Raw genomic sequence first — 57,671 nt, forward strand, 5'->3', positions numbered from 1 at the left:
TCTCGAACGGGGTCAAATACGAAGACTTAATGGCTGTCCCTGCTAGCGGCTTTACAGCAATGGCCGTATGGAGGTCCGATGCTCAGAGCGCCGTAGGGGAAATGGCACCAGTGGACGCAGAGGCTGCGGGGTAGAAGCCTCTGATTGGTGGAAGCTGTCGTCCGGAGCATCGCGGCAACAGGCCCGGCGTTCCACCTCAGCGGCTACCGCTCGACATCTGCAGGAGCGCCAGCCTCGACGCGGAAACCGGTGACAAACACGGTCAGAGAAACACCTCACCCAAGTGCGTCCGCTGGATCAGGATGTCTAGCGGTTCGCCAGTCCGACCGTGAAGGCGGGTACGCAACGAGTACGCAGTGTCGTCGTTTGGTGTCTGTTCCTGCCAACGGGGCCAAGCTAAATCCGCAGTACACGAGCATGCAGCAAAGGCCGCCCACGACCACAAACGTCGAGTGAACAGTTCGAGCTGTACTACGACGTGTAAGTCGTCATCAGCCGATTCGTCGGTAGCAGTACCTGAAACGCCCGCCCCACGATCTGTGGGGCGGGCGTTTCGCGCTGTGGTTCATGGCAAGGTCGTCTGGGTGCGAGGAAGGCGGGGGAAGATGAGAATCCGTGAGTTCCTGTGCGCTGCGGGTATCTTCGCGGTGGCGGGATGCGGACATGCGGTGGAGGGCATCGCTGTTCCCGCTGACGACAGGGGCGTACTCAACGACTGGCGATCGCCGGCGGGGACCTGGGTCGGCTCCTACCAGTGCGCGCAGGGCGCCACGGGACTCACCTTGACCGTGCAGCCGCAGGTCATGGCCGAGTTCGAGTTCTATCCGCTGCCGGAGAATCCCGCGGTGCCGTCGGGCCGGTTCACCATGCGCTGGCAGGTCGAGTCGGGCCGGATCGTGTTCCGCCAGTCGTCCTGGATCGACCGGCCGGGCTCCTATCTCATGGTCGACCTCGTGGTCGAACGCACCGAGAGCCCGACAACGCTGAGCGGAAAGGTGATCGCCGACGGCTGCACGACTTTTTCGTTGACCAAGGACGCGACCTGACCCGGATTCGTCATGGGCGGTTGGATTGACCGCGCGCTAGGCGCCATCGAGTGACATGGACGGCACCGTGCGCGTCGAGCAACCGTCGGGCGCGGCCTGTCCCGCCAGACGGTCGCCGAGCCACCGCAGCACCGCGGAAGTCGCACTGATCTGGAGACTGACGTGTTCGCTCAGTTCATCCCGCGTGTGGGTGATCTGTGCCCCCGACGCGCACCACTGTGCCACCGCCTGGTCGACCCCCGCGATGCCGATGATCTCGTCGTGCACGGCGTTGTAGAGGAACAGCGGCGCGGTCGCCGCGACCGGGTCGAAATCCAGGTCGGCGAACGACGCCCGCACCTGCTCGACGAGTTGCGAGAAGGGGATCGTCAGATACTCGTCCATGCGCAGGAACGCGTGCTGAGCCACGTTCGGCGTCACGCATTTGCTGTCACCCGCGGCCATCAGCGCGTGCCCGGCAGGCGTCAGATATTCGTCGAAAGCCGCCGCCAGGCGCGGATCGGCGCGCATCATGCCCGGCAGCAGCGAGGGCAGGAATCCGGAGAACGGACCGCCGTCGAGCGATTCCAGGAAGCGGCCGACGGGCGCTGTCCAACCACCCAGGGCAACCCCGACCAGCCGTATCTCGGGAGCGTAGGTCGGGTGCACGTGCGCGGCCCAGCTGGTGCCGAACGACCCGCCGGAGTAGCCCATCGCGGCAACCGGAGTATCGGCCCCCGACAGGCCGAGCGGCGCGAATCCCTGAGCCGCGCGTACTCCGTCGAGCACGGCGTAACCCGGCTGCCTCGGGACGAACATCGACCCCTTCGGCCCCTCCCAATCGGGTACCGAAATCGCATGACCGGACGACAACATCTGATCGATCTGCATGAAATCCAGCGAGGCGTCGTACTTGTCCGGCGCACCTTGCCGGAGCACGAACGAGGGCGCGCACTGTGGCGCCGAGGCATCCGTGGCGGGCTGATAGCTGATCAATCCGTTGACCGGCCCGGTCCGCGGACGCAGCACCGTCGTCACGGTCGCCATGGGCCGACCGTCGACATCGGTCGTTCGATACAGCAACTGCCAGGCATCGGCATCCTGCGCCTGCGGCCCCAACGAGGCCACCTCGACAGGTCGCGAATTCAGGATGGCCCCGGGCGCCTCCGACTCCCAGCCCGACGGCGGGGCGTAGAACGGATCGTGCTGCGGAGTCGGCAGCGGCTCCGCACCCGCCATGGAAGAACCGGTAAACCACAACACGGCCAAAACCGCGATCACCACCGACCGCAACCGACCGCGCTTGACCACCGAAAATGTTGCACCACAGGCTGATACGAGACTGCGAATCATCCGAAATTCCCTCCATGGAGGGGCCCGCCCGGCGAAATCCCCCCTAAAGGCAGTCAGCGTACATATTCCGGCCGGGCTGGATACCCGAACCGACGACGAAGATCGCCGCTACCGCCTGAATGCGGACCTGCGCTTGTACGAGTGCGTGCCTGGTTCAGACGGATTCGGGCAGCGCCTCGGCCAAAGCTGCGCGGGCGTCGGCGAGGTCGCGGTCCAGGCGAATCTGCAGACCGCCTACCACCTCGCCCGCGAACTCGCCCCCCGCGAGATCACGGTGAACGCCTACGACCCCGGGTTGATACCGGGCACCGGATTGGCCAGGGACGCGAGTGTCTTCCAGCGCCTGGCGAGCCGTCGCCCGCGCCCTGGTCGTCCTGCCCGGCATCCGAACGCCGCGACGCTCTGGCGCCGACCTCGCGTGGCTGATCGCGGACCCGACTCGCGCGGGCCTGACCGGCCAGTACCTGGTGGGCCGCACCCCCGGTCCGCTCCTCGACGGATTCCTACGACGAGTTGGTGCGGCAGGCCTTGGTCCGCGACAGTCTGGAACTGATCGCCGAGCTCGACGCCCGAGCGAGCTGACGGGCTCGCACGACCCTGCGATGCCCGTCGGTCGATCGGACGTTCCGGATGGTTGGAGAGCTGGCCTTCGGCCCTGGACGACGCGGGGTGATCCGTGACACGGTCCCGCGCCCGATTCGGCCCTCGAGCGGCACGAATGGCTGTCGGCGTCGATCCGATCGATTCGCGTCCCGGGCTGGTCGGCTGACAGGATCAGCCCCGCAGTGTGGGCGAGGTGCCGCGATCGCCGAACGGATCGCGGCGCACCCGCTCGGGTAGTAGAGATCGTGGTTGGAAAGGAACGTCGGGATTGTCGACGGATGCGCGAGCTGAGCTGGAGAGATTCCTTCTCGGAGACCGGTTCGCCTGTCTGGCGGGTCGCTCCGCCTGGCGTCAGGGCGGTATTTCTCATGGCCACTACGACGTCATGGGCGGCGAGGAGTCGGCGCGGCTGCTGGCCGCCGATCTCGCGGAGTTCGTCGGGGGTGCGGACTGGAGTTCTCGCAAGTTCACCAGCTTCATCGCGACCTTCGAGCAGCCTCGTGGCGTGGACGAGCTGCGCTTCGAAGAGCTGCTGTGGCAGCATCTACAGCTCTTGCACGAGGCGGACGCGGACCGGTTCGCCTGGGCGGCCGGGTGTTCGTCCGACCCGCGGTCCGGTGAGTTCAAGTACAGCGTGGCGGGACATCCGTTCTTCGTGATCGGACTGCACGAGACACATCGGCGGTTCGGCCGTCGTCCGCCGTTCCCGATGCTGGCCTTCAATTCCCATGAGCAGTTCGCGCGGATCAAGGCCGACGGGATGTGGGACCGGCTGGCGGACAAGATCCGCAAGCAGGACATCATGCTGCAGGGCGACATCAACCCGAACCTGATGGAATACGAGACGCTGTCGGAGGCGCGCCGTTACTCCGGCCGCCCCAAGCCCGCGGATTGGCAATGCCCGTTCAGTGCCCGTGCCGCGGCGGCGGAGGGCGTGCTGACAGGTGCCCAGCAAGCCTGACTCCGGCGAGCGCCGCACCCAGCTGACACGCCCCGGATTCTCGGGGCTGGACGCCGTTGTCTCGAACGGCAATAGTCCAGTGGTGCGATGGGGTGCGTTGGTGGCGCGGGTAGCGGTCGGTGTGGCGTTGGTGCTGGCAGTAGCGGTGCCGGTGACGGCCGAGCCGTTGACGGTGGAATACACGTGGACGCAGGAGTACCTGACCGCGCCGGACGGAACGCGGTTGCACGCCGACATCTTGCGGCCGCCCGGGGTGGCGGCCGATGAGCGGACGCCGGTCATTCTGACGGCGAGTCCCTATCGGGCACATCTGGCGTACCTGAGTCAGCCTCGGCCCGAGGGCGGGCCGTCGACGGAGAATCTGCCGGTCGAGTGGGCGCTGCGGGCGGGATACACCTATGTGATCGTGGACCTGCGCGGGTTCGGTGGGTCCAACGGTTGCCCGGACTTCGGAGGTCCGGGGGAGCAGTCGGATGTGGTGGCCGCGGTCGAGTGGGCGGCGAGCCGGCCGTGGTCGACGGGCCGGGTCGGGATGGTCGGTACGTCGTACGAGGGCTGGACCGGCATGATGGCGCTGGCCGGGAAGGCGAAGGGGCTGGCGGCGGTGGCGGCGTTCGAGCCGGTCGTCGATCCGTACTCCTATCTGTACATGCAGGGGACGGCGTGGAAGTTCGGTGGCAAGCCGCTGACCGAGGACGGGGTTCGTCCCGCCGACACCGCGGGCGCCGAGCATCTGGCCATCGCCTCGACGCCCGGCCACTGGTCGGACTCCGAGGAATACCGGGCGAATGCGGTCGCGATGCCCCAGGGCTGCGCCGAGGGGTACCTGGCACTGACCACCGACCACAACGGCGCCAACCCTGGCTGGCAGGAGCGCAACATGGTCGATGCGTTGCGCGGCAATACGATTCCGCTGTTCCTCGGCCAGAGCTTCCTCGATTCCAACACCAGGGCGGACCGCGTCATCGAGGCGTGGGAGGCACGCGGTCCGGGCGAGCACCGGGCCTGGTTCGGGCAGTGGGGACATTCCGACTGCAGTACTCGCTGCGGGACACCGCATTTCGCGAGTGAGCTGTTCGCGTTCCTGGACCGGCATGTGGCGGGCGCGGATGTCGAGGTGCCGGGTCCGCCGGTCACCGTCGGTCAGTTCGACGGTGGCTGGCGCGGTGAACCCGTCTGGCCGCCCGCCGATTCCCGCCGGGTGTCGGTCGACCTGCGCACCGGCACCTACACCGATCGTGGCCTGCTGCCCGGCCCGGACCGTGAGATCTGGTCGATCTCGGCGCCGATGACCGAACCCCTGCATCTGGCCGGACGCGCCACCGCATCGCTGAAGTTGGCGGGCCCACCCCATGCCACTGTCGCGCTGGAGCTCTACGACATCGCCCCGGACGGACGGGCCACCGTCTTCACCCGCGGCATCGCCCCGGTCGGTCCCGACGCCGAGATCCGCCTGCTCTGGCAGGACGCCCGGCTCGACACCGGACACCGGCTCGGCATCCGCATCACCGATGTCGTCGACGACGTCTGGTCGCACACCCCGGCGAATGCGCCCGTCACGGTGACCTCGGCCCGCCTCGACCTCCCGCTGCTCACCACTCCGCGCGAGCTGGACCTCACCGGCGGCGTCCCCATCTGGCACGAGCGCTGGCGCAACGTCGAAGCGATCCACCTCGACCAGGCGATGCTGTCCGATCCCGCCCACGCCGTCGAACTGCCCACCGTGAGCTGATCAGATCTCATCCTGGGCAGGTGATCACCAGGCGATGGTGGCGTCCGCTTCTCGGCCGATACTTACCTGAGAGCCTGGTGATCAGCTGTCCAACAGGGCGATGGGGCTGCGTGCCGCTGGAACAGGCGCTAGGTCGTAATGCGCTGACGCGATCCCGCTGTGCTGGCGGGACGTTCACCGCGTAGAACCTGCGCCACCAGTTCGGGATGGGTCAGTTGCGGGTAGTGGCCGGTGTCGGGGATCGTGATGACGGGGTGGTCCGTGGGTTCGGTCAGTGGATCGTTCTCGCCGACGATGATGTCGACCGGCACCCGCACACGCGCGAGTTTCGCGGCGAGTTCGGTCCTGCGGGCAGCCGCACCGGCCGCCCGCAGCGTCGCGAAGGTGCGCTGGGCGACACCGGGCCGTTGCAGATTGGCCGCGGCCGACGCGACTGCCGGACCGTCCGGAATGCCGAGCAGCTCGGCGATTTTCGCGGTGGGCAATCGCTTGACTACCTCCGCCGTGATCGGTGTACCGAGCAGCCGCGAGGCCGGCTGCTGGAGGAAGGCGGGCGCGATCAGCACCAGCCGTGACACCCGATCGGGATGCCGCAGTGCGAATTCGATCGCCGGTCCGGTCCCGAGGGAGTGGCCGACGAGCACCGGCGTGGTGCGGACCGGCGCCATGAGCTGATCGACCCAGTCGCCCAGCGAGGCGGTCGACTTCGCCGATCGTCCCAGCCCGGGCAGGTCGGCTGCCAGGTACGGTCCGTTCAGGTGTCGGGCCACCGCGAACCAGGAGTCGCTGTCGATCGGAATCCCGTGCAGCAGGACATGATCGGGATCCTGCTGATCGCCGCTCACCCACGTCCCGTCCCGGAATCCGGCGTTCGACGGTACTTCGATGGTGCCGTTGCGGGTGGCGACGATCCCGTCGGCGTAGGTACGCAGGAGGTCGCCCACCGGCGGATGTGCCACGCCGAGCCGTCGCGCGACGTCTTCGCTCGCCGTGGTGTCGTAGCGGTCGCTGCTGATGAACGGCAGCGTTTCGGGGTCGGCGTGCGAGAGCGCCCGGGGCAGGCGGCGAACCACCGAGACCGGAATGGTGAATCGTGGTGCCGGAACGTGCAAGTGGTCGGCGATCAGCCGGACCAGGTCGGGCAGATTCGGCGTGGTCGAGTCGAGCAGCGGGTAGGACCGGCCCACGGTGTCGGGCAGCGTGGGCAATCCGGCGATGACGCGCGCCAGGTAGTCGAGATCGACGACCGGGATGAAGGTGTCGGCGGAACCGGGCAGCGCGGGCAACCGGCCCCGCCACAGGTTGTCGATGATGTCGGCGAGGCCGAAGTACTGGCCGGGGCCGACGACCCCGGCGGGATTGGCGAAGGTCAGCGGGATGTCGCGTTCGGCGGCGACCTCGCGCAGCAGGACGTCGGCCTCGGTCTTCGAGGCGCCGTACGCGCCGTTGCGGTAGTCGGCCTCCATGCTGTTGTCAGATCCCTGCACCCGATAGCCGGTGATGTGCACGATCCGGCGCAGATCCGGCTGTCGCGCAGCCCATTCCAGTACGTGCAGGGCACCGTCGAGATTGACCCGGCGGGCCACGTCGGCGTCGAGCCCGAACTTCATCAGCGCGGCCGCGTTGTACACGTCGCGCACCCCCTCGATCGGTTCGCCGAGGGCCAGGTCCGGTTCGCCGATATCGGTGGTGGTGATGGTCAGCGCGGTGGTGTCGACGTCCTGGCCGTCCAGCCAGGTGCGGAGCCGGTCCTGGCTGCCCGCGCGCAGCGCCGCGGTGACGGTGTGTCCGGTGCGCAACAGTTCGGCGACGAGGGAGCGGCCGATGAATCCGGCGGCGCCGAAGACGATCGAGTCGGTGTTGACCATGATGTCACTACTTTCTGTAGACCGATTGGCATATTTTCAGCGTATGAATCGACGCCGCGGATTGGTGCGATGTCAGATCAGGGTGTCGATGGTGTCGGCCAGCTGGCGCAGCGGTCGACGGTCGCGATGGGTGCGGGCCAGGATCAGCCCACCCTCGATCAGGGCGAGCGCCACGGTGGTGACACGTTCGGGTTCGGGGTGTCCGAAGCCGATCAGGCGATCGCGGATCGCCTCTTCCCAGAGTCGATACGTGGCCGAACAGGATTGCTGCACAGCGGTATTGGTGGACGCGGTGTCCAGTGCGACCGCCGCGACCGGGCAGCCGATGGTCCAGTCCGAGGCTTCGAGTTGATCACCGAGCAGCGTCAGCATCCTGCGAGCGAAATCGCGAGCGTCGCTCGCCTCGATGGTGCGGATGATCTGGGCGATATCGGCACCGCTCTCGACGAGCGCCGCCGAGACCAGTTCGTCCTTGCCGCCGGGGAAGTGGAAGTACAGCGACCCGCGTGGCGCGCCGCTGTCCTGCACGATCTGATTGAGTCCGGCGCCGAAGTAGCCCTGCGATTCGATCAGCGAGCGCGTGGCCTTGATCAGCTTGCTCCGCGTCTCGGCACCTTTTTTGCCCACGACCCAAAACTAGACCGGTCAACATATTTTTGCAAGGCGTCAGGCGAGTAGTGCCGCCGCGTCGGTGCACAAACGATCGATGGTGTTGGCGACGGGCTCGACGTGGCTGACCAGCCCGACACCCTGTCCCGCGTCGACCGGAGCGAGCCGTGGGTCATCGGAATCGATGGCCGCGCGCAGTTTTTCGGCACTCGGAGGAACATCGTCGCCCTCGGGCCGTGACCACGGATCGGTGAACTCGTTGCGCAGTACCCGGGCCGGATAGATCGGCGGCCACGGCAGATCGAGGGCCTCGTCGAAGGCGGTGGTGAGGACGGTGCTGGTGGAGTCGGCGGCGAGCATGGCCCGGCGGGCGTTCTCCGGCAGCAGGGACTCCTCCGCCGCGGCCAGACAGGTGCCCAGCCACGCACCCGAAGCCCCTGCCGCGAGCACTGCGGCCAGCGCGCGGCCCGAACCGAGACCGCCCGCCGCCAGGACCGGAACGGTCGCGATCTCGAGCACCGCGTCGAGCAGCGGCATGAGCGCGAGACGATCGGCGCCGTGACCACCGCCTTCGCTGCCGCGGGCGACGAGGATGTCGATCCCGGCGTCCTGGGCGCGGTGCGCGCCGGGCACGTCGTAGACCTGGGTCACCGTGAAGATGCCCGCGTCGCGCACGCGCGGCACCCAGGAGAAGTCGGTCCCGAAGCTGACCGAGAGCGCGCGCGGCCGGGCGGTGATCGCGGTCTCGAGCAGGTCGGTCTCGCGGGTGCGCACCCAGTCGACCAGGCCGATTCCGACGGTCGCGTCACCGGCCTCGGTCAGTTCCCGCCGCAGCGCCTCGACCGAACCCGCGCTGCCCATGCCGATCATGCCGAGCCCACCCGCCGCGGTGACCGCCGCCGCGAGCCGTCCGCCCGCCGCGCCGCCCATCGGCGCGTTCACCACCGGCACCCGCAGTCCGAGCGCGCGGGACCAGGTGGTCGACAGGATCGGATCGGGCTCCGGGGTAGTGCTCATCGGCTCATCACCTTTCGTCGCGGCTCCGGCAACTCATCATGGCAGCCCGCACCGACGAGCCCGGTCGCGTCATCCGTGCCCGTTTCGCGAACCCGGCGCACAATGGGCCGCGTATGGTCGCACTGCGCTACGACGAACAGGGTTCGGATGACGATCAGGGATCGGCTGGAACAGATGGTCGCCGAGCCGCCGGTGGTGTTCGGCGAGCCGATCGAGACCACCGACGGTGCCACCGTGATCACCGTCGCCCGGGGCGGTGGATTCGGTCGTCCTGCCAAGCCGGTCGGGGTCTTCGTGGTGCACGACGGTCGCGCGCACTGGACGCCCGCGGTCGATGCCACCCGCATCGCCCTGCTGGGCGAGATGATCGGCCTGGTCACCGGGGCGATCGTGACACTGGCGATTCTGCGTCGGCCGCCGTGGCCGGACCTGCGCCGCCGAGGGTGAGTCCGTGCAGGGCCAGGGATTCGAAGCGCTGCCACGCGGTGGCGGGCGCGATCGGCGCGGTCGGATCGATCACCGTGCCGAGGAGACCGAGCAGTCCCCACGACAGGAACGCGACGGTGTCGGCGGGTTGGTCGGCGAGCAGGTCACCGACGATGTCGGCGACCCCGCGCCGGTAGGCGTGCAGCACCGTCGTGGTGGCTTTCGGGCCGATCAGCGGGCGGTACACCTCGGGGTACTGCGCGGCGAGGTGGAACATCACCCGCAGCGGGCTCAGCGGTGAGCCGGGCACCGTGGTACGGGCGATCTCGCGGCGCAGGAACTCGGTGCAGCTGACCAGGAGCAGGTCGTCCTTGTCGCGGTAGTGGGCGTAGAAGGTGGAGCGGCCCACATCGGCGCGGTCGATGATGTCGCTGACCGTCACCCGGTCGTAGCCGCGTTCGATCATCAACTCGATCAGTGCCCGGTGCAGGTGGTCTCTGGTGCGGCGGACCCGGCGATCGGTGTGCTCGGCCATCGTTCCTCCACGGGACGGATGCGCCGGATCTGTCCGGAAACGGACGGATCCGGCCGTTCTGCTCCTGGTCGGCGCGGTGTCGGCGTTCGACCATGGACGCATGTCAGGAAACCAGCTTCTCACTCCCATGTTCGTCGACGACACCGACACCGGCCTGGTCATCGCGGGCCTGCGCCGCTACAACCTGTTCACCGCGGTGTTCTTTCTCGGCAGGCATCGTCGCCTGCTGGCCGAACTCGTCACCGCCTCGGGTGTCTCGCCGGGCGAGCGCGCGCTCGATGTCGGCTGTGGTCCCGGCAAACTCGTGCGCGCGCTGGGTACCGCGGTCGGGCCCTCGGGCCTCGCTGTCGGTGTCGATCCGTCGGCGACCGCCATCGACGACAACCGGCGCCGCGACCGTGTGGGCAGGCACCGCTACGAGCAGGGATCCGCACAGGAGCTGCCGTTCGACGATGCCGAATTCGATGTCCTCACCTGCACTTTCGTCATGCACCACATTCCGGAGCGGCATCGTGACGCGGCGATCGCGCAGATGTGGCGGGTACTGCGGCCAGGTGGACGGCTGTTGCTCGCCGACGCGGCACCCTCGCCCCTGATGCGCCGGGTGTTCACGCGGATTTCCGGCGGTGATCCGTTCACCGCCGTCGACATCCGCCGCTACACCGATCAGGTGCGCGCGGTCGGGTTCACCGAGGTGGCCTACACCGCTAATCGCCACCAGGCCGGACTGCTGACCGCGGTGAAACCCGAGGTCACGGCGCCCTGACACGGATAGCGAGATGTTGTCGGTGGGCTCGGCTAAGGTCGGTCTCGTCAAGGTCGGAATCGAGCACGGGGGTGTGGCATGGCGTTCGATCAGCAGGACGACGAGGCACGGAAGTTCGCCGTCGAGGCGCACGGGGAGCAGCGCTACGGCGAGTATCCATACATCAGGCATCTCGCCGCGGTGCGGGGGGTGCTCGACGACTTCGGCTACGACGGCGATCTCGGCTCCGCCGCCTGGCTACACGATGTCATCGAGGACACGCCGGTCACCGCCGAAGAGGTCGAAACCCGTTTCGGCCGCGCGGTTCTCGACCTGGTCTGGGCGGTGACCGGCGTCGGCCCCGATCGCAAGGCACGAAACCTGGACGCCTACGCCAAGATCGTGGCGCACCCGCCGGCGGTGATCCTCAAACTCGCCGACCGCACCGCGAACGCGGAGGCCAGCCCGCCCGGCAGCAGTTGGATGGGTATGTACCGCACCGAGCACCCCACCTTCAAGGCGCACCTCGGTGGGCTGCTGGCCGGGGATCCGACGGTGGCCGCGATGTGGGAACGGCTGGAACGTCGACTGGACCTGTCGGTGGTGCCGCCTACTGATCAGTGGGTCGAGATCGACCGGCTGGTGGCCGCGGGCGAACAGGAGAAGGCGATCGAAGCCGTCCGGGCGGCCTTCGACTGCGGTCCCGGGGAAGCGGAACAGATTCTCGCCGAACGGGTCTGACGCCCAGCGCTAGATGGTCGGACGACCGTCGCTGTCCGCGAACCGCAGTTGTGCGGCCGCCGCGGCTGCGAGCTGGTTGTCGAGTTGCTCGTGACCGGAGGCGCCGCCACCGCCGGGGCCGCCGTCGTCGGCGACCAACCGCCGGGCCGACAGGTGGATCGCGTCGACGCCGGCTCGGTGTAGCGCGGGAATGTCGCCGACGGTGACGCCGCCGCCCGCCATGATCTGGATCCGCCCGTCGGCGTGCTCGACCATCGCGGCGAGCTCGTCGAGACCTTCGGCGCAGCGAGACGCGCCGCCCGAGGTGAGCACCCTGGTGATCCCGCTGTCGATCAATGTGTCCAATGCTGCTGAGCGGTCGTCGATCTGATCGATCGCCCGATGAAAGGTGAGTTCCATGTCTTCGACTTCGATACCGTCGAGCACTCTGCGCACCGCCTCGACATCGACTCGGTGGTCCTGGGTCAAGGCTCCGACGACCAGGCCCGCCACGCCGGCCGCCACCGCGGCCCGCGCGTCGGCGTTCATCACCGCGATCTCGTCGTCATCGGTGTACACGAAACCACCGGCGCGGCAGCGGATCAGCGCGTGCACGGGAACCCCGGCACCGACCACGGCCTCGATCGTGCCGATGCTCGGGGTCAGCCCACCCGTATTTCCCAGTGCCGCACACAGTTCGACCCGATCCGCCCCGGCCCGGCGAGCGCCGAGCGCACCCGCCACGTCCTGTACCGCGAATTCGAGCGCGGTCATCTCAGAACGACTGCCAGGCAGGCTTGTTCGCCAGCGCGTACTTGTAGTAATCGGCCAGCTTCAGCTTGCTCGCCGCCGCCTCGTCGATCACCACGGTCACGTGCGGATGCCACTGCATCACCGAGGCGGGGCAGAACGCCGAGAGCGGTCCCTCGGCGGCGGCGGCGATGGCGTCGGCCTTGCCCGCGCCGAGGGCGATCATCACCAGGTGCCCGGCCTCGTTGATCGTGCCCAGGCCCTGGGTGAGCACGTGGTGCGGCACATCGTCCGGACCGTCGAAGAAGCGGGCGTTGTCCTTGCGGGTCTGTTCGGTCAGCGTCTTCACCCTGGTGCGCGAGGTGAGCGCGGAGCCGGGCTCGTTGAAACCGATGTGCCCGTCGGTCCCGATCCCGAGCAGCTGCACGTCGACCCCGCCCGCCGCGGCGATGGCGGCGTCGTACCGTCTGCCCTCGCCCGCCACGTCACCGGCCTCGCCGTTCGGGCTCAGCACCCGCGCCGGGTCGAGGTTCACGTGGTCGACGAACTCCGACCGGATCACCGAGAAGTACGACTGCGGATGGTCTTTCGGCAACCCGACGTACTCGTCGAGCAGGAAGGCGCTCGCGGTCGAGAAGTCCAGCTCACCCTCGCGGCAGCGCCGCGCCAGCTCCTGATAGCTGCCCAGCGGGGAGGACCCGGTGGCCAGGCCGAGGATCGCGTTGCCGCGCTCGACGTAGCCGCCGACGATGTCGGCGACCGTCGTGGCCACCTCGTGCTCGTCCGCCCGGATCACGATTTCCATCAGATTCCTTCCGTTCCGGCGACGAACACCCGTCGCGGTTGCAGTGACTGGTCGGTGACGAGAAGGTCGGCGCGCGCGCCGACGGAGAGCGTGCCGCGATCCTCGGCGAGGCCGAGCACGCGAGCGGGGGTGCGGGTGGCCGCGATGACGGCCTCGGTGAGCGGGATCCCCGCCTGCCGGACGGTCCAGCGCACCACGTCGAGGAGCGTCGCCGTGCCGCCCGCGATGGCGCCGGGTGACCCGTCGCCGGTGGCGAGCCGGGCGACACCGTCGTGAACGCGAACGTCGAGCGCGCCCAGCCGGTAGTCGCCGTCGCTCATTCCCGCGGCCGCCATCGCGTCGGAGACCAGCGCGATCTGGTCGGCGCCGACCGTGTCGAACACCATCGCCACGGTCTCGGGCGCGAGATGCACACCGTCGGCGATCAATTCGAGCACCATCTCGCCGCGACCCGCCGCGGCGAGACAGGCGGCGACCGGGCCGGGGGAGCGGTGGTGCAGTGCCGGCATCCCGTTGAACAGGTGGGTGGCGGTGATCGGCGCACCGACCGCGTCGGCGATGCGGGCCGCCGTGGTCGCGGCGTCGGCATCGGTGTGGCCGAGGCTGGGCAGCACGTCGTGGTAGCGCATGGCGGTGAGCAGCGCGTCGAAGTTCGCCGTCTCCGGCGCGAGTGTCATCGAGCGCACGGTGCCCCGCGCCGCCGCGCAGATCCGCTCGAACAGATCGGGATCACCGGGGATGATCGCCGCGGGATCCTGTGCGCCACAGCGGATCGCGTTGATGAACGGGCCCTCCAAATGCACGCCGAGCAGATCGCCGTCGGTCACGAGGTCGGCCAGTATCGACGCCTGGCGCACCAGCACATCGGGGTGCGCGGACACCAGACTGCCCAGCAACCCGGTCGTGCCGTGGCGGCGGTGATGCGCGGCCGCGACTCGCGCACCGTCGACGTCGGCATTGGGGAACCCGAACCCGGCGCCCCCATGACAGTGCAGGTCGATGAGTCCCGGCAGGACGAGGTCGTCGCTGACCGGAGGCAGTCGCTCGCCGTCGCCCCGATCCGCCGCGGACCCGACCCAGATGATCCGACCGTCGTCGAATTCGACAACACCATCGGCGATCTCACCGACCGATGTCCCGACGAGATGCCCGCGCACGACATTCGGTCGGCTCACGGCGTCGTCCCCAGCCGGGCATCCGCACGGTCCTGCCGTGGCTTCGCCGATCCTTGCCGGGCGTCGGTGTGGGCGTGCTGCTGCGTTGCCGGACCGGCGGGTGGCCGGACCGGCAACGCGATTGTCGGCACGCTCACGGACGCCCGACGATCGCCGCGACCGCCTCGCGCGCCAGCTGCGGGCTCCGTGCGGCGCACGCGGCGTCGGCGGCATCGCGGCACCGCTCGATATCGACGGCCGACAGGGCCGCACGCACCGCGGGCAGGGCGGGCACCGACATGGACAGACTCGTCACCCCGAGTCCGACCAACACCGGCGCCAGGGTCGGATCCGACGCCGCCTCACCGCACACCCCGACCGACTTCCCGGCGGCAGTCCCGGCCGCGCCGACCATCGCGATCAGATCGAGCACGGCGGGCTGCCACGGATCGAGCAGGTGGGCGAGCCCGCCCGCCATCCGGTCGACCGCGCAGGTGTACTGGCTCAGGTCGTTGGTGCCGATGCTGACGAAGTCGAGATGGGTGAGCAGATCGACCGCGCGCAGGGCCGCCGCGGGGATCTCGATCATCGCGCCGACCTTGCGCAGCCCGGATTCGCGGGCGAGCGCGGCGAATCCGGCGGCCTCGTCGGCGGTGGCGACCATCGGTGCCATCACCCACAGGTCGGCGCCGGTCGCCTCGCCCGCGCGGGCCAGCGCGGTCAGCTGGGTGGCCAGGGTCTGCGGGAACACCGTGCCGATCCGCAGGCCACGCACGCCGAGCGCGGGATTCTCCTCGGTGCCCAGATCGAGGAACGGCAGCGGTTTGTCCGAACCCGCGTCCAGGGTGCGCACGACCACCCGGCGCCCGGCGAACTGCTCGAGCACCGCGGTGTACGAGGCGGTCTGCTCGTCGAGCGATGGCTCGGAAGGCTTTCCGAGATACATGAACTCGGTGCGGAACAGCCCGACGCCCTCGCTGTCGACCGGTCCGGCCTTCACGGCGTCATCGACGGTGCCGATGTTCACCAGCAGATGCACCGGCGTCCCATCGGCGGTGTGGCCGGGTCCGCTCGCGGCGGCGATACGCGCCTTGTCCGCGGCCGCCCGTTCGGCGGCGGCCTGCCGGCGGGCCGGGCTCGGATCGATCACGACCTCGCCGGTGGTGCCGTCGAGCAGTACCGGCGCGCCCTCCACGAGCAGGTCGGTTCCGGGACAGTTCACCACCGCGGGCAGCCCGAGCGATTTCGCGAGGATCGCGGTGTGGCTGGTCGGCCCGCCTTCGCTGGTGAGCAGGCCGACCACGTCGCTGTCGCCGAGCATCGCGGTATCGGCGGGCGCGAGATCCCGCGCGACCAGCACGAACGGGTACCCCGGCTCCGGGATCCCCGGCATCGGCTGTCCGAGCAGCACGGCGACGGTGCGGCCACCGATATCGCGCAGATCGGTGGCCCGTTCCGCCATGTACCCGCCGAGTGCCTCGAGCTTGGCGCAGAACCCCTCGAAGGCCAGGTGCACCGCGTGCGCGGTCGGCATTCCGGCGGCCAGCTCCTTCTCGGTGGCGGCGACGATGCCCGGGTCACGGGCCATCGTCGCCGACATCGACAGGATCTCCGCCGCGACGCCGCTGACCCGGGCGGCGCGCGCCTGCATCTCGTCGGCCACGCCGCCGAGCGCCTCCTTGACCCGGACGAGCTCCTGCTCGGGCGAACCGCCGACCGGATCCTGCGCGGAGGTCTCGAGCTGCGAACCGAACCGCAACCACGGCGCGCTCACCACCCCGGGACTCACGCCGAGGCCGCGAATCACCTGCTCGGCCATCAGGCCGCGTCCAGGTCCGAGGCGACCAGTTCGGCGAGGCGCTCGAGCACGGCCTCGTCACCGTCGGCGTGCAGTGTCACCTCGGTGCCGTGCCCGGCGCCCAGCATCATCACCGCGAGAATGCTTGCCGCGTCGACCGGTTCGCCGTCGCCCACCGAGATCCGGATGGGGACACCCGTGGCCTGCACGGCCTGGGTGAACTTGGCGGCGGGCCGGGCGTGCAGCCCCACAGTGGATCCGACGACGGCGGTGCGGGTGGTCATGGTCTCACTCACCTTCCAGTTTCTTGTCCAGCTTCGTTTCGACTTCGGCGACCAGTGGGGCGTCGGTTCGAGTATCACCGGTCGCGGTCTGGGCGGCCTCGGCTTCGGTCGCGGCGACATCGGGCGCGCCGACCTCGACATCGGTTTCGGCCTCACGACCGGGTGTGCGCAGATTCCACTTCTTGATCACGAAGCTGAACAGCACGTAGTAGATCACCGCGTATCCGAGGCCGATCGGGATCAACATCCAGGCGTTGGTGGCCTTGCCGAAGTTGAGCACATAGTCGATCGCGCCCGCGGAGAAGGTGAATCCGTCATGGATGCCGAGCGCGTTGACCAAGGCGTGTGAAGTGCCGGTGAGCAGCGCGTGCACCACGAACAGCGGCCAGGCCACGAACATGAACGCGAACTCGAGCGGCTCGGTGATACCGGTGACGAACGCGGTGAGACCGGTCGAGAGCATGATGCCGCCGACCAGCTTCTTCTGCGAGGGGCGCGCGTTGCGGTAGATGGCGAAGGCGGCGGCGGGCAGCGCGAACATCATGATCGGGAAGAAGCCGGTCATGAAGGTGCCCGCGGTCGGGTCACCGGCGAAGAACCGGTTGAGGTCGCCGCGCACGATCTGGCCGGAGGCGTCGTTGTAGTCGCCGACGAGGAACCAGACGGTGGAGTTCAGGATGTGGTGCAGGCCGGTCGGGATGAGCAGGCGGTTGGCCGCACCGTAGATGCCGCCGCCGAGGACGGTGTTCTCGGCGACCGTCTCGCCCACCCAGGTGAGCGCGGAGTTGAACGCCGGGTAGAGGAACGCCATGGCGACACCGACGACGAGGCCGGTGACCGCGGTCAGGATCGGCACCAGCCGCCTGCCGTTGAAGAAGCCGAGGAAGTCGGGCAGTTTCGTGCGATAGAACCGCTGCCACAGCATCGCCGAGAGCAGACCCATCACGATGCCGGCGAGCACGCCGTAGTTGATCATCGCCTGGCCGCCGGTCGGGTCGGTCTTGCCCTCGAGCACGATCGGTGACATCGCCTCGAACACGCCGTTGATGACCATGTAGCCGACCACCGCGGCCAGCGCCGTCGAGCCGTCGGCCTTCTTGGCCCAGCCGATCGCGATACCGACGGCGAAGATCAGCGGCAGCCAGGTGAACACGGCCTGTCCGGCGGCCGAGATGACGGCCGCGGTGCTCTCCAGCGCGGAGAATCGGCCCAGGAGATCGTCCTGGCCGATGCGCAGCAGGATGCCCGCCGCGGGCAGGACCGCGATCGGCAGCATGAGGCTGCGACCGAGGCGCTGCAAACCCGCGAACACCTTCGATTCTTTTTTGGGGCTGTCGGTAACGGCAGTCATGTCGACCTCTTCGTGCCGGGCGTTCCGGCGGTCTCGGCGAGCCGGTCGGACTTCGCAGCCGATCCGGGACAACTATTGTGAACCAGTGACCCTGACGGGTACTGTCCGGTCATAACCAGTTGTAAGTTTGACCAGGTGGTCGTCGGATGTCAACCGCGAAATATGACGTGGCGCACATCCGAGGCTCCCATACTGGAACCGGCAACCACCGCGGAAAGGGAGAACACATGTCCAAAGCGGAAGCGATCGTCAAGGGCCTTGGCGGCGCGGAGAACATCGTCGAGATCGAGGCCTGCATCACCCGGTTGCGCACCGAGGTGAAGGACGGCGACAAGGTCGACGAGGCCGCCCTCAAGGCGGCGGGCGCGCACGGCGTGCTCAAGGCGGGCTCGGTCGTGCAGGTCGTCGTCGGCCCCGAAGCCGACACCCTCGCCGAGGACATCGAGGACATCCTGTGAGCGTGCCGGTGCTCGCCCCGCTGCCCGGCAAGGTCGTCGCGCTGGCCGACGTCCCCGACCCGGTTTTCGCCGGTCAGCTGGTCGGCTCCGGCGTCGCCGTCGATCCCGACCGCACCCGCGGCCCACTCGTGGTCACCGCGCCCATCGCGGGCAAGATCGTCAAACTGCACCCCCACGCCTTCGTGATCCTCGGCCAGGGCGTCGGCGTCCTGGTCCACCTCGGCATCGACACCGTGAAGCTCAAGGGTGAGGGATTCGAACTCCTCGCCGCCGAAGGCGACGACGTGGTCGCGGGCGCCCCCATCGTCACCTTCGATCCCACCCAGATCGACACCACCGGCTATTCGCCCATCTGCCCGATCGTGGTCATGGACTCGGCCAAGGACTCGATCACCAGCGACGCCATCGACACCGACGTGGAACCTGGTGCCCTGCTGTTCGACTCGCCGTAAACCCTACTGGCCGACGCCGACCCGGCGTCAGCTGTTCTCACACCCGAACCCGTCCCCATCACTGTCGAGTCCATAGTCGTCAGGCCCGATCACCCGCACCGGTCCGCTGTAGACCGGCCCGTTTCCGCTGCCACCCGCGCAGTCGACGTCGCTGGTGATCGGGAGACACGGGTCGTAGGACGGATGACATTCGCCCGGTGGCGGTGGTGGCGGCGGACAGAACTGGCTCGAACCGCTGCTGCACAGCAGGTCGGTGACCGGATCAGCACTGGCTTCCGTCGGAAGCGTGATGGCGATGGCTATCGCCGCGCAAGCGGCTGGTCCGAGAATTGTTGCTGGTCTCATGACTGCTCCGATCATTCGAGACGCACGAACCAGTGTCACGCAAACTGTCCGCACAATCCGTTTCGGAGACCGAATCGTTGGCCGAGGTGGGTGGGCGCTGCATGGATCCGGTCAGCTGCCCACGCATTCGATGAGCGGTGCGGGATAGACCGCCGCATCGATCCCCTCGCGCCACGGTCGATGGATTCGCGCGCCGGGCAAGTGCGCCAGCTCCGGGAGCCAGCGCCGCACGTAGGTGCCGTCGGGGTCGTAGCGGTCGGCCTGCCGGAGTGGGTTGAGGACGCGGTTGGGGCGGGTATCGGTGCCGGTGCCGGCGACCCATTGCCAGTTGAGCTGGTTGTTGGCGAGGTCGCCGTCGACGAGCCAGTGCAGGAAATGGGCCGCGCCGACCCGCCAGTCCTGGCGGAGCGATTTGGCGAGGAAGCTGGCCGCGATCAGGCGGGCTCGGCCGGGCATCCAGCCCTCGGCGCGCAGTTGGCGCATGCCCGCGTCGACGATCGGATATCCGGTGCGGCCGTCTTTCCACGCGGCGACGGCCTTGTCGTCGTCGGCACCGGCGATGGTCCGGGTGCGGTAGTCCGACCACGCGGCCGCGGGGCGAGCGGCGAGCACCTGGTGATGGAAATCGCGCCACGCCAGTTGCCGGACGAAGGCCAGTCCGCCTTCGGTGGTCGCGTCGACGCGGTGGACGACCTCGGTCGGGGACACGCATCCGAAGTGCACATAGGGCGACAGACGCGAAGTGGCCTCGGCGGCGAGGTCGTCGTTGTCGCGGGCGTAGTCGCCGATCGGGCCGTCGAGCCAATCCCGCAGCAGCGCACGGCCGGTCGTCTCACCGCCGACCGACAATCGGGGCGAGGGCTCCCCGGTGGCGAGGGCGCGTGCTTCCGGCAGCGGATCGCTGGTCAGCCGCGGTACGGACAGTGATCGAGGCGCGGGCAGCGGACGGCGGCGGTGCGTCTCGCTCCAGCGGCGGAAGTACGGGGTGAACACCGAGAAGTGGTCCCGACCGGTCGACGGCGTGATCTCGGTGGAGGTCGCGGTCACCGAGCCGGAGTGGCAGTGCACCGACCAGCCGTCGGCGCGCTCGCGCAGCGCGTGCTCGCGGCGCCTGCTGTAGCGGCTCACGTCCTCGGCCAGGTGCACGCTCGTGGCCGAGGTTTCCGCGACGACGCGCGCCACCTCGTCGACCAGCACGCCGCGTCGCACGATCAGCCTGCCGCCCAGCGCGCGCAATCGTTCGTCGAGTTCGGCGAGTGCCGTGGCGAGGAAGTGCGCCCGATTCGGCGGACACCGGTCCGGCACCAGCGCCTCGTCGACGACGAACAGCGGCACCACCTGGTCGGCCGCGCGGACCGCCGCCGTGAGCACCGGATTGTCGTGAACCCGCAGGTCGCGGGTGAACAGCGCGACCGCGACACTCATCGCGTGCAGAGGGGGCGCACGTCGGCATCGCCGCCGGTCGTGGGCGAGGTGAGGTACACGCACGGGTCCTGGCCCGCGGCGCGGATGGCGGCGTCGACCTGCTGCCAGGCGGTGTCGTCGAGCGCGGGGGTGCGCGACAGGACGAAGCCGGAGAGTCGGCTGGGGGAGGTGACCAGCGCCCACGAGTAGTCCGGGCCCAGCTCGGTCACGATGTAGTTGGTCTCGCCCACCCGCTGGTCCTGGCCGGGAACGCCGGGAAAGCTCACGTGCAGTTGCGCGTTGGTGTCCGGATCGTTCACGGTCGCGGTGCCGCGGATCTCGTCGACGCCGCCGGTCCAGGTGTGGCACCGGTTGTAGACCCCGATGTCGCCCTGTGGGTCGAGGGTGTAGGTCGCGGTGGTGTCGCGCGCGCAGTTGAGGTTGAACGGCTGCGGTATCGCCGCGAGTTGACGCCATTCGCCGAGGTAGCGGTCGAGTTCCAGGTTCGGGACCGGCGCGGGTGGTGCCGCGGCGGCAGTGCCCGAACCCACCACGGTCAGGCTCGCGGCCGCGGCGATCAGCAGTCCGGTGGTCAACGAGCTACGGCGAGTGCGCACAGGAAACTCCTCGAGGTCGGTGTCTGCCCACGGTAGCAGAATTCGATGCATTATTGATGCATGCACGCGCGTTTCGTCGGCATCTCGGAACGTCCGACGCGGGACCGGTGGGTGTCGTGACCGGGCCTCGTCGACGCGCGGCGGCCCCACCGTGACGCGCCGACCGGGCCGGTCCGGGCAGAATGAAACGATGCCTGCCGGTTTCGCCCCCGCCCCCGCCGGATACACGGTGCGCGCGGTGGCCGACCGCCTCGGCATTCCCACCGCCACCCTCCGGAGCTGGAACCGCCGATACGGCATCGGCCCCGCCCAGGACCGGCCGGGACGGCATCGTCTCTACACCGAAACCGACATCGCCCTGCTCGCGCACATGCTCGAACTCATCCGCGGCGGCGCGAGCCCGGCCGGCGCCGCCGCCGCGGCTCGTGGACCGGTGCCCGCGCTCGGTGAGCGCACCGCCCTGCTCGACGCGGCATTCGACCTCGACACCACCACCGTCTGCGCGCACATCGAAGCCCACGTGCGGACCTACGGAGTCGTGCGGACCTGGGAGCTCCTGTGCCGACCCGCTTTCGCCGACATCGTCGCGCGGCAGGGCGGCGGCGAGGGATGCATCGATGTCGAACACCTCCTGTCGTGGTCGATCACGGCGGTCATGCAGCAGGTCCGACCGGCGCCGAGCAGTGCGCCCGTGCTCTTGGCGTGCACCAGCGGGGAGACGCATTCGCTACCGCTGGACGTCTTGCGCGCCGCGCTGGCGGAAGCCGGTGTCGGCGCCCGCATGCTGGGAGCCGACGTGCCGACCGTCGCGCTGTCGGATGCGCTCGCTCGGCACGCGGGCCCGTCGTCGGTGCTGCTGTGGTCGCAGCGCGAGTCCACGGCGTTGACGTCGGCGGTGCTGGCCTGCTCGCGCACCGGTGCCCGGGTGTTCGTCGGCGGGCCCGGGTGGGAGGCGGTGTTGCTGCCCGATGGGGTCGAACGGGTAGCCGACCTGCCCGCCGCGGTCGTCATCCTCAGCTGACTCCTTCCGATCGGATCGCGCTGTCGCCGAGCGCAACTGCGGTTCGGCGCCCTGCACCAGCTGGATTGCTCGGTTCCCGAAATCGGCCAAACGATGCAGTCTCGACGCGGATTGCACTCGATCGTAGATCCACAGCGAGCGATGCTGTGGAGGACCGTGTAGGGCACCGAGCCGGTCTGGCGACACCTCGTGCGGCTGATCGCCGCCTGACAGGGGCGGGCAGTGTCGGTATGACACGGCGCGGCTGCGTCCGGACAGCGCCTGCCCACGGCAGCCAGTCGGCCAGACCCAGCCGCGCGACGACTCGTCCGGGCAGTTGACCGCCGCCCGGCGCGGTCGGGCAGTGTCGGTAGGCACGACGCGCCCGCGTCCGGACAGCGCTTGCCTGCGGCCAACTCAGCAGCCAGCCGAGCTCTGCCCGGGCCGGCCCAGCCCGGCTGCGCGAAGACTCGGCCGCGCGAAGACTCGGCCGCCGCACGGACCCCCGGGCGAGTCGGTGCCGGCGCCGGATATCGGCGCACCCTCAATCGGCAATGGGCGTCGCCGTGCGCCCGAGGACATGGCGCAACGCGGCCTCCAGCTCCTCGGTGCGGAACCTGTGTCCGGCGGCGCTGAGCCGAGCCGGGATCACCCGTTGATTCGCCCCGGCCAATTCCCGCGCACCCTCCTTGCCGAGCAGCACGGCGGGCCCGAAACCGGGAACCGGCAGCACCGCGGGCCGATGCAGCACCCGTGCCAGCACCCGCGTGTACTCGCTGTTGCGAACGGGATGTGGCGCAACAGCATTCACCGGCCCGGACATGCTGTCGTCCCACAGCGCACGGTGATACACGTCGACCAGATCATCGATCCCGATCCACGAGAACCACTGCTGCCCGTCACCGATCCGCCCGCCGAGCCCCGTGGCGAACAACGGCCGCAGCAGCCGCAATGTCCCGCCCTGCGGCGACTGGACGATCCCGGTGCGCACCTGCACCGTCCGGACTCCCGCCGCCGAGGCAGGAACGGTCGCTGCCTCCCACCGCTCCACCACATCAGCCAGAAACCCGTCGCCGCGCTCGGCATCCTCGGTCAGCGTCTGCTCACCGCGGTCGTAGCCGTAGAAGCCGATGGCCGAGGCGCTGACGAAGGTGCCGATCCCCGCGGTCGCGGCGAGTTCGGCCAGGCGCCGGGTCGGTTCGATGCGACTGTCGGCGATCGCGCGCTTGTGCGCGTCGGTGAACCGCCCCGCGATCGAGGCACCGGCGAGATGAACGACAGCGTCGACACCGTCGAGCAGGTCGGCGGCGGGATCGTCGGTGTTCCACTGCCGTTCGTCCGGTTCCCGCGCCGGATGCCGGACCAGCCGCACGACCCGGTGCCCGCCGGTGGTGAGGAACGCGGTCAGGGCCGAACCGACGAGCCCGGACGCGCCGGTCACCGCGACCGTGCGCGACGTCCAACCCCCGGCAGTGGCGCGGCGGTGCGCGGCGAGATCGTTCGCAAGTTGTTGATAGCGGTAGTCGAACATCGCCCGCAGCGCGGATTCCGGCACCGGCGTGCGCACCCGATCGATCACTCGCGTGTGTCCGTCGTCGATCTCCTCGAACTCGTGCACATGCCGCCACGGGAGCAGCCGCCCGACCGGCGCGGAGGCGAGCCCGTCCGTGGTGACGGCATCGGCGAAACGTTCGGGTGGGTGGTAGGCGTCGGGATCGTGCTGAGCGAGCCAGCGCAGCCCGCCCGGCAGGCCGAGGACCGCGCACCCGGAGGCGAGTGAGTCCGATTCGGCGAGCAGGGTCACCGGCTGCCACGGTGGTGCCAGCCGTGCGAACGCGCCGGGTCTGGCGAACCAGTCGAAGACCTCGGTCCGGGGTGAAGCAACGATGGCGGAACAGTCGATGCCCATCCCTCGACTGTAGACATGCCGACCGACGATACGTGGTCACGCCGCCGAACGTGCCAGGTCAGTGCGCCGAACGGACCAGCTGCTCGGCCTGCACCGTCCACTGCGCGGCCAGCGCGTCGAAGTAGCGCTGACTGCTCCACAGCCTGTAGTTGCCGATCACGTACACCCGCCGCCGCGCACACGAGACCGCCGCGTTGAGCACGTTCGGATTCGTCGCCGCCCACCGCCGCGACCCGCCCGCGGCGGGCGAGGTGCCGAGCACCAGAACGACCACCTCGGCCGAATTGCCGTGCATCGCGTGGATCGTGCCGACCTGCCGGGCGGCGAACTCCGGTCCGAGCGTCGCCCGCGCCACCTCCCGCGCACCCCGCGCGACATCGCGGAACGGGCTGACCACCCGGATCTGGGCCGGATCGACACTGTCGGCGAGTTCGGCGAGCAACGCGGCGAGCGCCTCACCTTCGCCCGGAATCCAATTGCCCTCGGCCCGGGCCGATCTCACGTCTATCCATCGATTGTCATCGGGGAATTCGGGTCGTGACGGTGTGCCGAAGACCAGCAGGTCGTCGTCGTAGGCGATGCGGTGCGTCAGCTCGAAGATCGGCAGATCGCTGCGCCGATGCACCCGCAGCGGCGTGCCGACCCAGACCGGCGATTCGGCGTCGGCGGGCGTGAGCCAGGTGCCGTACCGCACCACGCGATCGGCGGCGTGGCGCGCCGACGCCCGATCCGGCATCCACTCCCGATCGAGACCGTATTCCCGGACCAGGGCTTCCTGCGCCGAGGTCGGCAGCGCCCCTACCGGTCCGAGCTGGCGATGATCGCCGACGATCACCGCCCGCCGCGTGCGCCACAGCCCACCGGCCACCGACTGCGGTGCGGCGCGACCCGCGTCGTCGACGAACAACCAGCCCAGCGCCTCGCGCCCCAACCCGGCGAACAAGTTCGGCAGCGCGGTGAAGGTGGTCGTGATCATCGGCACCGCGAGGAACATCGTCTGCCAGGCGGCCGTGATCGTCTCCGGCTTCGGCGCCACCGCGAGTTCGTCCCTGATCAACGCGACGGCCACGATCAGGTTGTCGCGCACCCGCGGCGCGGCATTGAGCAGGAACGCCCGGTGCAGCCGCAGCGCGGACAGGAACAGCTCGCGCCTTGCTGTCGCGTACTGCTCGTCGGCCCACGGATTGCACAGCTGGAACTGTTCGTCGTCGCCGGCGACATCGCCGAAAGGAATGGTGCGCGACCAGTTCTCCCGCGCCCGCTCGATCACATCGAGCGCCGCCTCGCGCCGCTCGGTCAACTCGAGATGCTCGCGAATGAGCGTGCGCCCGTGCTCGGCCGCCCGTGCCCACTGCTCACGCGTGTACTCGACCTCGGTCTGGCGCCGCCGCATCTCCGACTCGGCGATGTGCCGTTCCCGCAGCAGCTCGTTGCTGCGCGCACTCCACCGTCGTCCCGACCGGAATCCCGTCGACAGCGAGGCCAGGAACCCCGGCTTGAGCCCGCTGTGCTCACCGAGTGACTTGCCCGCCCGATGATGCTCGGCTTGGGCGCCGCGCAGATGCTCGGCCGCCAGCCGATGCCGGTCCCGCCAGTGCGCGTGCGCGTCGTCGGCCTCGGCGATCTCGGCCGACATCGTCCGCAGCCCGTCGTTCATCGCGGGCAGTTCGGCCACCGCGTCGGCGACATCCTGACGCTCCTGCGCGAGCTCGCGCACCTCGGCGCGACGCCGCGCGAAATCACCCACCGCGGTCGGCCAATCCGGGATCGAATCCGGGTCCGCCTCGGCCTGTTTGAGAATGTCGAGCATGCCGCCCGCACTCGCCTGCGCGCCGTTCGGACGTTCCGTGGCGAACCGATCGCCGAACCAGAACTGCTCACCGAACGCGCGGCGCGTTCCACCCAGCGCCGCGGCGACCAGGCCCCACGCGGGTTCGCCGCCGACGAGTTCGGCGAGGTCGGAGAAGTGATCGAGCCGCACGTCGCTGTCGATCGCCCCGCGATGCTGGATCTCGGCGACCACCTCCGCGGCGGTCTCGTCGCTGCCCGTCGCCAGCACCACTTCGAATCCGGTGATCGCGGACGTCAGCCGATGCGCGCCCACCGTGTAGTTCTTCGCCACCTGCACCTGTTCGGTGACTCCGGCGAACGCCGCGAGCGGATCGTCGAAGACCGCCAGTCGCGCGGCCCGCTCGACCACGATGCCCGCCAGCAGATCCCGCAGCATCGTCGTCGTCCCGGTGCCCGGCGCGCCGTGGACAGCGAAGATCCCCACGCTGTCGGCCAGCTCGGCCATCGCCCGGTCGACGGCGAATTGCTGTCCCGACACCAGCGGGTCACCCGGCCAGCGTCCGTCCGGAATCAGGTGGGGGAGCAGCCCTTCGACCATCACGTCCTGCCGCTGCCGGACGTCGATCCGATCATCGACCGGCAACGCCTGCGTCGCCGCGAGGTAATCCCGCAGCGCCGCACCGACATCGCCGCGTTCCACCGCCGACTCCAGCGCGGCGAGGTCAGCGCCCAGCCCACTGTTGAGGCGATCCTCGGCGGCGGCACTGTCGGCATCGCGCGTGGCGACCTGCACACACGCCACCCGCACGCCACCGGCGCGCAGCTCGGACCGAATCCCGAGCGCGCCGCACAGTTCTCCGGTGAAGGTCTGTAGATCCCGACCGGTCAGCCGGGGCGGCTCGACGCCGTCCTCCTGCTCGTCCGGGGTGAATCGTTCGGCGAACGCCAATGCCGACATCCCTGCCAGCCCAGGCGAGATCACGCCGTCGGCTCCCGCCGCGATCAGCGACGCGCCGACCCCGCGACCGGCCACGTCCAACGCTCGCCACCGCGGCTTCTCCACCTGCTCGGCATCCGGCGCCGCCGCGGCTTCCCGCGTCAAGGTGTCGAAGGCGGCGGTGAAGGCCTCCGAATCATGATCGAACCCGTCCGCCCACCCGGTATCGCCCGGCCCCGGCGACCGCAGCCGATTCACCGCCCACGCCAACCCCGACAGCGTCGCCGACCCGCCGACAACCACCCCGTCGTCGGTCAATGTCAGCGCGAAAGCCGCTGTGGTTCCGGCCCGTCGAGCATCCGCCTCGAGCTGGTCCTCCCCGAACACCCGAACCAGCGCCTCACGCGCCCGGCCGACCCCGAACAGCCCGCCGTACACCACAAATTGCCAGCCATGCCCCGCCCGCAGCGGCGGCAGGACCGTCATGTCCTCCCATGGTGCGACGTCCTCGGTCCCGAGATCGACGACGAGCCCACCCGACTCACCATCCGCCCCCACCTCGGGCACCAACCGCGGACCGAACAACTCCACGGTCTGCCAGAAACGCACGAGCCGCACGGCATGCTCGGACCCGCTCACGATGCACCCCAATTCCGTCGGCCATCATGCTGACAACCCGCACCACGGTACGCGATCGCTATTTCCCCGGCACGCCAACCCGCACGTCACCCACTACCAGCTCGGCAGACACCCCGCCGCGCGCAGCCGCCCGGCCAACGACGAATTCACCACCGCGCTCGAGCCACTCCCGGCTCCCAACGCCACCAACACATCTCCGCCAAGCCCCGCCCCGAACGAACACCCGAGCACATTCACATCGATGAAGATGTTCTCCTTCGGCTCCTCCTGCGCGGGTTCGGCAGCGGCCGAACCCATCCCGACCATGGCGCCCGCGGCCACCGCCCCCACGATCGCCGCGATCCTGACACTTCGCACTTGTCCTCCTGAATACGCGACACTCCGCGCCGATTCATCCACCCGCCGAGATCTCTCGACGACGACAGCAGTGTTGACCGAACCACCACGCCGGAAACGTCGACCCCACCGCGTCGAAATATGAATTGACCGAGGAACTCCGACACCTCACGCTGAGCAACATGGACGACCTCGACACCGCCGCCGACCTCTTCGCACTGGGCGAGCTCGGCCGAGAGGACCTGCCCATGGTCGCCGCCGAAGCACTGGCTCGCGGCCTCGACTCACCGGCCTTGATCGAGCTCGCCTGCCTGCACCGAACGGACACCCGCGATGCCCCCGACCTGTTCCACACCGCCCTGGCGGAACTCGGTCTCGACAGCGTGAGCTGGCCGGAACGTGAAGCCGCCATCCTGCTCCGTCACGCTACCCAGCACGCCGAACGCCTGCTCTCCGGTGCCGGTGATCCCGTCGAGAACCTCGCCAGAACCGCGACGTACCTGTCCCGGCTGATGCTCACGGACACGCCGCAGCACGTCGGTCTCGGCGAACTGGTGTGGGATTTCGACTTCCTGCTGTGCTGCGTCGACGACGGATACGGCGCGCGCGAGTCCGTCATCGACGACGCCCGACACGGGTGCCGGCGCCTGCTGGCCGGACCGCCCTACGCTCCGATCGATACGCGCATCGTCACTGCGGACCAGGCCGGCGGCGACGCGCCTGGCGAAGACTCACGTCGTGCGATCAATCGGTGGTCGGGGGCGTGGATTCGGTGCGGTCGAGTTCTTCGTCGAGGGCGAGGGCAGCGGCGATGAGGGCGAGGTGGGTGAAAGCTTGGGGGAAATTGCCGAGTTGTTCGCCGGAGGGGCCGATCTCCTCGGCGTAGAGGCCGACGTGGTTGGCGTAGGTGAGCATCTTGTCGAAGGCGTAGCGGGCGATCTGGAGGCGGCCGGAGCGGGCGAGGGCTTCGACGTAGAGGAAGCTGCACAGGTTGAAGGTGCCCTCGGTGCCGCGCAGGCCGTCGGGGGAGGCCTGGGGGTCGTAGCGGTAGACCAGGCTGTCGCTGACGAGTTCGTGGTACATCGCGTCGAGGGTGCTCAGCCACATCGGGTCGGTGGGGGACAGGAATCCCATGCGGGGCATGAGCAGCAGGGAGGCGTCGAGGACGTCGGTGGCGTAGTGCTGGACGAACGCCTGGCGTTTCTCGCTCCAGCCCCGGTCGACGATCTGCTGGAAGACCGCGTCGCGCTCGGCCGTCCAGCGGGCCACGTCGGCGGGCCTGGCGAGGGTGGTCGCCATGCGGACGGCGCGGTCGAAAGCCACCCAGGTCATCAGCCGGCTGTAGGTGAATTCCTGACGGCCGCCGCGGGTTTCCCAGATCCCCTCGTCGGGACGGTCCCAATTGTCGGCGAGCCAGTCGACGAGTCCGGCCAGAGTCCGCCAGCCGGCGATGGCGGGCAGCCCGGTGGCCTGGGCAAGGGCATCGGCGGCCTCACCGTAGATGTCGAGCTGGATCTGGTCGGCCGCGCCGTTGCCGACGCGCACCGGTGCCGAATCCTGGTATCCCGACAGGTGCGTCAGGGTCTGCTCGTCCAGCCGCGGGTCACCGTCGACGCGGTACATGATCTGCAAGGGTTCGCCCGAGGCGGTCCCGCCCGCTTCGACCCGCGCCCGCAGCCACTGGCGGAAGGCGAAGGCCTCCTCGGTGAAGCCGAGGTCCATCAGCGCCCGCACCGAGAGGGAGGCGTCGCGGATCCAGGTGTAGCGGTAGTCCCAGTTGCGTTCGCCGCCGATCTGTTCGGGCAGGCCCATGGTCGCCGCGGCAATGGGTGCGCCGGTCGGCGCGTAGGTGAGCAGTTTGAGCGTGATCGCCGAGCGGTTGACCATGTCGCGCCAGCGGCCGCGGTAGGTGGACGAGCGCAGCCAGTTCTGCCAGAAGCGACGGCAACGGTCGAATTCCGCGGCGGTGGACTCCCACGCCGGCGGTGCCGACACCGGTGCGCCGGAGGGCACGGTGGTGAGCACGATCGTGGCGCGCTCACCGGCGTCGAGGGTGAAGCGCGCGGTGCTGTCGGTGCCGTCGGGGTGCAGCACGATCGGGTCGGTGACCTGGAGGTGCAGATCGGCGGTGGCGGAACCGAAGACGGCGGTGTGGTCGTCGGCGAGGTCGAGGGTGTGGGTGGCGCGGGCGTAGTCGAAGCGTGGTCGACACGTGAGCGTGAAGGTCAGCGAGCCGCGGACCACGCGCACGATGCGCACCAGCCGGTGCCGGTCGGCGGGCTCGGTGCCGCGAATCGGCGCCATGAAATCGGCGACCTCGCCCACGCCGTCGGGGCCGCAGAAGCGGGTGAGCAGAATGGCGGTGTCCGGGAGGTACAGCTGCCGGGCTGTCACCCCGCTGGTCTCCACGTCGATCGCGCAGTACCCGCCCCGCTCGCTGTCGAGCAGTGACGCGAACACGCTCGGCGAATCGAAGCGGGGCGCGCACCACCAGTCGATCGTGCCTGCCGTCGACACCAGTGCGGCGGTCTGCAGATCACCGATGATTCCGTGCGCGTCGATCGGCGGATAGCTGGTCACGAGCACTCCTGCGGTCGGTTGCAATCAGCAAACCACCGGTGCTCGGCGACGGCCTCACCCGGAAGGGGTGATTCCGGTGACCGGCCGACGCGGCAATCGGCCGGTGCCGAACAGCGCCGTGATGGCGAGCAGCGCGGTCACGGCCACAGCCATCTGCAGTGCTTCCAGGCGCGCGTCGGAGTTGCCCGCGATGATGGCGTCGGCGACTCCTTCAGCCGCCGAGTCCGCCGTGGACTCATTGGCCGTAGCTGCGGCGCAGGTTGGCGTTGATGAGTTGGTTGACGCGTTTGCGCAGGTGGCCGGTGGTGGACTCGTCGGGGAGCGGGTCGTCGATGGAGAGCGTCCAGCGCAGGTCGGTGCCGCTGCCGCCGTCGGAGGGGAGGTCGAACCGGAGGCGCGCGTCGGGGCGGCGGGGCCACAGGGAGCTCCACACCACGAGGTCGGGGTGGGTGCTCTCGAGGACTCTGGGGCGTATTTCGTCGGAAAGGAGGATGAGCCATCGGCGGGTGGGGTCGCGGTCGGGGTTGGTGAGCGATTCGAAGATCGCGTGCGGGGGTGCGGGTTGGTTGCGCCTTCGGCTCCCGATGACGTGCACGCTGCCGAGAGTATCGGGTGGGAGGCGCGTCACGCCGTCAGCTGGTCACTGATGTCGGTGAGGCCGCACTGTGCTGCCCGGGTGGCGAGGAGAGTCATTGTGCGGGTGGGGATTTCGGTGCGGAGATCGCGGAGCCGTTCCCACATCGGGGTTTCGGTGGCGGGGAGGGCGGCGATGAGGGATTCCAGGTCGGGGGAGTTGTCGAGCAGGGTGAGGGAGCGGGCGCGGGCGGCGTCGTCTTGGCGGAGGACGAGATCGAGCAGGGTGGGAAGGGAATCGCTGGTGGGGCAGGCGGTCAGGGCGGCCTGGAATTGGTCGTCGGTGAGGGTGGCGATGGTGGTGGCGAGGGCGGGGTGGGTTTCGGCGGGGAGGGCGTCGAGGAGGGGGAGGAATTGGGGCCAGAGGTTGTGGCCGGCGGTGGTGGTGAGGATGGTTCCGAGGGTGTCGGGGTTGTGCAGAAGGGGGCGTTGGGCGAGACGATGCAGGGAGGTGGGGGTCATGCCCGCGGCCACCGGTAGGAGGGTGTCCCAGGCGTCGAGTTCCTCGACGGCGGTGAGCAATCCGTCGATGAGCTCGTCGTCCTGGGCGGCGGCGAGGTCGCCGATGCGGGAGCGTTCGGCCGGTCCGAGCAGGTCGAGCAGGGTGATCGCTTCGGCCCACTGGCCTTCGGTGTGGGTGGCGCGCAGCATCCCGGGGATGCGATCGGCGACGATGGCGAGGAGACGGTCCGCGGCGGAGGTGTCCTCGAGGTAGTAGCCGACATGGAGGAGGTCGATGTCGGCGGCGTGCGGGAGAGCGGCGCGCAGGGCCGCGTCGGGGACGGACCCGGCCAGCCGGCCCATGGTGAGGTAGTCGCCGCGGCGGATGAGTTCGCGAGCGACCGCGGCGGCCATCTTCGTTGGAACATGGGCGATCACGTCCGTGGCCCGGTGAGGGTCGAGGGTGACGGTGGCGTCGGCGAGGAACGCGGGCGAGAGCGAACCCGCGATCGCGACGGCACGCGCGGGATCGACCGAACCGGCCACCGCGGCGGCCAAGACGGGCCCGAAGGCGGACTCGGTGACCTTGGCGGCGACCGCGGCGGGAACGAGTTTGGCCGCGGCCCCGATGCGTTGCATGCGCCGGGCCTCGCGCCGGGAGATCAGATCGCCGACCTGATCGCGAAACGCGCGAATTGCGGCGGGCGGGAGCTCGGCGAGGAAATCGAGCTCGGCGGGGTCGGACAGTTCGAGAACACGGGCCAGCTTGGCGATCTCGGCGGTGGTGTGGTGCGTGGCGGTCACAGGCCGAGCACCTTCTTCACGGCCGGACGGGCCAGCCGGGGGACGAGGCGCATGCCGGAGTCCAGTGCCTTGTTCAAGGCGGCTTCGCGCTGGTCGAGCGCGCCGCGCACGTAGCCGTCGAGGCGAGTGAGTTCGTCGGGGGTGAGGGTGGCGAAGTCCGATGGCGGTGGGGTGCCGAGTGTCGTGGTGAGGCGCTGCATGGCATCCGTCACGGGCTTCTCCTTCGCTGGTGCCCGACAGAACTCGTACTGCCGGTACGGAGCGTGATACTGCCGGTACGGTCCAGGAATGTAAAGCCTGCTGGACTCATGTCGGGGCTACGTGGGCATTTGTAAGGCGAGTGTTCGTACCGCCAGTACGTGTAGGGTCAGAATCCGTGAACCGCGCCCATCGACCGCCACCGGTGACCCGGGACGCGATCGTCGACGCGGCCATCCGCGTCCTCGACCGCGACGGCCCGCGCCCCAGCATGGACGCCATCGCCGCCGAGGCAGGCATCACCAAGCCACGCCTGTACCGCCAGTTCACCGACAAGGGCGACCTGTACGCCGCCATCGGCACCCGCTTCGCCGACACCGCCTTCACCGCCACCGGCACCGACCTCACCCTCCTGCTCCAGCCACCACGCGAAGCGATCGCGGCCGCGCTCGGCGACTACGCCGCGCACATCCTCACCCACCCCAACGTGTTCCGCTTCCTCGCCCAGGCCCAAACCGGGTCGGCCCGGGATGGCGCCGTCTGGCAGTACGACCTGGGTAGCACCGTCGCCGACCGCTTCGCGAAAAAGGCGCACAAGGTGGCCGATTCGATTCCCCTCGCCACCGACGGCATCGAATACCTCGCCCGCGCGATCGTGGGGGCGATGATCGCGCTCACGGATCTCTGGCTCACCGAATCCACTCCTTCCCCGGCGGAGTTCGTGGAGCGAGTCGGGGAATTGGTGTGGGGAATGATCGGAGCGTTCCTACGGGGACGCGGTGTCGAGGCCGATCCGGAGGTCCCGATCTTCGTGACGCTCGCGGCACTGAATCGCGATCACGAGGAGTAATAGCGATCACGTTCTCGCACAACGAGAACGCGCTGGGCGATACCGGCAGACTGGCGCGTATGTCCGTGAGCAAGATGACCCGCCCCGTCCGTTCGGATCGTTTCGAGAACACGTGGGCCGCGTTGGGCGCGTTGGCTTTCGTCTGGACGGCGTTTCTCTCGTGGATGATCTGGATCACGTTCAGCGAACCTGGCCACTGCGGTTTCCGGGCCCCGTGCACGGTGGACGTGATCTTCGAGCGCGCGTCGCCTTCGTGGAGCGTCGCGTGGGCAGGATGGTTCCTGGCAGGGTGCATTAGCTGGGTGCTGGGGGCTGAAGGCGGGTCTCGGTGGCGCGGCCCGGCAGTCGCCCTGGTCGTGGGCGCGCTGGTGTTCGGTGCAGGAATGGTGGTGACCGGGAATATGCTGGTCTCCGCGATCAACGCAACCCATGGGCCGTGAGTTTGGTGGGTAGGTGGTGGAACGGACGTCGCGGGTTCAATAGAGCACATCGAAGACCTCCGATGCTTCTACGTGTCACGCTGCGAGGGGCTCCGGCATTGGTCTGCCCCCGACCCAGCCAGCGGGGGCAAGACGGTCGTTCTTGATCCGGCGGAATGTGATCGAGATGATGCGTCCGGACGCGCGGGTGGCGGGTCCGGATCTGGCGTAGCGCTTCAGCACGCGGGCGTCGGTGAACCGGTGACGGTCGTCGCCGATCTTGGCCAGGACGCGGGCGCCGGTGAGGTTGGCCAGGCCAGGGAAGCTGCTGATGATCGGGTGGTCAGGGTGTTGCTGTGTCGAGGGAGTTCACCCGGTCACCGCCATGGGCACGAAATGTGTTGCAGTAGAGCAATTCAGGTGCACACCGGCCGAGTGGGGGCGACCATGAGTAGGTCGAGCCTCGACGGCGCGGCGCGCAGTCGCTGCGAGAAACTTAAGTGCTACCCTGCTCTCGGTTCTTAATTCGTAAGTGATCGTAGTGGGGTGCCGGGGAGGGATCCATGAGCGAGCAGGTTGTCCCCACACCGTGGGAGACCAAGCGATTCGGCGGCAACGCCCTGCTGTTGCGGAATGCGATCTGGCGCGGTCTTCGGGCGGCGCACCAGCGCGCACTGGCCGCTCACACGGGTTTGAAATTGGAGTCCAACGACGGCTACGGGTTGATCTGGCTCGTCCAGCACGAGGAGGTCGGCCACGCGATCGAGGCTGTTGTACCGGAACTGCGGCGGATCAAGCCGGCACGTGCCCGCTACGAGCTCAACGTGGTGGGCGAGGACAGCATCATCCTCTACCCCTGGAAGTTCGCCGACGACGCTCACACGCCGGTGACGAACGCGAAGATGACGATGTCGAAGCTGCGCGAGAGCTTGCTGGCGCTCACCCAGGCAAAGTCGGATTCCCAGCTCTCCTTCGATCACGCCGAACTCACCGAGGAAGAGCTCGATGCCGAGTTCGAGGACGACGAGACCTTCCTCGACGACGCGATCGAAGCGGGTCGGCTGGTCCTCATCGCTTACGCCGCCAACCCGCGCGCGGGCATCCTGCGTGTCTTCTGGGGCGAAGCTTCCCAGGCCGACGACCGCGGCCGGTTGTCCTGGAGCGAGATCGAGCAGATCCCCGCACCACCCGAGGACGAGCAGACCCCGGTGCAAACCGGCCCGACGCCGGTTCCCGAGCCGAAGACAGGCACCGGCCCCCGCTGGCATCAGTCCACTCCGCCCCCGGAATTCGACCTTGCACCGCGCCCTCCGCTGACCGCACCGGACGGCGGTCAGCCGCCGGTGCCACAACCCGAGACGTCGAGTGATGCCTGAACGTCCACCGCTGACCCTGTTCTCCGGTGACACCACCGCGGCGGTTCCGGCCTCCGCGGTGGTGTTCGACCCAGCACGGCTCACCCAGGCCCGCCAGCTCGCCGGACTGACCAAAGCTGCACTGGCCAGCCAGATCGGAGTCTCGGGTGCGGCCGTGAGCCAGTGGGAATCGATGACCTCACCGCCACGGCCAGATCATCTGCTCCGCGTGGCAGAAGTGCTCGACGTCCCTGTCGAGTTCTTCGCCGCAGGGCGCCCTTTCGCCCAACTCGATGGTGCTGGCGCGCATTTCCGCAGTCTGCGTTCGACCAAGGCCGCCCAGCGCGCCAAGGCCGTCGCCTTCGCTCAGCAGGTGTGGGAGCTCACCCATGTCCTCGAACGTCACGTTCAGCTCCCCGCGATCGACTTGCCAGGGTTCCTTCCCGACGATCCCTCCGAACTCGGTGACAACCCGGCAGCCGCCGCCCGCGCGCTGCGGGCGCACTGGGGAATCGGGCCCGGCCCGATCCCGCATCTGGTGCGCACCATGGAAATACGGGGGATCGTCACCACTATGGTCGAGTTCGCTGGCGGCGACACCCCGACCGTCAACGCCTTCTCCACCTCCCGCATGCCGCGACCGATGATCGTGCTCACCCCGGATCGCGGCGACGACGTGTGCTGGCATCGTTTCACCGCGGCCCACGAACTCGGTCATCTCGTACTGCACCGCGACGCCGCGCCAGGTGACAGCGAGCAAGAACACGATGCCGATGCTTTCGCCGCCGAGTTCCTCACTCCCGCCGACCAGATCCGCGACCAGCTTCCCCGCCGCTTCGACATCAACGCGCTCCGGCAGCTCAGCCACGAGTGGGGCGTCTCGATCAAGTCCCTGGTGTACCGCTCCTGCGAAACCGGCACCATCTCCGACGCTGTCGCCCGTCGTGCTTACCAGCGCCTCAACCACCTCTACGAGGTCGGCATACTCGGCTCCGATCTAGTCGCTCAGTACCCCGGCGAGATCCCCGCACTGCTCGCCAAGGCCTTCGAACTCGCCGAAAACCACGGCACCCTCACCTTGACCAGCCTGGCCCGCGAGCTGCGATGGCGCCCCAACCGCGTGCGCCAGCTCCTCGGTCAACCCGATGACCGTCCCGTCCTGCGCCTGGTCACCGACCTCGAGACGACGGCTCGCTGACCGCGACTACGTCGGCGGCGTTGCACAGGCGGCTCCCGATCTTGGTCGGATTGCACCCTGGCCTGCTGGTGAGTCGCAGGTTCGATTCCTCAGCGGGGCACACATAACGAGGGCAACGGGAAAACGCCTGGTCATAGCCGGGCAGTACGTGATCTGAGTGTCGTGACCTGCTGCACGATGGCGTACCGCGCCCACCTGGATCTGCTCGAAGCGGGCACCATCTTGTGTAGGAAGGTGCCGACAAGCAACTTCCTGCCGGGCAAACCGCATACTATCCGGCGGCTATCTCCCTCCATCGGTGGAGACCTCGCAGCTTGGTCCTAAATCCGGTCGGCCCCGGGTGTGAACACAGGCTCGTTGGTGTGGCCGGGGCCGCACGGTATCCGGTGCCGACCGGTGTGAGCGGCGTGCACCATCCGCGCGGTGTACGGCACCGGGAAGCGACCGTATCGAGAGCGCGTCAGACGCGATGACTTAGGACCGGCCTGCCACCTCGGCTGCGCGGGCGGCCAACGCGTCGGCGACAGCGGAGAACTCCGCGAGCGCGGCGGTCAAGTCCTCCACGATCTCTTGTGCGATGATCTCCGGCGGCACTCCGTCGTCTGCGTCGGTCAGTGACGGGTCTTTGAGCCAGGTGATGTCGAGGTTCGCTTTGTCGCGGGCGACCAACTCGTCGTACGAGTACGGCTTGAATCGCTCGGACTCGACTCGTGCGGATCGGTCGACCGCGTTGTATGCGTCGATGAACGGGGCGAGGTGCTCGTCACGCAGTGGCCGCTGTTTGAGGGTGAAATGTTCTCCGGTGCGGAAGTCGTACACCCACAGTTTTTCGGTCCAGGGCTGACTGGGACGGGCCTGCTTACGGTCGAAGAACAGTACGTTCGCTTTGACTCCACCCGCGTAGAAGATGCCGGTGGGGAGGCGCAGCAGCGTATGGACGTCGTACTCCTTGAGCAGTCGCCGGCGAATCTGCTCGCCCGCACCACCTTCGAACAGCACATTGTCCGGCACGACGACAGCCGCTCGACCGTCAACAGCGAGCAGAGACGCGATGTGCTGAACGAAGTTGAGTTGTTTGTTGGTGGTGGTGACCCAGAAGTCCTGGCGGTTGTAGGCGACATCTTCGCGCTCGGCTCGGCCGTCGTCCCCGACGACGGTGATCGATGACTTCTTTCCGAACGGGGGATTGGCCAGCACCACCGACGCGGACCGCGCGGGTTTTGTCGCCAGCGCGTCGTGCACGTCGATCACCGGATCACCCGTGGCCTGCCCGATGCCGTGCAGGAACATGTTCATTGTCGCGAGTCGGGCGGTGCCGTCGACCAGTTCGACGCCACGGACAGTCCGTCCCTCGCTGAGCTCGGTCCGCTGCTCGGGTGTGATGGTGGCGCTGTGCGCGGCCCGCAGATATTCGACCGCGGCCAGTAGGAACCCGCCTGTTCCGCACGCGGGGTCGACGATGGTGTCCGCTGGGGTCGGCCGCATCACCTCGACCATGGCATGAATCAAGGTGCGCGGGGTGAAGTATTGGCCCGCACCGGATTTGATGTCGGAGGCGGACTTCTGCAACAGCCCCTCGTAGGCATCGCCGTTGAGGTCACCGCCGATGCTCGACCAGTTCTCGGAACCGATCAGGTCCACGACGAGTTTGCGTAGCAGCGCCGGTTCCTGAATCCGGTTCTGAGCCTTGCGAAAGACGACGCCAAGGTTCGTGGTTTCTTTCCCGAGGTCGCTCAGGATGCGTCGGTACTCCTGCTCGAGCGCCACTCCGTCGAGCTGGGTGAGGCGGTCCCACGAGATGTCGAGCGATGTCGGCAGAATTTGGACCGGGTTCACGAAGTTCTGCTGGCGCTCGTCGGCCATCTTCAGGAACAGGAGGAAGCTGAGCTGCTCGACATAGTCGATCGCCGAGACCCCGGCATCCCGTAGGACATCGCAGTAGCTCCACAGTTTGTCGACAAGGCGGCGAAGTTCGGCGGCGTTGCTCACCGGTCGATGCTAGCCGGTGAGCAACCGATGCCAGGTGTCGGAGCACGCTCCACGACGGCAGGTCAGTGTGGAGACACGCGTGCTTCGACACGGCACAGCAGGCGCAGGTGCGGTTGCGCTTCAGGACTCACTCGCTCCGCGAAAATCTTGAACTCGCTCGAGCGAGCTTGGAGTTCCTCTAGGTCGGCGAGTAGCCAGTCCGGGACGTATCCCACAGCCTCCCCGCTCTCGACACAGATCAGCTGCGCGCGCGCGTTTACCGGATTGTCGGGCGCGGGCCGCAGATGTAGCTGCTGACCGTCCTCGACGCAGGCCAGACGCAAGCCGTCGACATCGACGTGACGCACACCCGACGCCAGAAAACGGCTGGTAACGACCCCGTCGGAGCTGGCCATCAGGTCGCTGACCAAATGGAAGGTGTCGGTGGCTCGCGGTCCGCCGGTGCGGGCGAGCAGCTCCATCGGGGTGTCCAGCTCCGGCGAGTCGATACCGAGTCGATGCAGGTAGGCGGGGAATGAATCACGCTTGCGCGACATGAGTCTGTTCACGAAGAAGGCGGGAAGGCCGTTCGAGACATAGGTGCCGTCCAGCTCGGGGAACTGGGTGAGTGGGAAGAACCCCTCCGCGCTGTGCACCTGGTCGGTGTACTCGAAGGCGTAGCGCCCGTCACTGAGTTCGGACAGCATTCCGACTCGAACGAACTGTCGTGACGCGGGATTTTGCCAGATCAGGAACAAGCGTCGGGAAACTCGAGCATCGAACGCGGGGACCGCCCGGGACAGTGCGTCAGTCACCATGGAGGATCCTTTCCTGATTGTGATGGAGCAACTTCGTCCTGAAGGTACGCCCTACCTCTGACAAGTATCCTGGGGGAACACTCCCGAGTACAGCCTGAATCTGCGCATTGGTGACCGCCGCCAGCGCCCCGAACCAGTGCTCGCGGACTCCAGGGCTGGCCAGCTCGAGCGCCGTCGACGCGAGGTGGACCAAGCCGGGTCGGCCCTCGACGCCGTCATCGCAGAAGTGGTGGCTACGACCACGCCGTGCCCACCGCGCCAGCGATTCCTCCGAGTAAGCAAGTTCTTGGACGCACTCCTCGCGCTCCTGGAAGCCGAGGGCGTTGCCGTGATCGAAGGAGGGTGCGAGTTCGAGTTTTCCCGCGTGGTCGATCGCAGCCCAGTTCTCGTGGTGGCGGTCCCGACCAGCGACCCAGGCATCGAGTATCAGGTAACCGGCCCACACGTCGAACGCGGTCGAGATCGGTGGTTGGCACGACGCTGGCGCGGCGACGCCGTCGAGCGCTGCGCAGACAGCCTCGACGGTGTAGCGGGGGTTCTTTCGCGAGATCCGGCCGTCGTAGGACGGGTCGATCCGGGTGAGCAGCTCGTTTCCGTGGATCAATCGGTCGCCGGGTCGGAGCACGGAAAGCGAAAGTACGCCCCGCCGGTTACTGTGCGTTGCGGGGATAACGGTGGCGGTGGGTATCGACAGCATCGTGGCCAACTCGTGGACGACCCACTCCACCCAGTCCTCGCCCATAATGCGACCGGATTCGTGCACGCGTGCGTACTTGAACAGGTAGCGGCTGTCATCGGGCGCGGAGACCCAGAACTTCTCCTTGGTGCCGAGGGGCTCGTCGGTGGTTCGGAGCTGGTCGGAATCCGACGCCATCGCCCACTCGTCGACCACTTCGACCCGCCAAACGTGCTGCCCCTCAGCCGCCCTTCCTTCGCGCGTCGGGTAGGTCACGTCGGAACCGACTCCTTTCGACGGCGACGCCGTGGGGCAGCACTCGCCTGATCACGAATCTTGGCGAGTGCGATGTCGGCGGGTTCGTCGGTGGGGTCCTGGTCGACGAGTTCGCCGTTGAAGGCTGTTCGGAGGACAGCGTGGCGCAGGACCGAAGACCGCCGCAGCGCGGGTCGCTGGACTGAATCCGCGTGCTGAAGGGTTGAGCCCGTGAGCTCAATCTCTTCCAACAGTCTGTCCTGCATATCGAGAGGGGGCACCGGGAGAGGTAATTCACGGCACGTCGAGAGAGCGATATTGAACTGACCGGCCGTTGCTTTCGCTGTGCTCTTCAGGAGGTTAACGATGAACGGCGATCGCAGGCATACGGCCAGCCAGGCGGGTCGGACAGGGGAACCCGCGCGAAAGGATACGATTGCCTGGTTGGTGTTCCACTCTGCAAACGTATCCGGCACTACGGCGCTTTTTCCAAGGGGAGGGCCAACGATGTTGGTGACGACATCTCCAGGGAGAGCAATAGACCTCTTGAGTTGGCCACGATGGGTGTCGCGAGAGACAAAGGTAGGATTCTTCGTAAAGTCGATGCTTCCGGCGGGATCGATGTTGTAAACCTTCAAGAACGGGACTTCCCCTCGGTCCTGTTGCATGAGGTCAGCCTTCGGTGTGGAACCCGAGTTGATCGAAACGCATACGTCGGATGCGAGTTGCCATTTCCAGCCTTCGGGCAGGCTCGGCAAGTCTTGGTACCTGAATCGATGGCGGCCTCTCAGGTGGGCGGGGAGGCTCGATAGCGGTTGATTTGAGGCATGGCCGAGAATAGCGTCGTCGAGTATTTTAGCCGCTAGATTTTCGGTTCGACGGCTGATCGACGACAGGATCGATTCCGCAGCGTCCAGGCGGGAGAGGTGGTCTTCGAGGGCTTCGACGATGCGGTGCTGCTCGGGGAGCGGGGGGAGGGAGAACTCAAACTTCGCCAGATCGCTTGCTGCGAGTCGCATACGCCCGGTCACACCGGCCATGTGATGCTTGGCATCATTCCGTACGTCTGGGTGCAAACACCAGTAATAGAGGAAGGCGGGATCGACAGCAGTAGTGGGGCGAATGACGATAAACTCGGTGCTGCCACCGGTTGGCTCGGCCGTTACCGGCAGCATCGCGACTTTGCCATTTTCGAGGCATGGCGTTATTCGCGCGAAAAGCACATCATTGCCGCGCGCGCGAATCCCCGCGCGGCTCCCGCGCTGCTCATATGCAACTGGATGCCGCTTTCCTACTTCGACCGCGCTCATTGTGACGAAGGGTGCGGCAGAGCCGAGGGCGGGGTCTCGAGGCGAGACCACTGTTGCCTCGCCCAGCGTCGCCGACGCCCACCCCGCTGGCAACTCCCGCTTCGTCACGCGATCAGCTCAGTGTTCAACTCGTCCAGCAACTGCTCCGCAGCCTCTCTGTTCGTGATGTCGAAATCGGCGGCAAAACGCTGGCTACCGCCCAGGTTGATGAACGGTATCTGATCGAGGTCGCCGATCTCCACCGCGATGTTGGTTTTCACCACATCCGCGATGGTGCCGAGCCAATGGAGCTGGCGATCGGTGTAGGTGACGTCGCGTCGCTGCTGCTCATCCAGCCAGGAGGCCAGCCGCTCCTCGACCTCGGAAGCGAACGGCCGAATCTTCGAATCAGGCGCTGCGCCATCATCTTTCGACAGCTCGAAGCGGAGGATGGAAACCAAGTCCGGCACCTCGACCTGGTGTTCGGGGTCGGCCAGTTCTCCGAGATCGGCATACGCGCGCCACAGCGATTCGATGCTGCCGATGGCAGGAACCCGCGCCACCTTCTCAGCGAGTGCCTTGAGTTCGGAATAGGTAGGTCGACCCGGCGCGCTGCCGTGTAGCACTTGCAGCACCGTGATCTCGTCGCGGTGCTCGGCGAGGTACTCCCGGAACGAGCGAACCGGCTCGTGGGTGCCCTTGCCGTACGCGACGCGGTCGGTACCGAGCAGGGTGTCCGCGTTGACCTGATCGAAGATCAGATCCTTCTTCCGGCGGATATCGAGAATCGCTTTGCGCAGCTTCGGATTTCCGGTCAGGGGCGCGACACCATCGTGAATCTGCTTGGCCACCTCCGCTTCTCCGCCCCGGGCTTCAGCGGCGAGGATGGCGTCGGTGTCGCTGGCGAGTGCGATCTGTTTCGCGATCTCGCGCAGTTCGACACCACCGGCGACTTCGGCCAACTCGGCCGTCTCGGCGGGGTCGAGCTGAGAGGCCAGCTTCGCCAACCGCACCGCGAGGCTGGAGGCCTCATCGGGGGTGATGGTCGTGGTACCGGCCCGCTGCAAGAGCTTTTCCAGCGATACGGAGGCGTCGCGTTCCATCGGTGTCGCGTCTACCAGCGGCGAGTCGGTGACGCCGACCGCGTCGACGATGACGAACCGATCCTTCGTGAAACCCTTGGTGGCGTCCGGAGTCAGCGCCGCATAATCATCGGCTCCGATGATTCGGGAACCGCGACCTTTCATTTGTTCGAAGTACACCGCCGACCGCACCGCGCGCAGGAAGAACACGCACTCGATAGCGCGCACGTCGGTGCCGGTGGCGATCATGTCCACCGTCACCGCCACACGCAACGATGGGCTGTTGCGAAAATCCTGCAGCAGTTGCTTGGGGTCTCGGCCCGCGATCTTCGTCTTGTAGGTGATCTTGGCGGCGAAATCGGCGCTCTCATTGAAGACTTCGCGTACTTGTTCGACGATGAGGTCTGCGTGCGCGTCCGTCTTCGCGAAGATCAGCGTCTTCGGCACAGCCGAGCGACCAGGGAAGATCTCGGAGTAGAGCCGGTCCCGGAACGTGCTGAGCACCAACCGAATCTGGTCCTCGGCGATCACCGTCCGACCGATCGCTTCGCCGGTATAGGCGAAGTCTTCGTCGAGTTCGAGATAACGCTGGGCACGGGTTCGCAGATCGCGCACCGGCACAACGGTCTTCGCCTCGATCGTGGCGCCCTGCTCGGTGATCCGTGAGCGGATCCGGTACACGTCGAACGGAACGTTGACGCCGTCGATCACCGACTCCTCGTAGGTGTACTCGCTGACCAGGTTCTGGTCGAAGAAGCCCAGCGTCTGCTTCGTCGGAGTCGCGGTCAGTCCGATGACCGGGGCATCGAAATAGTCGAGCACCGCGCGCCACCGGCCGTAGATGGACCGGTGGCACTCGTCGACGACGATCAGGTCGAACGCCTCCGGCGGCACGTTCGGGTTGTACACCGCGTCGACCGGCGAATCGGGCTCGACGACTTCACCGTCGACATCATCGTCGACGTCCGGAAGCTCCTTGCCTTGCAACATCAGAAACAATCGCTGGATGGTCGAGATGGCGATATTGGTCGACCCCAGAACGGTGGTACCGGCGAGCCGCTGCACGTTGTAGATGTCGCCCAGCCGACGCCCGTCGTCGACCGGGCAGTAGTTCTCGAACTCCGACTGGGCCTGCTCGCCGAGGTTGTTGCGATCGACAAGAAACAGGATTCGCGCGGCATCCGCGTGTTTGATCAGCCGATAGCACGATGTCACGGCGGTGAAGGTCTTGCCGGCGCCGGTGGCCATCTGCACGAGTCCGCGGCGGCGGTTTTCGGTGAGGGATTTCTCGATGCCCTTGACAGCTTTGATCTGATTGGGGCGCAGCCCTTTCGGATCGAGAGCTGGGAGGTGCTGCAAGCGGGCGCGGAAAGTCGGCGCGTCGGGTCGTTCATCGGCCTGCCACATCCACGATCGGATCGTCTGCGGCTTGGCGAAGGTGAAGACTCCCCGGGACCGAGGTTTCGGGTCGAGCCGGTTGGTGAAACGGGTCTCCGCGCCGGTCGATTCGTAGAGGAACGGCAGTGGCTCGCCACGCCGCCACGCCGCAAACTGATCTTGCTTACTCAACCCCGCGGAGTACTTCGCGGTTTGCTGTTCGACCCCGACGAGCGCCGTGCCCTCGCGCTTGGCCTCGATGATTCCGACGATTTTGCCGTCGACATACAGCAGATAGTCGGCAAAACCGGTCGCGAGGGGGAACTCACGCACTGCGACGCCGACCGCCGCCACGGGATTGATGTCGGCATAGTCCTGAATCACCCAACCCGTCGCGGCGAGCTGGGCATCGATGACGCGACGTGCCTGGACCTCGTTGTACGGAGGTCGGCGACGGAATGCCTTGGAGAACGCACTGCCGGTAGCCAGTGAAACCTTCTCCGGCTCCCGCGACGCGAGCGTGCCGGAGCCTTGGAGCGCTGCGAGCTGCTGTTCGAGGGCGGCCAACCGGTCCGCGACCTCGGATTCGCGGCGCCGTGCCTCCGCCAGTTGCATCTCAGCGGCCTGCCGTGCTTGGGCTTCAGCGACTCGAGCAGTCTTGGCGGCGTCGAGAACGGTCAGCGTTTCAGTCAGCTCGGTCCGCGATGCCGCGAGTTTGCGGTTGATCTCGTCGAGTTGTTCCTGGTCACCGGGTACGACAGGGGTCGGTGGTGCGGGCGGGCTGGGCGCGATGAAACTGCGGAGCTCCTGATCGGTCGGGGCCAGCGCCAACCTCAGCAGGTTGCCGAGTTGCCAGCATTGCTCGACCGACCGCAACGCGAATCGGACATTGAACAGGTGACTGTGCGTGGCCTCATTGCCGATCTTGCGGATATCGTGCAGTGCGGTGGAAGCGGATTGAGTAAGCACGCCGGCGTTTTCGAGGGCCCTGACGCGATCGATCTGCTTCGACCCGTTGAACCGGGTGCCGCTGCGCCGGATCAGCTGTTCAGCGAGCACCTCGCCGAACTGGCGGCACTTGATCAGTGCCCCGTTGGGGTCGGTGTAGACAGTGGATTCGGCACCTGCGCCATAGATGGTGAGCAACGGTTCGATCGAGGTCAGCGGTCCGAAGTTGACCGATTGGCGTGCGGCGTCGAGCAGTCTCGGATCGACTGTCAGCATTCTGCCCCCTGAAGCGGTGTTGTTCCTCGGTAGATCGTAGTGGAACTGCTCATTTCCCACCTATCACCACCGAGAGATAGCCTCTCTGACCCAGGTCTCTACTCACCGTGTGCGCGGCCGCGTCGATTGTGATCGTCGTACTCGAAGACGTTCGCTTGGGGTGCGGAATATTTGCGCTGGTCATGGGCGAACGATGTGGGTGCGGCAGGTATGTCCACCACAGTTGCCTATGTCCTACGTGCCCTCGGCAGGACACGTAGGACATAGGAAACTGGAAAACGCCTGGTCATCGTAGGTGATTACCCGATCTGATTGCAGTGCGTCGACTGCGCGATCGCCTGGCGTTCCGTCTCAGACTGCCAGGCGGCGGGCCAGTTTGGAGCGCGACGTCGGCAACTTGGGGACCTGCGGTGGTCAACTCGTGGTGGCAGCTGGTTGCGTTATCGGCGGAGAAGTCGTCTCCCCGAGTTGGGGATTGGCCCACAGAGTGAGAGTCGCGATGAATCCTTCGGGTGAGGCACTCGGATAGGGGATCATCTTCTCGAGGTCAGCCGGTCTGCTTCGTGCCCGTTCGGCCAGCTTCGTGGCGAGCGGATCCATGAACGACTCCCAGATCGTATTGCGCATGAGGTAGACGTGGGCACGGAACCTCTCGGCGAGCTCCTCGTCGTCCTGTGGGCCAACTTCTGGCTGGATCACCAGTTGCAGGGCATTGGGTATCAACGCGGCATCGACCGAGAGCAGCGCGTCGACCGACTCGAATACGGCGTCAGCGCGGTGTGCAACATGTCCATGCCGCCAACGCATGATCGAGTCGTGGAAGTCGGAAGCACCAGAGTCTCCTGATGCTACGAACAGCGCGGCGAGGTCGATCTTTCGTCGTTGATTGCCCTGCCCGACACGTCCGTAGCTCACCACCGCCGATTCCCACAGGGCGCGCCGCACGAAGAGATTCGGGCGGGTCGCCGGAGTGTTGCGGCGTGCTAGCAGGACCATGTCGGTGTGAGTGAGATCCAGCCAGGCTGATCCCCACTTTCGGAGGATGTTCGCATCGACGCTGTCCAGGGGCACGCACTGCTTGATCGAATCCATGTTCGAGTATCGCCACAACCATGCGCAAACGAAACCGGATTAGGGACCACGAGCCTGAGTAGACCGCCGTCACTCAGGAGGAGCAGTACCCCCGGCTCGCGTTGCCACGCCTCGAACATTCGCAGTGGGGTTCCTCGCCCGATCGTTCGTGGGCGAGCTTGCCCGCAGCCCGACTGAGCCTGTCGGCTACCGTGTCGCCAGTGTCTCCGAGCTCGATGTGCGGAGGAAATGAGCGGGTCGCGGACAGCCCTCGCACCAGCGTCGGTATCACGACATCGGCCACGTGCCGGTGCAAGTACGTCAGTTCCGCTACCGGTCCCACTCGCACCGCACTGTCCGGGCGTTCGATCATCAACGCCGAATTCAGTTCCAGGCCAATCGCCTTGCCAGGCGTGGTGGTTGCGATCACGCTACCGACGTCCAAGGACCGGAAGGTGAGGTCGCTGTCTTTCATGGCCACATTCGAGGTCGTTACGGTTGGAGTAGCGCTGTAGTAGTCGCAGCGGATGTGCTGATGCGGTACGTGCAACGGAACTTTGCATGTTGCGCTGACATGTAAAGGAGATCGAAGAAACTCTACATGTTGGCCCGGCTCCGGTCCCGGTGCTGGACGCGGAGTTCGGGTTCGGGGACGATCAGTCGGTGAGTAGGCCCACCCAGAGGTGGTCTCGGGCTCGGCTGGCGGCTACCAGGTGTTGGCGGGCTTGAAGTTCGGCTTGGTCTCGGGCGGCGGGGGAGAGGTCGGGGAGGTTGGTGGGGGGGTGTTTGGTGAGGAGGAAGACGGCGGTGAAGTCCATGCCTTTGGCGCGGTGGATGGTGCCGACTTTGATGTCGGTGGATTGGGTGCCGTCGTAGTGTTCGAGGGGGATGGCGGGGAAGCCTGCTCGGCGGAGGATGGTCAGGTAGCGGTTGATGTAGGTGTGGGTCGGGACTATCACGGCGATGTCGGCGTTGGTCAGGTTCGCTGCCTGGATCGCCTGGGGCAGAGCTGATTCGGCTCGGTGGCGAGTGAGGCGCTCTTGGACGACCTTGCCGTCGGGGAGGGTGGAGTCGCTGTCGCGTAGGACCACGCCGGTGCCGCCGTCGAGGTCGTCGACGGTGTCGGAGGCTTCGATGCGGCGGGCGTAGTCGAGGATCGCGGCTCTGTTGCGGTAGTTGGTGCGCAGGACGCGGCCGCGGCCGCCGGCCAGCGGAATGCCCGCTTCGGAGAGCGTGCAGCCGCCGGCGTAGACCTCCTGTTGGCCGTCGCCGACCAGCAGGATCAGGGAATCGTCTCTGGCGCCGGCGATTTCGTAGACGAGCTGGAGCTGGCAGAGGGTGAAGTCCTGGACTTCGTCGACGACGACCAGGTCGAAGCGCTCGGCATCGGTGAGCGGGCGGGCGCGGAGTTCTGCGATGGCGAGGGAGATGAGGTCGTTGAAGTCGTGGGCGCCTCGGGCTTCGAGGCCCCGCTGGTATGGCTCGTACCAGCGTTCCCAGACGAACTGGCGGCGGTTGGTGTTGAGGCTTATTCCGTCTCTACCCCGGCGCCGCACTCGTTTGTACGCTTCGACATTCGGCAGGCCGCGGCCCTTGATGACGCGATCGATTTCGTCGCGCCAGTAGCCGAAATCGGTGTCCTTGACGGTCTCGAGGGTGTCTCGGACGCCGAGCCAGGCATCGGTGCGGGCGGCGCTGACGGCTTTGTCGTCGAGATTGAACGGCACTTGTCGTTTGCCGAGGAACTTGACGGTCCAGGCGTGCAAGCCGGTGAACTCCGCTCGGCCCACCGCCCGTGGTGCCAATCGGGCGAAGCCGTGCTCATGGTAGGTGGGCAGTGTTTTCACGAAGGTGGTGAACAGCAGTCGCCCCGGGTTGCGTTTGGCCCAGTGAGCCATGCGGTGCAGGGCCACGACGGACTTGCCAGTGCCCGCCGGTCCGCTGATGCGGGCGGGGCCGGTGAAGTTCGTGTGGACCAGGGCGAGTTGGGCCGGGTCGAGGAAGGTCATCCAGTCGCTGAACGGGCGGGCGAGGGCGGCGGCGCGTTCGGCGTCGTTGAGGTCGGTTTCGGTGAACAGGCCCGCGAGGTCGGTGGGTTCGTCGGCGGTGGGCAGGTCGAGGTGCAGGCGGGTGAATTCGTCGATGCCCGCGGCGGCGAGTTGGGTGGCGCGGGCCGGTTTGAACCGTCGCTCGTGGCGGATCAGGGTGTCGACGAAGCTCGCTTCGTCGACGAGGTGGAGGCGGCCGTCGGATTCGGTACGGACCCGGCCGGGGAGGACGACGACGATCTCGACCATGTGCGGGACGAAACGGAAGTCGTCGGCGGCGAGGCGGGCGAGGGGCTCTTCGGCGTGCTTGCGCAGATTGCCGAACTCGGCGGCGTCCGGTGCGTGGGCGGCGAACACGATGGCGAACACGCCGCTGGGACCGATGGCGAACGCGGTGGGATGAGTCGGGCGGAGCGCACGGTCCCGGGTCAGCAGATGCCAGCCCTCGGTGGCGAGAATTCCCGTGAGGACGCGGCGTTCCGGAGAACTCAGGTGAACTTGTTCGGCGAGCGCCTGCTCGGCTGCCCGCAGACGGCGCTCACGTCGAATATTGGCCATGGCTTCCCCCCGAACCCCGGTCGGCGCGCTCGATGCCGACGCTAACACCCTGTCTCCCAACATAGTTGAAAGATCTGGGCGGTGGGATTCGAATGATGCGCCTGGAAACCAATTGTCCGCGAGAGCTGAGGCAGACTCCGCCGTCACGGGCGATTCCGCCCGAGCTGCCTGCCCGCCACGGTTCCTCGGCTTATTCTGAAGTAGGCAGTGCCGCAGGGGGTTTTCACGAGAATCGACCAGGGGTGGGTCATGGGGCGAAACAACGGGCAGGCTGGTCGACAGGCTCGGATCGTGCGCTACTGGCGTGCGGTCGAGTACTTCACACCGCAAAAGATCGATGCGCCTCGTCGGGGCAATGACGATGTCGTGAACCTGGTACCCGGCGTCACATTGCCGTGGCAGGCGGGTCGCCGCGCGCCGCGAGATCGGGTCTGGCGCTACACCGTCTACGCGGGTGTCTTCGGAATCGACCGGGTGCGTGAGGTACTCGACACAGTGCTCGCGCCCGACAGCGAGAACACCGACCTCGGTGGCCGCAAAATCGGGGAGACCGCCCTGGTGAGCGTGACACTCGACGACACCGGTCGGCTCTACAAGTCGAGTGTGACGCTGTCGTCGTGTGCTTGGGCGGTGGGCCGAACTGTGGGCACACCGGGGCCGGGCGCCGAGAACTGGCTCGACGGGTTCGCCGATCAGCAAGAGCGAATGCGGCAGGTTCTCTTCGGCATCGGGGACGGTCGCATTCCGATCGAGAACGGTGAGGTCGGCTCGCGAGGTGGGCGGGCCGTGCGACTGGTGGCCGGTGTCGCGGCTCGGATCGCATTCGATGTCGGGATCGGGGGACTCGCCTCCCTGCCTGGGCTGGTCGGGTCGGCGATCGAGTCCCGATTCGGTGCCACGGCCTCGACCGTCTCGGAGTCGGTGACCGAGGCATTGACCGACGATGCCATCGAGACACTAGAGGAACGACGAGACAGCCGCGGAGACGAAGCCGACTCCGCGGCGACCAGTGCGCGCAAGACCGAGGAGTCGCTGGGCACCAAGGTCCTCGAACTCGACGACTTGGCCGCTGTCACACGCTGGGTTGCCGAGGAGCTGGGCGTCGAGGAGGTCTTGGCGCCGTCCCGGATCTGGGTGAAGTGCTACACGGTGCCCCGGCGCCGCGCCGACGAGGTGTCCGGTGACGAGTTCCTCAACAGCTTCTATGTCGCCGACTTGGAGCGCGTCGCCACCGAGGTGGACGAGGGAAATGTCGGTGCCGCACTGGCGGGATATCTCACCGACGACGACACGGTGGCGGCGACCGGTCGGATCGACACCCGTCAGGAGCCCGATGTGTTGCTGCGGGCCGTTCATCCGCGCAAGGTGCCACTCGGTCGCTGGCCGGGGACCCCGACGCGGCCGCTGGCACTGAGCCAGCAGTTCGCCATCAACACGATCGTCGACCAGCTGGCCGATCCACAGGCGCGTGGGCTGTACGCGGTGAACGGTCCACCGGGAACCGGCAAGACGACGATGCTGCGTGACCTGATCGCCGCGATCATCGTCGATCGGGCCACCCGGTTGGCCGCGCTGGCGCATCCTCGTGCCGCCTTCGGTGCTACCCAGCTCACCTGGGAAGACGAGAGCGGATGGCCCCGCAAACTGACTCCGCTCGTGGACGAACTGACCGGCTTCGAGATCGTCATCGCGTCCTCGAACAACGGTGCCGTCGAGAACATCACCCTGGAGATTCCCGCCGTCGGCTCGATCGACCACGCGGCCTTTCCCGAAGCGGACTACCTCGCCGGTCCGGCGACTCATCTGGCGAAGGAGCCCTGCTGGGGCGCGATCGCAGCACGGCTGGGCCGACGGGCGAATCGCCGGGACTTCGCGCAGCGATTCTGGTGGGGTCCCGGCGCCGGTGGCGCGACCACCGCAGAACCGGCCGAGACCGGTCTCGAATCACTGCTCCGCGCCCTCAAAGACGTGCCTGTCGAGGAACGAACCCGTGCCTGGCAGTCGACGGTCCAGCGCTTTCGTGACGCTGCCGCTCGGGTGGAAGCGATGGTGGCCGAGCGCTCGGAGGTCGCCGATTCGCCCGTGCTGCGCGACCGACCCGACCCGCGGCTCACCCAGCTGCGCGGACACCTGTTGGGGGAGGCGGCCCGGGAACGGCAGCTCCGAGAACGTCGTCAGCAGATCGTCGACGATCTGGTCCGGGTGCGGACCATCTCGGAGCAAGGGCGAGCACATCTCGACGCCACCGCGGCCCAGCTGGCGCAGGCACAGGACGCGGTCGCGCGGGCAGACCACGAACTGGCGCTCGCCCAAGCCGAACTCCACGCCCAGGGGTCTGCGCGCCCGGGCTGGTGGCGGCGATTCTTCTCCCCCGGAGCCGAGCACCAGTGGGCCGCAGCGGTGGCCCCCTACGCGATGAAGGTCGACGAATGCGCCGAGCGGGCGCGCTGCGCCGACGAGACCCGCGCGCAATGGGACGCCGCGTTGCGCAGGGCGCAGGCCGAGTGCGGCGAACACGACCGCATGGTGTCGGCGGCTCGGGCCCGACTCGGCGCATGTGACCGGGACCGATCGACCGCCCAGCTGTCGACCGACGCGGCGCGGCGTGCGATCGAACGGCGCGAACTCGAACTGTCCTCCGCGCGGGCGCATCTCGAGCAGGCCCGAGAACGTTGGCCGGGCGCGGTGCCTGGACCCGAATGGGACGCGCCGATCGATGACCGCGCCGCGATGGAGGTTCGGGAACTCTCGGCGCCCTGGATGGACGCCGACTTCGCCGCCGCGCGCTCGGAGCTGCTGCTGGCCGCGCTGGACCTGCATTACGCGACGTTGGCCGCCGAGCCGAAACTGGTGTGGGACAACCTGCGTGCCGCGGTCGAGGTCGTCTCCGGCGACGCACCGAGCGATCTGCCCGCGACGACAGTGCTCGCCGCCTGGCAGATGGTGTTCTTCGTGGTTCCGGCGGTGTCGACGACCTTCGCCTCGCTGCCGACGATGTTCGCCGGGCTCGGCCGGGAGAGCCTGGGCTGGCTGTGTATCGATGAGGCCGGGCAGGCGACCCCGCAGGCGGCGGTCGGCGCGCTGTGGCGCAGTCGCCGCGCGGTTGTCGTCGGAGATCCCCGTCAACTCGAACCCGTGGTGACCTTGCCCTGGCAAGGGCAGCGACGGCTGGCGCGTCGCTTCGATGTCGACCTCCGATGGACTCCGCAACGAGCATCGGTGCAGGCAATCGCAGATCGGGTCACCAAATTCGGCACCTGGCTGCCGGACCTGGACTCACTGGACAAGATCTGGGTCGGTTCGCCGCTGCGGGTCCATCGGCGCTGTGATCGCCTCATGTTCGAGGTGAGCAACGAGATCGCCTACGACAACATGATGGTGAACGGGGTCGGTACGCGAGAGGATTTCGCGCTCGGAACGCACAACCTCTGGATCGATGTGCAGGCCGCGGCAGAAGGGGCCAAGTGGAACCCGGACGAGGGGCGACACGTCCACGCGCTCCTCCGTAAGATCCGGGATCGGCTCGCGGTGGAGATGGCTGCTGAAGCCGACTCCGGTGATCCGGACTGGGCCGGTTCGGACCGGGATCGCGCCGAAGAGCTCCGTCGCCGCCTGGAGGACGCCGTGTTCGTCGTCAGTCCTTTCCGTGAGGTCGTGACGAAGCTCGACGCCTATCTGCGGAAACAGGGCGTCACCCTGTCGAGTACGCGTCTGGGCACTGTGCATACGACGCAGGGCAAGGAAGCCGACATCGTCTTCGTGGTTCTCGGAACCCCCACCGACGGTAAGGGCGCCCGCGCGTGGGCCTCGGCCTCGCCCAATCTGTTGAACGTCGCGGTCACCCGCGCTCGTCGGCGGCTGGTCGTGGTCGGCGATTTCGAGAACTGGTCGGGCCTGCGCAACTTCTCGGTACTGGCACGTCGGACCGGGGACGGTGGGGAACTACGGCTGTGGCGAGATGGTGATCGCGGTCTCGCGTAATCGCGTGTTATGCGGAATGATGCGATCCGACGTATGCGACACACCGGTCGGGGCGTGACATTTTCGCGACCTTTTCGTAATGTTGCAGAGACCTAATTATCGACAGTAGCTGGTGATCGAGAACGTGCCTGGTCAACATCGCAAAACGGCCCCTGCTCCTGGGAGCCGTGGCGCCCTCGGGGTGTGTGGGCTCGCCATGACTGTTCCGGCGATGCTGTGGATGGCGTTCAAGCCGAGCCCGGTGGTGCAGGAGGCTGCCGCGGCCGAGCCGCAGTCGACCTCGGCCATCGAGCCCGATCCGATCGCCGCCGCGGCGCACTACACCGAACTCGAGCCCGAGTCCGGACTGGAGCCGGTGGGGGCCGATGACGAACTGGCGGCGCTGTCGGTGATGAAGGCCAAGCTGCTGTGCTCGACGGACTGGCGCGGGACCAAGCCCCATGTGGCACAGGTGGGTCGACTGATTCAGCAGACCTTCGGGCTCCAGGACATCGGTGGCGCCGATGGGCGTTTCGACGGCGACCACGGTGCGGGTCTCGCGCTCGACGTCATGACACCGAACTCCGCGATCGGCGACACGATCGCCGAGTTCGTGCTGGCCAACAAGGCGCGCTTCGGTGTCACCTACGTGATCTGGAAGCAGCGCTACAACGACGGCAACGGGTGGTCGTTCATGGAGGATCGCGGCAGCGCGACCCAGAACCACTACGACCATGTCCACGTGTCGTTCAACTCCTACGGGGCGGCGAATCTCACCTGCTGACCGTCGCGGGATAGCCGGGGTTACGGCCGTAGTCCCAGGTCGGGTCACCGGCGGTGCTGTTCGGCTTGCGGTGGGGGTCCGGGGTCGGTAGAAATTCGACGATGCGGGCACACTGCTGCCCGCTTGCTGAACAGGGTTTCGCAAGGGGGCAGGGATGATTGGTGTCGGCGACTCGTTTGCCGGGCACATCATCGAGCGGGTACTCGGACACGGTGGGATGGGCACGGTCTACCTGGCCAAGCATCCCCGGTTACCTCGATCGGTCGCCCTGAAGCTGTTGCATCGTGAACTATCGACCGATCCGGCTGTGCGGCGGAGGTTCGAGCGGGAAGCCGATATCGTCGCGGGGCTCGAACATCCTGGCATCGTCGGGATTCTGGATCGCGGCTCCCATGATGATCAGCTGTGGATCTCGATGCCGTTCGTGCGTGGTACCGACGCGGGCAGGCTGCGGACCCAGGAGGTTTCGGCGCAGCGGGCCACCCGGATCGTCACCGAGATCGGTGACGCGCTCGACTACGCCCACGCCCACGGGGTATTGCACCGTGATGTGAAACCGGCCAACATCCTGCTCACCGAGGCGAGTGGTGGACTGCCGGAGCGGGCGGTGCTGACCGATTTCGGGATCGCGCGCCTGGTGGATTCCTCGCGGGTGACCCCGGCCGGTTCGGTGTCGGCCACGCTCGCCTACGCCTCGCCGGAGCAGTTGCTCGGCACCACCGTCGACGAACGCAGTGATCAGTACTCGCTGGCCTGCACCCTGTACGCGCTGCTGGCGGGCGAACCGCCCTATCGCGCAACACATCCCGGCCGGGTGATCACCGGGCACCTCAATCAGCCGATACCGCGCCTGGCCGAGCAGCGCGGTGATCTGCCCGACGAGCTCGACGCGGTGATCGCGCGCGGTGCGGCCAAGAAGGCCGAGGATCGCTATCCGAACTGCCACGACTTCGCCACGGCGGCGCGGTTCTCACTGCGGCCGCTGCCGTCGGTGACGCCGATCGCGCCGTTTCCGCCGACGCGGCGGACCTCGCCCGCGCTACCCGTTGTGGCGCCCGAGGACGAGGAGACGGTCGTGGTCGCCGCGGTGGCACCGTCTGGGGAGCCCGTGACGGCCCGTGAAGTCGTCTACTGGACGGTCCTCGTCGTCGCGGTCGTCGGGATGTTGCTGGCGGTGTGGGCGCTCATCGGCGCGTATTCCTCGGCCTTCCTCTAGCGAATCGCCACCTGGAACCGGTTTCACTCGTACGGTGTAAATGCATCGGCTCGACGAGGAGGTTCTGCGCGATGGGACGACTGACCGGCAAGGTCGCGGTGATCAGTGGTGGCGCTCGGGGGATGGGGGCGGCGCACGCGCGCCGGTTCGTCGCCGAGGGGGCCTCGGTGGTACTGGGTGACGTGCTCGACGACGAAGGTGCCGTCGTGGCAAAGGAACTCGGGGCCGCGGCGATCTATCGGCATCTGGATGTGCGCGAACCCGAGCAGTGGAGCGCGGTCGTGGCGGCGGCGGTCGAGGAGTTCGGCGGGCTGCACGTGCTGGTGAACAACGCGGGGATCGTGAACGGGAATCTGCTCGTGGACTTCGCGCTCGCGGAGTGGCAGCGGATCATCGACATCAATCTGACCGGGACCTTCCTCGGGATGCAGGCGGCGGTGCCCGCGATGAAGGCGGCCGGTGGTGGCTCGATCGTCAACATCTCCTCGGTGGAGGGGATGCGCGGCAGTCCGGGGCTGCACGGGTACACCGCGACGAAGTTCGCGGTGCGTGGGCTCACCAAATCGGCGGCGCTCGAGCTCGCGCCGCAGGGCATCCGGGTGAACTCGGTGCACCCCGGCCTGATCAGCACGCCGATGACCGAGGGGATTCCCGCCGACTTCCTGCAGATCCCGCTGGCGCGGGCGGCCGAGCCGGACGAGGTGTCGGCGCTGGTGGCCTACCTGGCCTCGGACGAATCCTCATACTCGACCGGGGCGGAATTCGTCGTCGACGGCGGGCTCACGGTGGGCGTGCCGCACAAGTAGCGGTGCGGTCGATCGTGTCGATGCGTGGTCGGCTCGGTCGAACGGTACGACTTCGGCGGCCGGATCGAGCATGATCGAGGGATGGCCCCCAACAGCGCGAAATATCTGATCAGCAACGGCACCGACGACCGGGTGTCGCTTTTCGACGACGGGCGCGTGAAGGTCTGGTCGACCACCCACCTGTGGAGTGAGCTGAGCCGGGAGCGCCACAACGCGCTCGGCGAGACGGTGCTGCTCGGTTTCGGGCGCACGCTGGATACCCCCGGACCCGTGGACAGGCGCCAGCAGCCCGACGCGGAGTTCCCGCTCGATCCGGAGCAGGGACACACGATCGCGGCGACCGTGGCCGCCGACAACGGGACGTTCGTCCAGTTCTTCCACGACGGCACCATCGCGGTCGGCAACGACGGACGCGATGTGGTGAGTGTGTTCAACGCGGGCCGCGAGTCGAACACGACCAGGGGCGTCAACGGTGTCGGCGGCTCGGTGATGGTCACCTTCGGCGGGAGTTACCGGCCGCGCACCGTGCGCGAGAACGACTTCCAGGTGGAGCTGGCCGAGGCGACGGCGCCGCGGCCGAACCGGCTGTACAAGGACGAGTTCCTCGTGAAGTAGACCGGACGGGGGCGGCCGAGTGGTCGCCCCCCGGTTCGGTCAGCCGTAGTGACAGACGTAGTGCAGGGTCTCGACGACCTCGATGTCGAACGAGCTGTCACCGGGCACCTCGAACGATTCGCCGCCGCGATAGGTGACGGCCTCGCTCGCGCCGGGCAGGGTCACCTTCGCCTCGCCGGCGATCAGTTCCATGACCTCGGGGGCCGCGGTGCCGAAGGTCAGCGCCGCGGGCTGGATCACGCCGACCGACTTCTTGGTGCCGTCGGGCAGCTCGAGGCTGTAGCTGACGCATTTGCCGTCGAAGTAGACATTGGCCTGCTTGGTGACGGAGACGTTCTCGAACTTCGACATGGGTCCTTCCGGGGGTGCTGTGGAGCTGGCCAGTTTACGGCCCGCACCCGCACCCCCGGTGACCCACCTTCGTCAGGGACGCGGCCACACCGCCAGGACGTGCCTGGTGACGGCGGTCAGTCCGCGCACGCCGGTCTCGATCGCGATGTCGGGATCGGGGGCGTAGCGCGGGCTGTGCCCGTTGGGCGTCGGGGACAGTTCGGCCACGGCCGGGGCGAGGCCGCCGCCGAAGAACCAGAACACCGACGGCACACCGAAGTGGGTGCCGAACTCACCGAAGTCCTCCGAACCGGTGACCGGCTCGACCTCGGTGACCGCGCCGAACTCCGCGCTCAGCGCCGCGCTCACCACCTCGTAGGCGGCCGGATCGTTGACGTTGAGCGGGAATTCGACGACATGGTCGATCCGTGGTTCGGACTCCAGCCCGGCGGCTGCGGCTTCGGCGAGCACGATCCGCCGCACGGCCGCCGCGATGGCGGTGCGCACCTCCTCGGTGAACGAGCGCGCGTTGACCGTGAAGGTGAGGGTGTCGGGGATGATGTTGCCGACCGTGCCCGCGTGGATGCTGCCCACGGTCAGCACGGCGGGCTGGTTGGGCGGGAGTTCGCGGGAGACGATCGTCTGGAGTTTGAGGATGGTCGAGGCGGCGAGCACGACCAGGTCGACGGTCTTGTGCGGGGCGGCGGCGTGACCGCCCGGTCCGCGCAGGGTGATCTCCCAGGTGTCGGCCGCCGCCTGCAGGACGCCGCCGCGCGAGCCGACGTGGCGGGGTTCGAGGGTGTTGGTGGTGTGGTGGCCGAGCACGATCTGCGGGGTCGGGTGGTCGGCGAAGATGCCGGAGGCGGCCAGGGCGCGGGCGCCGGAGCCGAGTTCCTCGGCGGGCTGGAAGATCGCGACGACCGTGCCCGACCACTGCGCGCGGGTGGCGAGCAGCTCGTCGATGGTGCCGATCAGCGCGGTGATGTGGACGTCGTGGCCACACGCGTGCATCGCGGGTTCGGCCGCGGTGCTGGCGTAGGGCAGTCCGGTCTCCTCGGCCAGCGGGAGCGCGTCGAGGTCGGCGCGCAGGGCGACGACGGGACCCTCGCCGTTGCGCAGGGTGGCGACGACGCCGGTGACCTGCTCGGAGGTGGTGACGTGCAGGCCGCGTTCGCGCAGCAGTCCGGCGACGACCGTGGTGGTGCGGTGTTCGCGGAAGCCGGTCTCGGGGTGACGGTGGAAGTCCTCGTAGAGGGCGCGCAGGGAGGTTTCGGTGGTGGTCATGTTCGAGCCTTTCAGCCGCGCCAGACGTCGTAGAGGAACGGCACCGAGGTGCCGGTGATCTTGATGCCGTGAATGTTCTTCTGGTGGGCGAAGATTCGCTGCACCGGATACAGGGGCAGCGAATACGCCTTCTCGATCACGCGGTGCTGGATCTGCTCGTAGACCTTCTGACGCTCCGGCCCGTTGGGCAGTCGCGAACCCTCCTGCA

At 67.7% G+C, this 57,671-nt stretch carries 50 protein-coding genes and 1 pseudogene (2 of these 51 cut by a window edge); 20 read left to right on the forward strand and 31 right to left on the reverse strand.

From position 1 onward, the window contains the following. Nucleotides 1-134, forward strand: the end of a protein-coding gene (locus ACFVVM_RS27075) for a hypothetical protein (protein ID WP_387623772.1). 757 nt of this gene lie to the left of the window's left edge; the window shows 134 of its 891 coding nt (coding positions 758-891); its start codon lies beyond the left edge, outside the window; its stop codon occupies nt 132-134. 471 nt (nt 135-605) lie between these two features. After that, on the forward strand, nt 606-1,046 hold the full coding sequence (locus ACFVVM_RS27080) for a hypothetical protein (RefSeq protein ID WP_387623775.1): 441 nt from the start codon (nt 606-608) through the stop codon (nt 1,044-1,046). Nucleotides 1,047-1,082: 36 nt separating this feature from the next. Here ACFVVM_RS27080 and ACFVVM_RS27085 read toward each other — a convergent pair whose 3' ends face one another. Beyond that, nucleotides 1,083-2,264, reverse strand: coding sequence for a lipase family protein (locus ACFVVM_RS27085; RefSeq protein ID WP_387623778.1), 1,182 nt, complete (start codon nt 2,262-2,264; stop codon nt 1,083-1,085). A 985-nt stretch (nt 2,265-3,249) separates the two neighbouring features. Here ACFVVM_RS27085 and gntA point away from each other — a divergent pair. Beyond that, nucleotides 3,250-3,942 carry a guanitoxin biosynthesis heme-dependent pre-guanitoxin N-hydroxylase GntA gene (gene gntA / locus ACFVVM_RS27090; protein ID WP_387623780.1) on the forward strand — a complete coding sequence of 231 codons (693 nt, stop codon included), beginning with the start codon at nt 3,250-3,252 and terminating at the stop codon, nt 3,940-3,942. Nucleotides 3,943-4,042: 100 nt separating this feature from the next. Then, nucleotides 4,043-5,674, forward strand: a complete 1,632-nt coding sequence (locus ACFVVM_RS27095; RefSeq protein WP_387623783.1) for a CocE/NonD family hydrolase — start codon at nt 4,043-4,045, stop codon at nt 5,672-5,674. 128 nt (nt 5,675-5,802) lie between these two features. Here ACFVVM_RS27095 and ACFVVM_RS27100 read toward each other — a convergent pair whose 3' ends face one another. From ACFVVM_RS27100 to ACFVVM_RS27110, 3 genes are all read right to left on the reverse strand, one after another. Next, entirely contained in the window at nt 5,803-7,542 is a 1,740-nt protein-coding gene (locus ACFVVM_RS27100; RefSeq protein WP_387623785.1) for an alpha/beta fold hydrolase, read from the reverse strand. Nucleotides 7,543-7,614: 72 nt separating this feature from the next. After that, nucleotides 7,615-8,169, reverse strand: a complete 555-nt coding sequence (locus ACFVVM_RS27105) for a TetR/AcrR family transcriptional regulator (protein ID WP_387623788.1) — start codon at nt 8,167-8,169, stop codon at nt 7,615-7,617. Nucleotides 8,170-8,208: 39 nt separating this feature from the next. After that, nucleotides 8,209-9,141, reverse strand: coding sequence for an NAD(P)H-dependent flavin oxidoreductase (locus tag ACFVVM_RS27110; RefSeq protein WP_387624335.1), 933 nt, complete (start codon nt 9,139-9,141; stop codon nt 8,209-8,211). Between the two features lie 174 nt (nt 9,142-9,315). On the opposite strand from ACFVVM_RS27110, the gene ACFVVM_RS27115 reads away from it, so the two are divergent. After that, entirely contained in the window at nt 9,316-9,615 is a 300-nt protein-coding gene (locus ACFVVM_RS27115; protein ID WP_387623790.1) for a hypothetical protein, read from the forward strand. Here ACFVVM_RS27115 and ACFVVM_RS27120 read toward each other — a convergent pair. Further along, nucleotides 9,545-10,129 (reverse strand): TetR/AcrR family transcriptional regulator, encoded by a 585-nt coding sequence (locus ACFVVM_RS27120; RefSeq protein WP_387623793.1) that lies wholly within the window; start codon nt 10,127-10,129, stop codon nt 9,545-9,547. The two genes, ACFVVM_RS27115 and ACFVVM_RS27120, sit on opposite strands and share 71 nt — an antisense overlap. 100 nt (nt 10,130-10,229) lie before the next feature. On the opposite strand from ACFVVM_RS27120, the gene ACFVVM_RS27125 reads away from it, so the two are divergent. Together ACFVVM_RS27125 and ACFVVM_RS27130 are read left to right on the forward strand one after the other, a co-directional pair. Beyond that, on the forward strand, nt 10,230-10,895 hold the full coding sequence (locus ACFVVM_RS27125) for a methyltransferase domain-containing protein (RefSeq protein WP_387623795.1): 666 nt from the start codon (nt 10,230-10,232) through the stop codon (nt 10,893-10,895). Between the two features lie 78 nt (nt 10,896-10,973). Further along, nucleotides 10,974-11,615: an HD domain-containing protein gene (locus ACFVVM_RS27130; protein ID WP_387623797.1), complete on the forward strand. Its 642-nt coding sequence runs from the start codon at nt 10,974-10,976 to the stop codon at nt 11,613-11,615. Nucleotides 11,616-11,624: 9 nt separating this feature from the next. Here ACFVVM_RS27130 and ACFVVM_RS27135 read toward each other — a convergent pair whose 3' ends face one another. From ACFVVM_RS27135 to ACFVVM_RS27160, 6 genes are all read right to left on the reverse strand, one after another. Next, nucleotides 11,625-12,368: a copper homeostasis protein CutC gene (locus ACFVVM_RS27135; protein WP_387623800.1), complete on the reverse strand. Its 744-nt coding sequence runs from the start codon at nt 12,366-12,368 to the stop codon at nt 11,625-11,627. A gap of 1 nt (nt 12,369) precedes the next feature. After that, nucleotides 12,370-13,149, reverse strand: coding sequence for a glucosamine-6-phosphate deaminase (gene nagB, locus ACFVVM_RS27140; protein WP_387623803.1), 780 nt, complete (start codon nt 13,147-13,149; stop codon nt 12,370-12,372). Then, entirely contained in the window at nt 13,149-14,324 is a 1,176-nt protein-coding gene (locus ACFVVM_RS27145; RefSeq protein ID WP_387623805.1) for an N-acetylglucosamine-6-phosphate deacetylase, read from the reverse strand. Before ACFVVM_RS27145 ends, nagB begins: the two co-directional genes overlap by 1 nt. A gap of 133 nt (nt 14,325-14,457) precedes the next feature. Next, nucleotides 14,458-16,122: a phosphoenolpyruvate--protein phosphotransferase gene (ptsP, locus tag ACFVVM_RS27150; protein ID WP_387623807.1), complete on the reverse strand. Its 1,665-nt coding sequence runs from the start codon at nt 16,120-16,122 to the stop codon at nt 14,458-14,460. Continuing rightward, nucleotides 16,122-16,385, reverse strand: coding sequence for an HPr family phosphocarrier protein (locus tag ACFVVM_RS27155; RefSeq protein ID WP_387623810.1), 264 nt, complete (start codon nt 16,383-16,385; stop codon nt 16,122-16,124). The genes ptsP and ACFVVM_RS27155 overlap by 1 nt, the downstream gene beginning before the upstream one ends. A gap of 4 nt (nt 16,386-16,389) precedes the next feature. Further along, a complete protein-coding gene (locus tag ACFVVM_RS27160) occupies nt 16,390-17,736 on the reverse strand; it encodes a PTS transporter subunit EIIC (protein WP_387623813.1) in 1,347 nt (448 codons plus the stop codon). Between the two features lie 227 nt (nt 17,737-17,963). Between ACFVVM_RS27160 and ACFVVM_RS27165 the strand changes: the two genes are divergently transcribed. Both ACFVVM_RS27165 and ACFVVM_RS27170 read left to right on the forward strand, forming a co-directional pair. Continuing rightward, nucleotides 17,964-18,194: a PTS glucose/sucrose transporter subunit IIB gene (locus tag ACFVVM_RS27165; RefSeq protein WP_302876168.1), complete on the forward strand. Its 231-nt coding sequence runs from the start codon at nt 17,964-17,966 to the stop codon at nt 18,192-18,194. After that, on the forward strand, nt 18,191-18,646 hold the full coding sequence (locus ACFVVM_RS27170; RefSeq protein WP_387623816.1) for a PTS glucose transporter subunit IIA: 456 nt from the start codon (nt 18,191-18,193) through the stop codon (nt 18,644-18,646). The genes ACFVVM_RS27165 and ACFVVM_RS27170 overlap by 4 nt, the downstream gene beginning before the upstream one ends. A 456-nt stretch (nt 18,647-19,102) precedes the next feature. On the opposite strand, the gene ACFVVM_RS27175 is transcribed toward ACFVVM_RS27170, so the two are convergent. Further along, complete coding sequence (locus tag ACFVVM_RS27175; RefSeq protein ID WP_387623819.1) at nt 19,103-20,416, reverse strand: cryptochrome/photolyase family protein; 1,314 nt, start codon at nt 20,414-20,416, stop codon at nt 19,103-19,105. Further along, nucleotides 20,413-21,012, reverse strand: a complete 600-nt coding sequence (locus ACFVVM_RS27180; RefSeq protein ID WP_387623821.1) for a lipocalin family protein — start codon at nt 21,010-21,012, stop codon at nt 20,413-20,415. Before ACFVVM_RS27180 ends, ACFVVM_RS27175 begins: the two co-directional genes overlap by 4 nt. A 190-nt stretch (nt 21,013-21,202) precedes the next feature. Here ACFVVM_RS27180 and ACFVVM_RS27185 point away from each other — a divergent pair, with 190 nt between their 5' ends. Continuing rightward, nucleotides 21,203-22,033 (forward strand): MerR family transcriptional regulator, encoded by an 831-nt coding sequence (locus ACFVVM_RS27185; RefSeq protein ID WP_387623825.1) that lies wholly within the window; start codon nt 21,203-21,205, stop codon nt 22,031-22,033. A 523-nt stretch (nt 22,034-22,556) separates the two neighbouring features. Here ACFVVM_RS27185 and ACFVVM_RS27190 read toward each other — a convergent pair. The 3 genes from ACFVVM_RS27190 to ACFVVM_RS27200 form a co-directional block, all read right to left on the reverse strand. Then, nucleotides 22,557-23,921 (reverse strand): TIGR01777 family oxidoreductase, encoded by a 1,365-nt coding sequence (locus tag ACFVVM_RS27190; RefSeq protein ID WP_387623827.1) that lies wholly within the window; start codon nt 23,919-23,921, stop codon nt 22,557-22,559. Nucleotides 23,922-23,979: 58 nt separating this feature from the next. Continuing rightward, a complete protein-coding gene (locus ACFVVM_RS27195; RefSeq protein WP_387623830.1) occupies nt 23,980-27,288 on the reverse strand; it encodes a DEAD/DEAH box helicase in 3,309 nt (1,102 codons plus the stop codon). A gap of 93 nt (nt 27,289-27,381) precedes the next feature. Then, entirely contained in the window at nt 27,382-27,645 is a 264-nt protein-coding gene (locus ACFVVM_RS27200; RefSeq protein ID WP_387623832.1) for a hypothetical protein, read from the reverse strand. Between the two features lie 161 nt (nt 27,646-27,806). Between ACFVVM_RS27200 and ACFVVM_RS27205 the strand changes: the two genes are divergently transcribed. Then, entirely contained in the window at nt 27,807-28,439 is a 633-nt protein-coding gene (locus ACFVVM_RS27205; RefSeq protein ID WP_387623834.1) for a hypothetical protein, read from the forward strand. Here ACFVVM_RS27205 and ACFVVM_RS27210 read toward each other — a convergent pair. The 4 genes from ACFVVM_RS27210 to ACFVVM_RS27225 form a co-directional block, all read right to left on the reverse strand. Further along, nucleotides 28,369-30,204, reverse strand: coding sequence for a glycoside hydrolase family 15 protein (locus ACFVVM_RS27210; protein ID WP_387623836.1), 1,836 nt, complete (start codon nt 30,202-30,204; stop codon nt 28,369-28,371). The genes ACFVVM_RS27205 and ACFVVM_RS27210 overlap by 71 nt on opposite strands. A gap of 235 nt (nt 30,205-30,439) precedes the next feature. Further along, on the reverse strand, nt 30,440-30,799 hold the full coding sequence (locus ACFVVM_RS27215; RefSeq protein WP_387623839.1) for a hypothetical protein: 360 nt from the start codon (nt 30,797-30,799) through the stop codon (nt 30,440-30,442). A gap of 29 nt (nt 30,800-30,828) precedes the next feature. Beyond that, the gene (locus tag ACFVVM_RS27220) at nt 30,829-32,082 is read right to left on the reverse strand and encodes a hypothetical protein (protein ID WP_387623841.1); all 1,254 of its coding nucleotides are present in this window, start codon (nt 32,080-32,082) and stop codon (nt 30,829-30,831) included. Next, nucleotides 32,079-32,294: a hypothetical protein gene (locus ACFVVM_RS27225; RefSeq protein ID WP_387623844.1), complete on the reverse strand. Its 216-nt coding sequence runs from the start codon at nt 32,292-32,294 to the stop codon at nt 32,079-32,081. Before ACFVVM_RS27225 ends, ACFVVM_RS27220 begins: the two co-directional genes overlap by 4 nt. Before the next feature lie 164 nt (nt 32,295-32,458). Here ACFVVM_RS27225 and ACFVVM_RS27230 point away from each other — a divergent pair, with 164 nt between their 5' ends. Beyond that, nucleotides 32,459-33,130 (forward strand): TetR/AcrR family transcriptional regulator, encoded by a 672-nt coding sequence (locus ACFVVM_RS27230; protein WP_387623846.1) that lies wholly within the window; start codon nt 32,459-32,461, stop codon nt 33,128-33,130. Nucleotides 33,131-33,189: 59 nt separating this feature from the next. Further along, entirely contained in the window at nt 33,190-33,570 is a 381-nt protein-coding gene (locus ACFVVM_RS27235; protein WP_387623849.1) for a hypothetical protein, read from the forward strand. 111 nt (nt 33,571-33,681) lie between these two features. Here ACFVVM_RS27235 and ACFVVM_RS27240 read toward each other — a convergent pair. Beyond that, nucleotides 33,682-33,906: pseudogene (locus ACFVVM_RS27240) on the reverse strand (transposase); the annotation flags it as partial. A gap of 206 nt (nt 33,907-34,112) precedes the next feature. Between ACFVVM_RS27240 and ACFVVM_RS27245 the strand changes: the two are divergent. Both ACFVVM_RS27245 and ACFVVM_RS27250 read left to right on the forward strand, forming a co-directional pair. Next, nucleotides 34,113-34,925, forward strand: a complete 813-nt coding sequence (locus tag ACFVVM_RS27245) for a hypothetical protein (RefSeq protein WP_387623851.1) — start codon at nt 34,113-34,115, stop codon at nt 34,923-34,925. Continuing rightward, complete coding sequence (locus ACFVVM_RS27250; protein ID WP_387623854.1) at nt 34,918-36,102, forward strand: XRE family transcriptional regulator; 1,185 nt, start codon at nt 34,918-34,920, stop codon at nt 36,100-36,102. Before ACFVVM_RS27245 ends, ACFVVM_RS27250 begins: the two co-directional genes overlap by 8 nt. 474 nt (nt 36,103-36,576) lie before the next feature. Here the strand turns inward: ACFVVM_RS27250 and ACFVVM_RS27255 are convergent, their stop codons facing one another. The 7 genes from ACFVVM_RS27255 to ACFVVM_RS27285 all read right to left on the reverse strand — a co-directional run bounded on the left by ACFVVM_RS27255 (nt 36,577) and on the right by ACFVVM_RS27285 (nt 48,468). After that, on the reverse strand, nt 36,577-38,091 hold the full coding sequence (locus ACFVVM_RS27255; protein WP_387623856.1) for an N-6 DNA methylase: 1,515 nt from the start codon (nt 38,089-38,091) through the stop codon (nt 36,577-36,579). A 62-nt stretch (nt 38,092-38,153) separates the two neighbouring features. Further along, nucleotides 38,154-38,888, reverse strand: coding sequence for an HIRAN domain-containing protein (locus ACFVVM_RS27260; RefSeq protein ID WP_387623859.1), 735 nt, complete (start codon nt 38,886-38,888; stop codon nt 38,154-38,156). Continuing rightward, nucleotides 38,878-39,840, reverse strand: coding sequence for a hypothetical protein (locus ACFVVM_RS27265; protein ID WP_387623862.1), 963 nt, complete (start codon nt 39,838-39,840; stop codon nt 38,878-38,880). The genes ACFVVM_RS27260 and ACFVVM_RS27265 overlap by 11 nt, the downstream gene beginning before the upstream one ends. Beyond that, nucleotides 39,837-41,129 carry a restriction endonuclease subunit S gene (locus ACFVVM_RS27270; RefSeq protein WP_387623864.1) on the reverse strand — a complete coding sequence of 431 codons (1,293 nt, stop codon included), beginning with the start codon at nt 41,127-41,129 and terminating at the stop codon, nt 39,837-39,839. Before ACFVVM_RS27270 ends, ACFVVM_RS27265 begins: the two co-directional genes overlap by 4 nt. Nucleotides 41,130-41,233: 104 nt before the next feature. Then, a complete protein-coding gene (locus ACFVVM_RS27275) occupies nt 41,234-44,791 on the reverse strand; it encodes a DEAD/DEAH box helicase family protein (RefSeq protein WP_387623866.1) in 3,558 nt (1,185 codons plus the stop codon). Between the two features lie 414 nt (nt 44,792-45,205). Then, on the reverse strand, nt 45,206-45,883 hold the full coding sequence (locus tag ACFVVM_RS27280) for a hypothetical protein (RefSeq protein ID WP_387623869.1): 678 nt from the start codon (nt 45,881-45,883) through the stop codon (nt 45,206-45,208). 635 nt (nt 45,884-46,518) lie between these two features. Then, nucleotides 46,519-48,468 carry a UvrD-helicase domain-containing protein gene (locus tag ACFVVM_RS27285; protein WP_387623871.1) on the reverse strand — a complete coding sequence of 650 codons (1,950 nt, stop codon included), beginning with the start codon at nt 48,466-48,468 and terminating at the stop codon, nt 46,519-46,521. Nucleotides 48,469-48,834: 366 nt separating this feature from the next. Here ACFVVM_RS27285 and ACFVVM_RS27290 point away from each other — a divergent pair, with 366 nt between their 5' ends. The 5 genes from ACFVVM_RS27290 (at nt 48,835) to ACFVVM_RS27310 (ending at nt 55,849) form a co-directional block, all read left to right on the forward strand. Next, on the forward strand, nt 48,835-52,449 hold the full coding sequence (locus ACFVVM_RS27290) for a DEAD/DEAH box helicase (RefSeq protein ID WP_387623874.1): 3,615 nt from the start codon (nt 48,835-48,837) through the stop codon (nt 52,447-52,449). Nucleotides 52,450-52,645: 196 nt separating this feature from the next. Next, the gene (locus tag ACFVVM_RS27295; protein WP_387623876.1) at nt 52,646-53,212 is read left to right on the forward strand and encodes a hypothetical protein; all 567 of its coding nucleotides are present in this window, start codon (nt 52,646-52,648) and stop codon (nt 53,210-53,212) included. Nucleotides 53,213-53,366: 154 nt separating this feature from the next. Next, nucleotides 53,367-54,428, forward strand: coding sequence for a serine/threonine-protein kinase (locus ACFVVM_RS27300; RefSeq protein WP_387623878.1), 1,062 nt, complete (start codon nt 53,367-53,369; stop codon nt 54,426-54,428). A 71-nt stretch (nt 54,429-54,499) separates the two neighbouring features. Next, nucleotides 54,500-55,234, forward strand: coding sequence for a glucose 1-dehydrogenase (locus ACFVVM_RS27305; protein WP_387623881.1), 735 nt, complete (start codon nt 54,500-54,502; stop codon nt 55,232-55,234). 81 nt (nt 55,235-55,315) lie between these two features. After that, nucleotides 55,316-55,849: a hypothetical protein gene (locus tag ACFVVM_RS27310; protein ID WP_387623883.1), complete on the forward strand. Its 534-nt coding sequence runs from the start codon at nt 55,316-55,318 to the stop codon at nt 55,847-55,849. Between the two features lie 39 nt (nt 55,850-55,888). Here ACFVVM_RS27310 and ACFVVM_RS27315 read toward each other — a convergent pair whose 3' ends face one another. The 3 genes from ACFVVM_RS27315 to ACFVVM_RS27325 form a co-directional block, all read right to left on the reverse strand. Further along, nucleotides 55,889-56,200, reverse strand: a complete 312-nt coding sequence (locus ACFVVM_RS27315) for a pyrimidine/purine nucleoside phosphorylase (protein ID WP_387623886.1) — start codon at nt 56,198-56,200, stop codon at nt 55,889-55,891. Nucleotides 56,201-56,272: 72 nt separating this feature from the next. Then, nucleotides 56,273-57,463 carry an amidohydrolase gene (locus ACFVVM_RS27320; RefSeq protein ID WP_387623889.1) on the reverse strand — a complete coding sequence of 397 codons (1,191 nt, stop codon included), beginning with the start codon at nt 57,461-57,463 and terminating at the stop codon, nt 56,273-56,275. A gap of 11 nt (nt 57,464-57,474) precedes the next feature. After that, nucleotides 57,475-57,671 carry the 3' portion of an ABC transporter substrate-binding protein gene (locus ACFVVM_RS27325; protein WP_387623891.1) on the reverse strand. 1,429 nt of this gene lie beyond the right edge of the window, so the window shows 197 of its 1,626 coding nt (coding positions 1,430-1,626); the start codon falls outside the window, past its right edge; the stop codon is at nt 57,475-57,477.

Origin of the sequence: Nocardia sp. NPDC058176 (assembly GCF_042883805.1) — a bacterium.
Lineage (GTDB): Bacteria > Actinomycetota > Actinomycetes > Mycobacteriales > Mycobacteriaceae > Nocardia.

Coding starts and splice junctions, on each gene's coding strand:
- ACFVVM_RS27080 (WP_387623775.1), top strand. CDS start 606: ATGAGAATCCGTGAGTTCCTGTGCGCTGCGGGTATCTTCGCGGTGGCG.
- ACFVVM_RS27085 (WP_387623778.1), bottom strand. CDS start 2,264: ATGGCGGGTGCGGAGCCGCTGCCGACTCCGCAGCACGATCCGTTCTAC.
- ACFVVM_RS27100 (WP_387623785.1), bottom strand. CDS start 7,542: ATGGTCAACACCGACTCGATCGTCTTCGGCGCCGCCGGATTCATCGGC.
- ACFVVM_RS27115 (WP_387623790.1), top strand. CDS start 9,316: ATGACGATCAGGGATCGGCTGGAACAGATGGTCGCCGAGCCGCCGGTG.
- ACFVVM_RS27120 (WP_387623793.1), bottom strand. CDS start 10,129: ATGGCCGAGCACACCGATCGCCGGGTCCGCCGCACCAGAGACCACCTG.
- ACFVVM_RS27125 (WP_387623795.1), top strand. CDS start 10,230: ATGTCAGGAAACCAGCTTCTCACTCCCATGTTCGTCGACGACACCGAC.
- ACFVVM_RS27130 (WP_387623797.1), top strand. CDS start 10,974: ATGGCGTTCGATCAGCAGGACGACGAGGCACGGAAGTTCGCCGTCGAG.
- ACFVVM_RS27135 (WP_387623800.1), bottom strand. CDS start 12,368: ATGACCGCGCTCGAATTCGCGGTACAGGACGTGGCGGGTGCGCTCGGC.
- nagB (WP_387623803.1), bottom strand. CDS start 13,149: ATGGAAATCGTGATCCGGGCGGACGAGCACGAGGTGGCCACGACGGTC.
- ptsP (WP_387623807.1), bottom strand. CDS start 16,122: ATGGCCGAGCAGGTGATTCGCGGCCTCGGCGTGAGTCCCGGGGTGGTG.
- ACFVVM_RS27155 (WP_387623810.1), bottom strand. CDS start 16,385: ATGACCACCCGCACCGCCGTCGTCGGATCCACTGTGGGGCTGCACGCC.
- ACFVVM_RS27160 (WP_387623813.1), bottom strand. CDS start 17,736: ATGACTGCCGTTACCGACAGCCCCAAAAAAGAATCGAAGGTGTTCGCG.
- ACFVVM_RS27165 (WP_302876168.1), top strand. CDS start 17,964: ATGTCCAAAGCGGAAGCGATCGTCAAGGGCCTTGGCGGCGCGGAGAAC.
- ACFVVM_RS27175 (WP_387623819.1), bottom strand. CDS start 20,416: ATGAGTGTCGCGGTCGCGCTGTTCACCCGCGACCTGCGGGTTCACGAC.
- ACFVVM_RS27185 (WP_387623825.1), top strand. CDS start 21,203: ATGCCTGCCGGTTTCGCCCCCGCCCCCGCCGGATACACGGTGCGCGCG.
- ACFVVM_RS27190 (WP_387623827.1), bottom strand. CDS start 23,921: ATGGGCATCGACTGTTCCGCCATCGTTGCTTCACCCCGGACCGAGGTC.
- ACFVVM_RS27205 (WP_387623834.1), top strand. CDS start 27,807: ATGGACGACCTCGACACCGCCGCCGACCTCTTCGCACTGGGCGAGCTC.
- ACFVVM_RS27235 (WP_387623849.1), top strand. CDS start 33,190: ATGTCCGTGAGCAAGATGACCCGCCCCGTCCGTTCGGATCGTTTCGAG.
- ACFVVM_RS27245 (WP_387623851.1), top strand. CDS start 34,113: ATGAGCGAGCAGGTTGTCCCCACACCGTGGGAGACCAAGCGATTCGGC.
- ACFVVM_RS27250 (WP_387623854.1), top strand. CDS start 34,918: ATGCCTGAACGTCCACCGCTGACCCTGTTCTCCGGTGACACCACCGCG.
- ACFVVM_RS27260 (WP_387623859.1), bottom strand. CDS start 38,888: ATGGTGACTGACGCACTGTCCCGGGCGGTCCCCGCGTTCGATGCTCGA.
- ACFVVM_RS27270 (WP_387623864.1), bottom strand. CDS start 41,129: ATGAGCGCGGTCGAAGTAGGAAAGCGGCATCCAGTTGCATATGAGCAG.
- ACFVVM_RS27275 (WP_387623866.1), bottom strand. CDS start 44,791: ATGCTGACAGTCGATCCGAGACTGCTCGACGCCGCACGCCAATCGGTC.
- ACFVVM_RS27280 (WP_387623869.1), bottom strand. CDS start 45,883: ATGGATTCGATCAAGCAGTGCGTGCCCCTGGACAGCGTCGATGCGAAC.
- ACFVVM_RS27285 (WP_387623871.1), bottom strand. CDS start 48,468: ATGGCCAATATTCGACGTGAGCGCCGTCTGCGGGCAGCCGAGCAGGCG.
- ACFVVM_RS27295 (WP_387623876.1), top strand. CDS start 52,646: ATGACTGTTCCGGCGATGCTGTGGATGGCGTTCAAGCCGAGCCCGGTG.
- ACFVVM_RS27300 (WP_387623878.1), top strand. CDS start 53,367: ATGATTGGTGTCGGCGACTCGTTTGCCGGGCACATCATCGAGCGGGTA.
- ACFVVM_RS27305 (WP_387623881.1), top strand. CDS start 54,500: ATGGGACGACTGACCGGCAAGGTCGCGGTGATCAGTGGTGGCGCTCGG.
- ACFVVM_RS27310 (WP_387623883.1), top strand. CDS start 55,316: ATGGCCCCCAACAGCGCGAAATATCTGATCAGCAACGGCACCGACGAC.
- ACFVVM_RS27315 (WP_387623886.1), bottom strand. CDS start 56,200: ATGTCGAAGTTCGAGAACGTCTCCGTCACCAAGCAGGCCAATGTCTAC.
- ACFVVM_RS27320 (WP_387623889.1), bottom strand. CDS start 57,463: ATGACCACCACCGAAACCTCCCTGCGCGCCCTCTACGAGGACTTCCAC.